Source organism: Desulfovectis peckii (assembly GCF_055391705.1).
Window position 1 is genome coordinate 115343 of sequence record NZ_AP042409.1, and the last position, 57671, is coordinate 173013.

General features: G+C 43.7%; 57 protein-coding genes, 2 tRNA genes and 1 pseudogene (2 of these 60 running past the window's edge). 51 read left to right on the forward strand and 9 right to left on the reverse strand.

The window, feature by feature from the left end; genetic code table 11:
- The 6 genes from ACZ5NG_RS00530 to ACZ5NG_RS00555 form a co-directional block, all read left to right on the forward strand.
- A protein-coding gene (locus ACZ5NG_RS00530) for a metallophosphoesterase (protein WP_464252090.1) crosses the window boundary here: on the forward strand, positions 1-100 show its 3' portion. The gene continues 530 nt to the left of window position 1, outside the view; the window shows 100 of its 630 coding nt (coding positions 531-630); the start codon falls outside the window, past its left edge; it ends in the stop codon at positions 98-100.
- Positions 101-118: 18 nt separating this feature from the next.
- A complete protein-coding gene (locus tag ACZ5NG_RS00535) occupies positions 119-1105 on the forward strand; it encodes a hypothetical protein (protein WP_464252091.1) in 987 nt (328 codons plus the stop codon).
- A 228-nt stretch (positions 1106-1333) separates the two neighbouring features.
- Complete coding sequence (locus ACZ5NG_RS00540) at positions 1334-1837, forward strand: NifB/NifX family molybdenum-iron cluster-binding protein (RefSeq protein WP_464253080.1); 504 nt, start codon at positions 1334-1336, stop codon at positions 1835-1837.
- A gap of 12 nt (positions 1838-1849) precedes the next feature.
- Positions 1850-2692 carry an ATP-binding protein gene (locus ACZ5NG_RS00545; RefSeq protein ID WP_464252092.1) on the forward strand — a complete coding sequence of 281 codons (843 nt, stop codon included), beginning with the start codon at positions 1850-1852 and terminating at the stop codon, positions 2690-2692.
- Entirely contained in the window at positions 2689-3546 is an 858-nt protein-coding gene (locus ACZ5NG_RS00550; protein ID WP_464252093.1) for an ATP-binding protein, read from the forward strand. Before ACZ5NG_RS00545 ends, ACZ5NG_RS00550 begins: the two co-directional genes overlap by 4 nt.
- A gap of 35 nt (positions 3547-3581) precedes the next feature.
- Positions 3582-3938, forward strand: coding sequence for a NifB/NifX family molybdenum-iron cluster-binding protein (locus ACZ5NG_RS00555; protein ID WP_464252094.1), 357 nt, complete (start codon positions 3582-3584; stop codon positions 3936-3938).
- Positions 3939-4065: 127 nt separating this feature from the next.
- Here the strand turns inward: ACZ5NG_RS00555 and ACZ5NG_RS00560 are convergent, their stop codons facing one another.
- Complete coding sequence (locus tag ACZ5NG_RS00560) at positions 4066-4575, reverse strand: glycoside hydrolase family 73 protein (RefSeq protein WP_464253081.1); 510 nt, start codon at positions 4573-4575, stop codon at positions 4066-4068.
- Between the two features lie 174 nt (positions 4576-4749).
- Here ACZ5NG_RS00560 and ACZ5NG_RS00565 point away from each other — a divergent pair, with 174 nt between their 5' ends.
- The 15 genes from ACZ5NG_RS00565 to thrC all read left to right on the forward strand — a co-directional run bounded on the left by ACZ5NG_RS00565 (position 4750) and on the right by thrC (position 20393).
- The gene (locus ACZ5NG_RS00565) at positions 4750-5829 is read left to right on the forward strand and encodes a branched-chain amino acid aminotransferase (RefSeq protein WP_464252095.1); all 1080 of its coding nucleotides are present in this window, start codon (positions 4750-4752) and stop codon (positions 5827-5829) included.
- 157 nt (positions 5830-5986) lie between these two features.
- The gene (locus ACZ5NG_RS00570) at positions 5987-6934 is read left to right on the forward strand and encodes an NAD(P)H-dependent flavin oxidoreductase (RefSeq protein ID WP_464252096.1); all 948 of its coding nucleotides are present in this window, start codon (positions 5987-5989) and stop codon (positions 6932-6934) included.
- 282 nt (positions 6935-7216) lie between these two features.
- Positions 7217-9166: an acetate--CoA ligase gene (gene acs / locus ACZ5NG_RS00575; protein ID WP_464252097.1), complete on the forward strand. Its 1950-nt coding sequence runs from the start codon at positions 7217-7219 to the stop codon at positions 9164-9166.
- 218 nt (positions 9167-9384) lie between these two features.
- Positions 9385-10719: a histidine kinase gene (locus tag ACZ5NG_RS00580; protein ID WP_464252098.1), complete on the forward strand. Its 1335-nt coding sequence runs from the start codon at positions 9385-9387 to the stop codon at positions 10717-10719.
- Positions 10694-11482: a LytR/AlgR family response regulator transcription factor gene (locus ACZ5NG_RS00585; protein ID WP_464252099.1), complete on the forward strand. Its 789-nt coding sequence runs from the start codon at positions 10694-10696 to the stop codon at positions 11480-11482. Before ACZ5NG_RS00580 ends, ACZ5NG_RS00585 begins: the two co-directional genes overlap by 26 nt.
- Positions 11483-11499: 17 nt before the next feature.
- Positions 11500-11883 carry a holo-ACP synthase gene (gene acpS / locus ACZ5NG_RS00590; protein ID WP_464252100.1) on the forward strand — a complete coding sequence of 128 codons (384 nt, stop codon included), beginning with the start codon at positions 11500-11502 and terminating at the stop codon, positions 11881-11883.
- 9 nt (positions 11884-11892) lie between these two features.
- The gene (locus ACZ5NG_RS00595; protein WP_464252101.1) at positions 11893-13443 is read left to right on the forward strand and encodes an NAD(P)H-hydrate dehydratase; all 1551 of its coding nucleotides are present in this window, start codon (positions 11893-11895) and stop codon (positions 13441-13443) included.
- Positions 13444-13565: 122 nt separating this feature from the next.
- Positions 13566-14687 carry an alanine dehydrogenase gene (gene ald, locus ACZ5NG_RS00600; RefSeq protein WP_464252102.1) on the forward strand — a complete coding sequence of 374 codons (1122 nt, stop codon included), beginning with the start codon at positions 13566-13568 and terminating at the stop codon, positions 14685-14687.
- Positions 14688-14886: 199 nt separating this feature from the next.
- The gene (alr, locus tag ACZ5NG_RS00605) at positions 14887-16020 is read left to right on the forward strand and encodes an alanine racemase (RefSeq protein WP_464252103.1); all 1134 of its coding nucleotides are present in this window, start codon (positions 14887-14889) and stop codon (positions 16018-16020) included.
- Positions 16021-16104: 84 nt separating this feature from the next.
- On the forward strand, positions 16105-16689 hold the full coding sequence (locus tag ACZ5NG_RS00610) for an ANTAR domain-containing response regulator (protein WP_464252104.1): 585 nt from the start codon (positions 16105-16107) through the stop codon (positions 16687-16689).
- Between the two features lie 31 nt (positions 16690-16720).
- Complete coding sequence (locus ACZ5NG_RS00615; RefSeq protein ID WP_464252105.1) at positions 16721-17170, forward strand: universal stress protein; 450 nt, start codon at positions 16721-16723, stop codon at positions 17168-17170.
- A gap of 72 nt (positions 17171-17242) precedes the next feature.
- Positions 17243-17986, forward strand: a complete 744-nt coding sequence (locus ACZ5NG_RS00620) for a metallophosphoesterase (protein ID WP_464252106.1) — start codon at positions 17243-17245, stop codon at positions 17984-17986.
- 188 nt (positions 17987-18174) lie between these two features.
- Entirely contained in the window at positions 18175-18606 is a 432-nt protein-coding gene (locus ACZ5NG_RS00625; protein ID WP_464252107.1) for an OsmC family protein, read from the forward strand.
- Positions 18575-18850, forward strand: a complete 276-nt coding sequence (locus tag ACZ5NG_RS00630; protein WP_464252108.1) for a GIY-YIG nuclease family protein — start codon at positions 18575-18577, stop codon at positions 18848-18850. The genes ACZ5NG_RS00625 and ACZ5NG_RS00630 overlap by 32 nt, the downstream gene beginning before the upstream one ends.
- Positions 18851-18893: 43 nt before the next feature.
- Positions 18894-20393 carry a threonine synthase gene (gene thrC, locus ACZ5NG_RS00635; protein WP_464252109.1) on the forward strand — a complete coding sequence of 500 codons (1500 nt, stop codon included), beginning with the start codon at positions 18894-18896 and terminating at the stop codon, positions 20391-20393.
- A gap of 88 nt (positions 20394-20481) precedes the next feature.
- Here the strand turns inward: thrC and ACZ5NG_RS00640 are convergent, their stop codons facing one another.
- Together ACZ5NG_RS00640 and ACZ5NG_RS00645 are read right to left on the reverse strand one after the other, a co-directional pair.
- Positions 20482-22920 carry a [Fe-Fe] hydrogenase large subunit C-terminal domain-containing protein gene (locus ACZ5NG_RS00640; RefSeq protein ID WP_464252110.1) on the reverse strand — a complete coding sequence of 813 codons (2439 nt, stop codon included), beginning with the start codon at positions 22918-22920 and terminating at the stop codon, positions 20482-20484.
- Between the two features lie 72 nt (positions 22921-22992).
- Positions 22993-25026, reverse strand: a complete 2034-nt coding sequence (locus ACZ5NG_RS00645) for a thioredoxin domain-containing protein (protein ID WP_464252111.1) — start codon at positions 25024-25026, stop codon at positions 22993-22995.
- Between the two features lie 214 nt (positions 25027-25240).
- On the opposite strand from ACZ5NG_RS00645, the gene ACZ5NG_RS00650 reads away from it, so the two are divergent.
- The 5 genes from ACZ5NG_RS00650 to deoC all read left to right on the forward strand — a co-directional run bounded on the left by ACZ5NG_RS00650 (position 25241) and on the right by deoC (position 31259).
- Positions 25241-27241 (forward strand): oxidoreductase, encoded by a 2001-nt coding sequence (locus ACZ5NG_RS00650; protein WP_464252112.1) that lies wholly within the window; start codon positions 25241-25243, stop codon positions 27239-27241.
- 612 nt (positions 27242-27853) lie between these two features.
- Positions 27854-28765 (forward strand): ABC transporter substrate-binding protein, encoded by a 912-nt coding sequence (locus ACZ5NG_RS00655; RefSeq protein ID WP_464252113.1) that lies wholly within the window; start codon positions 27854-27856, stop codon positions 28763-28765.
- Positions 28765-29757, forward strand: a complete 993-nt coding sequence (locus ACZ5NG_RS00660; RefSeq protein WP_464252114.1) for a FecCD family ABC transporter permease — start codon at positions 28765-28767, stop codon at positions 29755-29757. Before ACZ5NG_RS00655 ends, ACZ5NG_RS00660 begins: the two co-directional genes overlap by 1 nt.
- Positions 29758-29762: 5 nt before the next feature.
- Complete coding sequence (locus ACZ5NG_RS00665) at positions 29763-30551, forward strand: ABC transporter ATP-binding protein (protein WP_464252115.1); 789 nt, start codon at positions 29763-29765, stop codon at positions 30549-30551.
- A 36-nt stretch (positions 30552-30587) separates the two neighbouring features.
- On the forward strand, positions 30588-31259 hold the full coding sequence (gene deoC, locus ACZ5NG_RS00670; RefSeq protein ID WP_464253082.1) for a deoxyribose-phosphate aldolase: 672 nt from the start codon (positions 30588-30590) through the stop codon (positions 31257-31259).
- Between the two features lie 40 nt (positions 31260-31299).
- On the opposite strand, the gene ACZ5NG_RS00675 is transcribed toward deoC, so the two are convergent.
- The 5 genes from ACZ5NG_RS00675 to ACZ5NG_RS00695 all read right to left on the reverse strand — a co-directional run bounded on the left by ACZ5NG_RS00675 (position 31300) and on the right by ACZ5NG_RS00695 (position 34345).
- Entirely contained in the window at positions 31300-31737 is a 438-nt protein-coding gene (locus ACZ5NG_RS00675) for a CBS domain-containing protein (protein ID WP_464252116.1), read from the reverse strand.
- A gap of 89 nt (positions 31738-31826) precedes the next feature.
- The gene (locus tag ACZ5NG_RS00680; protein WP_464252117.1) at positions 31827-32657 is read right to left on the reverse strand and encodes a nitrilase family protein; all 831 of its coding nucleotides are present in this window, start codon (positions 32655-32657) and stop codon (positions 31827-31829) included.
- 2 nt (positions 32658-32659) lie between these two features.
- Positions 32660-33454, reverse strand: a complete 795-nt coding sequence (locus ACZ5NG_RS00685) for an amidohydrolase family protein (RefSeq protein ID WP_464252118.1) — start codon at positions 33452-33454, stop codon at positions 32660-32662.
- A 205-nt stretch (positions 33455-33659) separates the two neighbouring features.
- Positions 33660-34037, reverse strand: coding sequence for a hypothetical protein (locus ACZ5NG_RS00690; protein ID WP_464252119.1), 378 nt, complete (start codon positions 34035-34037; stop codon positions 33660-33662).
- Between the two features lie 119 nt (positions 34038-34156).
- Positions 34157-34345 carry an indolepyruvate ferredoxin oxidoreductase subunit alpha gene (locus ACZ5NG_RS00695; RefSeq protein WP_464252120.1) on the reverse strand — a complete coding sequence of 63 codons (189 nt, stop codon included), beginning with the start codon at positions 34343-34345 and terminating at the stop codon, positions 34157-34159.
- A 198-nt stretch (positions 34346-34543) separates the two neighbouring features.
- Here ACZ5NG_RS00695 and ACZ5NG_RS00700 point away from each other — a divergent pair, with 198 nt between their 5' ends.
- From ACZ5NG_RS00700 to ACZ5NG_RS00820, 25 genes and pseudogenes are all read left to right on the forward strand, one after another.
- A complete protein-coding gene (locus tag ACZ5NG_RS00700) occupies positions 34544-34891 on the forward strand; it encodes a hypothetical protein (protein WP_464252121.1) in 348 nt (115 codons plus the stop codon).
- 12 nt (positions 34892-34903) lie between these two features.
- Positions 34904-35140, forward strand: a complete 237-nt coding sequence (locus tag ACZ5NG_RS00705) for a hypothetical protein (RefSeq protein ID WP_464252122.1) — start codon at positions 34904-34906, stop codon at positions 35138-35140.
- 83 nt (positions 35141-35223) lie between these two features.
- Entirely contained in the window at positions 35224-35679 is a 456-nt protein-coding gene (locus ACZ5NG_RS00710; protein ID WP_464252123.1) for a hypothetical protein, read from the forward strand.
- A gap of 12 nt (positions 35680-35691) precedes the next feature.
- Positions 35692-36198, forward strand: a complete 507-nt coding sequence (locus ACZ5NG_RS00715; RefSeq protein ID WP_464252124.1) for a hypothetical protein — start codon at positions 35692-35694, stop codon at positions 36196-36198.
- Between the two features lie 19 nt (positions 36199-36217).
- Positions 36218-36397 (forward strand): cap-binding protein, encoded by a 180-nt coding sequence (locus ACZ5NG_RS00720; protein WP_464252125.1) that lies wholly within the window; start codon positions 36218-36220, stop codon positions 36395-36397.
- 1 nt (position 36398) lies between these two features.
- Positions 36399-36614: a hypothetical protein gene (locus tag ACZ5NG_RS00725; protein WP_464252126.1), complete on the forward strand. Its 216-nt coding sequence runs from the start codon at positions 36399-36401 to the stop codon at positions 36612-36614.
- 152 nt (positions 36615-36766) lie between these two features.
- On the forward strand, positions 36767-39313 hold the full coding sequence (gene adhE, locus ACZ5NG_RS00730) for a bifunctional acetaldehyde-CoA/alcohol dehydrogenase (RefSeq protein ID WP_464253083.1): 2547 nt from the start codon (positions 36767-36769) through the stop codon (positions 39311-39313).
- 328 nt (positions 39314-39641) lie between these two features.
- Positions 39642-39881: a hypothetical protein gene (locus ACZ5NG_RS00735; RefSeq protein WP_464252127.1), complete on the forward strand. Its 240-nt coding sequence runs from the start codon at positions 39642-39644 to the stop codon at positions 39879-39881.
- A 69-nt stretch (positions 39882-39950) separates the two neighbouring features.
- A complete protein-coding gene (locus ACZ5NG_RS00740) occupies positions 39951-40160 on the forward strand; it encodes a hypothetical protein (protein WP_464252128.1) in 210 nt (69 codons plus the stop codon).
- 114 nt (positions 40161-40274) lie between these two features.
- Complete coding sequence (locus ACZ5NG_RS00745) at positions 40275-40571, forward strand: hypothetical protein (RefSeq protein ID WP_464252129.1); 297 nt, start codon at positions 40275-40277, stop codon at positions 40569-40571.
- Positions 40572-40694: 123 nt separating this feature from the next.
- Complete coding sequence (locus ACZ5NG_RS00750) at positions 40695-41249, forward strand: rhomboid family intramembrane serine protease (RefSeq protein WP_464252130.1); 555 nt, start codon at positions 40695-40697, stop codon at positions 41247-41249.
- A gap of 14 nt (positions 41250-41263) precedes the next feature.
- Positions 41264-41566, forward strand: a complete 303-nt coding sequence (locus tag ACZ5NG_RS00755) for a hypothetical protein (RefSeq protein WP_464252131.1) — start codon at positions 41264-41266, stop codon at positions 41564-41566.
- Positions 41567-41749: 183 nt separating this feature from the next.
- Positions 41750-41926: pseudogene (locus ACZ5NG_RS00760) on the forward strand (methyl-accepting chemotaxis protein); the annotation flags it as partial.
- 24 nt (positions 41927-41950) lie between these two features.
- The gene (locus ACZ5NG_RS00765; RefSeq protein WP_464253084.1) at positions 41951-42559 is read left to right on the forward strand and encodes a methyl-accepting chemotaxis protein; all 609 of its coding nucleotides are present in this window, start codon (positions 41951-41953) and stop codon (positions 42557-42559) included.
- Between the two features lie 43 nt (positions 42560-42602).
- Positions 42603-42986: a zinc ribbon domain-containing protein gene (locus ACZ5NG_RS00770; RefSeq protein ID WP_464252132.1), complete on the forward strand. Its 384-nt coding sequence runs from the start codon at positions 42603-42605 to the stop codon at positions 42984-42986.
- Positions 42987-43002: 16 nt separating this feature from the next.
- Positions 43003-43761, forward strand: a complete 759-nt coding sequence (locus ACZ5NG_RS00775; protein WP_464252133.1) for an SIR2 family NAD-dependent protein deacylase — start codon at positions 43003-43005, stop codon at positions 43759-43761.
- A gap of 39 nt (positions 43762-43800) precedes the next feature.
- Positions 43801-44502: an endonuclease/exonuclease/phosphatase family protein gene (locus ACZ5NG_RS00780; protein ID WP_464252134.1), complete on the forward strand. Its 702-nt coding sequence runs from the start codon at positions 43801-43803 to the stop codon at positions 44500-44502.
- A gap of 114 nt (positions 44503-44616) precedes the next feature.
- Positions 44617-44691: transfer RNA gene (locus tag ACZ5NG_RS00785), tRNA-Arg, on the forward strand.
- Positions 44692-45002: 311 nt separating this feature from the next.
- The gene (locus ACZ5NG_RS00790) at positions 45003-45224 is read left to right on the forward strand and encodes a FeoA family protein (RefSeq protein ID WP_464252135.1); all 222 of its coding nucleotides are present in this window, start codon (positions 45003-45005) and stop codon (positions 45222-45224) included.
- Positions 45225-45238: 14 nt separating this feature from the next.
- Positions 45239-47221 carry a ferrous iron transport protein B gene (feoB, locus tag ACZ5NG_RS00795; RefSeq protein WP_464252136.1) on the forward strand — a complete coding sequence of 661 codons (1983 nt, stop codon included), beginning with the start codon at positions 45239-45241 and terminating at the stop codon, positions 47219-47221.
- Between the two features lie 28 nt (positions 47222-47249).
- Positions 47250-47408 (forward strand): hypothetical protein, encoded by a 159-nt coding sequence (locus tag ACZ5NG_RS00800; protein WP_464252137.1) that lies wholly within the window; start codon positions 47250-47252, stop codon positions 47406-47408.
- Positions 47409-47823: 415 nt separating this feature from the next.
- Positions 47824-52239, forward strand: a complete 4416-nt coding sequence (locus tag ACZ5NG_RS00805; RefSeq protein WP_464253085.1) for an FAD-dependent oxidoreductase — start codon at positions 47824-47826, stop codon at positions 52237-52239.
- Between the two features lie 184 nt (positions 52240-52423).
- Complete coding sequence (gene trkA / locus ACZ5NG_RS00810) at positions 52424-53773, forward strand: Trk system potassium transporter TrkA (protein WP_464252138.1); 1350 nt, start codon at positions 52424-52426, stop codon at positions 53771-53773.
- Positions 53770-55209 carry a TrkH family potassium uptake protein gene (locus ACZ5NG_RS00815; protein ID WP_464252139.1) on the forward strand — a complete coding sequence of 480 codons (1440 nt, stop codon included), beginning with the start codon at positions 53770-53772 and terminating at the stop codon, positions 55207-55209. Before trkA ends, ACZ5NG_RS00815 begins: the two co-directional genes overlap by 4 nt.
- 100 nt (positions 55210-55309) lie before the next feature.
- Positions 55310-55385, forward strand: a tRNA-Val gene (locus ACZ5NG_RS00820).
- An 88-nt stretch (positions 55386-55473) separates the two neighbouring features.
- Here ACZ5NG_RS00820 and ACZ5NG_RS00825 read toward each other — a convergent pair.
- Positions 55474-57671: the 3' portion of a homocysteine S-methyltransferase family protein gene (locus tag ACZ5NG_RS00825; RefSeq protein WP_464253086.1), read on the reverse strand. 142 nt of this gene lie beyond the right edge of the window; only the last 2198 of its 2340 coding nucleotides appear in the window; its start codon lies beyond the right edge, outside the window; it ends in the stop codon at positions 55474-55476.

Consider the following 57671-nt stretch of genomic DNA (forward strand, 5'->3'; position numbering starts at 1 on the left):
GATATTGCTACCTTCCGAGAGAGTTGTGAAGATAAACTATCCCTGGGGGGTCAACCAGGGGCGGGGTCTGAACGAATGCATACTGCCGAATTCAATTTAATTTGAGGGTGATGAGCCGATGATTTTTGTGCGAACGGGACCGCGATTTTTGTTTTTGCACACTGCAGATACCGTCGGCCTAAAAAATTTATTGTTGACCGAGCTTGCCGGCAGACCGGTTGATTTTAATCAAGCCATGGAAATTGCCAGCGAGGATAATACTATTATTATGGTTGTTCCTCATGCTGTGACCAAGGCCTGGGTTAATGATGCGGATTACATTGTGGTGGTACCGTTTGGCTCATCAGTGGTTTTGGCAAAATTAATTAACTTACAAGTTGCACATTTATTAAAACAGGCAGAATTAGGTGCCGGGTTGTTAATCCAGCGTCTACCGTTTAGAAGCAACAATGTTATTGAAATGATTAAAAAAGACTATCATGCTCATCCTTTAGGTTTAATTGAAGCAATCAACACCGGGCAGAGTAATGATACCATTGTGGTATTTACTGATGCACCGTTGCAAAAAAATGTGCAGTTAGATAAAGTGATTGAACCCTGCCTGCTCATTCATCAGCCGATTCCGCAAATGTATAAAGAATTGCGGCGGGAGGCAGTGCGCTATTTCACTCAGGGATTGGATAAAAGTGAATGGTATGAAGTGCGGATCAATATTTATGATGCAGCTGATAGATATGATATTCACGCCCGCAGAGTAGAGTTGGTTTTGGAAGATTTAGAAGCCGGATTGATTTTGGGCGAAACATGGACTAAGGATCACGCGTTGGCACTTTTTTCCGTTGTTGCTTATCAAATCAGGCTGTTTACCATGATTGACCCTTTAGAATTAAAAACTCTGCTTATTGGTTTGGAATATGATGAAAACGGTTCGCGCTTTGTTGACATTGATGTTTACTATCGCAGTAGTAAGATTGAATGGGCGACGATTGCTAAAAGGTTGCCCTTTGGGCGAAGGAAAACCGGCTCCCACTACCGGAGAGAACTTTATTCCTGCTTAAGTCCAAAAACCAAAGAAAAAATTTTAGCCTTGGAAAAATCACTGTAAAAAATAAGCTTTTTAAAAATACGCCGGCTAACAGCCGGCGTATTTTGTTTTTTATTATAAAAAATTAATTTTAATCTTTTTATTAAATTATTGACAATAGTTCATAATGGTTATAATATGGTTATGAACATAAGTCAATAAATTGGCAGTTTTACTGCCCTTCATACAGGTAGGAATTTATTCTTTCCTTTGGCAGCGGTGAAGGAGGCCGCCAAATCGTTGGTTGCAGTGTGGCGGTATAGTTTGCGGCCGGCAGGGCTTACAATTGCCGTGCTGGGGCAAGCCGGAGAAGAGGATTTGGTTGAGGCGGAGCAGGAAGGGTATGTGCCGACAACCTGCCCAAGCTATGAAAAGAAAAGGAGGAAGGGCATGAAAATAGCAGTATCAGCAACAGGAGATTCATTATCCAGTGCGTTAAACCCTAGATTTGGCAGATGCGAGTATTTTGTTTTATATGACTCTGAAAGGGAAAAGGTTAGCAGCGTGGAAAACGGCAGCAGATTATCTACAGGCGGCGCAGGAGTGGCTACTGCTAAAATGTTGATAGATTTGGGCGTGGATGCAGTTGTTACCGGCTTTGTCGGGCCGAAGGCCTATACCGCTCTTCAAGCGGCAAAAATAAAGGTTTATGTTGATGCTCAGGGTACTGTACAAGACGCATTGGAACAGTTTAAGCAAAATAAATTAACTGAAGCACAAAGGGCTAACGCCGGTGCCCACAGCCATGTTTAGGTGGTGGATATCATGCGCATATCTATTGCCAGCGGTAAAGGCGGGACCGGCAAAACCATGGTGGCCACTAACCTGGCTCTTTCAATTAAAAATGCCCCCGTGCAGCTGTTAGATTGTGATGTCGAAGAACCAAATGCCCACATTTTTTTTCAAGGCAAGCAATTAGATGAAAAGATGGTTTCTGTTTCGGTGCCCGAGGTAGACGAAAGTAAGTGTGATGGCTGTGGCAGATGTTATGAGGTTTGCGTTTTTAATGCAATAACTAACATTGGCAGCTCGGTACTTATTTTTGAAGATATGTGCCACAGCTGCGGAGCTTGTTGGACATTATGTCCGGCGAAAGCTATAAAGCCTAAAAGTAGGGATATTGGTTTGGTCACAAGACAGGAAGCAGAGGGGCTGAATTTAATTACCGGCAAACTAAAGGTGGGTTCTCACATCAGCCCGCCGGTAATTAAGGCAGTTAAACAGCAGTGCATAGAAGACGGGATAAACATTTTGGACGGCCCTCCGGGGAGTTCTTGCCCGGCAATGACCACGGTAGAGGAAACAGACTACTGTGTGTTGGTTACCGAACCCACACCCTTTGGGCTTAATGATTTAAAATTGGCGTACTCAATGGTTAAAGTTCTCGGTGTGCCCTGTGGCGTGGTTATTAACCGGGATGACACCGACAGCAGGATAATAGAAGATTTTTGCCGGGATAATGGCTTGGATATTTTAATGCGCATTCCCTTGGACGTCAGTATTGCCCGCAGTTATTCTAAAGGCGTTCCTTTAGTTAAAGACAACCCGGCTTGGCAGGAGAAATTTTATCAGCTCTATCAATCCGTGTTAAAGGGGGTGCAGGGATGAAAGAGCTGACAGTAATCAGCGGCAAAGGCGGCACCGGGAAAACCAGCATTGTGGCATCATTGGTTACCATGGCTTCCAATGCGGTAATTTCCGACTGTGACGTAGACGCTGCCAACCTGCACATGCTGTTAGACCCCACCATTATAGAAGAGACTCCCTTTTACGGCCTGCCCAAAGCCAAGATTGATTTAGATAAATGCAATCAATGTGGCATGTGTGCCGAGTTGTGCAGTTTTGAGGCAATTAAAAATTTTAAGGTTAATGAACTGGCCTGTGAAGGCTGCGAGCTTTGCTCCCGTGTCTGCCCCCAGGGTGCGGTGGAAATGCAAAAGCATCTTGCCGGCCATTGGTATATATCTAATACAGCTTATGGTCCTTTTGTGCATGCCAAATTGGGAATTGCGGAAGGAAACTCCGGCCTGCTGGTGGCTGAAGTGCGCAAGGCGGCAAAAAAAATAGCTGAGGAAAAAGGCATTCCGCTGATTATAACTGACGGGCCTCCGGGAATAGGCTGCCCGGTGATATCATCACTGGCCGGAACGGACATGGCTTTAATTGTTACCGAGCCAACGGCTTCGGCAATTCATGATTTAGAACGGGTAGCACAGGTAGCAAAAAATTTTGGCTGTAAGATCGCCATTTGCATCAATAAATACAATTTAAACGAAGAAAACTGCCGTGGCATTGAACTGTTAGCCGAAAAGTTGGATATTCCGGTTATCGGCAAAATTCCCTATGATAATGTCATGCATCAAGCGGTAGTTAATCAAATTCCGGCTTCATTGCTAGCGGAAGGAAGTATTAAGCAGGAAATTAGCAATTTATGGTATAATATAAATAAAATGATCTTTTAACCTTAGTTACAAAAAATTGCAGGGAGGAATTTAAAATGAAGATTGCTATGCCAGTTGCAAATGGAAAAGTGAACCCGCATTTTGGTACCAGTAGAGAGTTTGCCATATTGGAATTGGAAAATGGCAAAGTGGTAAATAAGAAAGTGATTTCTGCTGAAGGGCTGCAGCACAATCATGGAGGTTTAGCCGGATTAATTAAAAACGAAGGTGTTGACGTAGCTATTGTAGGCGGTATTGGCGGTCATATGTTAGAGGCGCTGCAGGCAATGGGCCTAAAAGTAGTAGCCGGGGCAAGCGGTGATATTACTGAGGTTGCTGAAGCTTATGCTGCCGGAACTTTAACTACCCGTCCTTCAATATGCGGTTGTGGCGGTCACGGACATCATCATTAAAATAAAGGGGCGTGTTTGTAGGGATTGGCAAGACCGTCTCTACATCACTTGTCCAGCTTTCCAACTAAAAGGGCTGTCGTACTACAAACCTTAAACTTGTTGTACGACAGCCCTTTTTACTTATTGATTAATCAATGTCGTAATCGTATAGCTTATATTTTTTCATAATAGAAATAAGTTTGTGCGCATATTTGGGGTCGGTGGCGTAGCCGCATTTATAAAGCTGATGAGCCGCTTCATCGGGTGTTGCCGCTTTTCTTACCGGTTTATAACGATCCAGCATTATTATTTTTTCATAATCGGCAAAACATTCTTCGTAACTGCGGTAACAGCGGAACTTTTGCATGCGACATACTTTTTTGCCTTTTTCATAATCCACGTGAGGAATTTCAACACAACCACAGGGCCCTTCTCCTGTAATGCCAAACAAGTTATAGCTGTAGCGCCCGGTTTTTTTATCTTTAGGTACGGTTTTTCCCCAACCGCTTTCTAAGGCCGCTTGGGCAATGATGCAGCTGGCAAAAACACCGGTTTTACGGCAGCATTGCTGAGCGTGGGGGGCAACTTTTTTTATAAACTCATAAGTATACAGTTGAATCCACTCCTTTGAGCTGATTAATGTACTGGTATAAATTATGTAAAAGTAATGTTATGTGTGCATAGGACGGTCAATGCCCAAGAACTAGACAGGCAGAAATTTTTAATTCTCAGATAATTTTTAATAAAAAAAGGAAGACAAAGATAAATGTAGAATAAAGAATTTTAAAAAAGCAGACTTGATAGAATTATACGTAAATTAGGAGATGAGTTTATGGAAATCTATTGTGAACCGATCGCTGATGAAGACTTAAAACCCTTGTTTGAGGATCCCGGCAAATTGGTGTTTGGCAAAGTGTTTACTGACCGCATGTTTACCATGAAATACAACAAAAACGAGGGTTGGCATGATGCCAAAATTGAGCGTTACAAGTCCTTTGAATTAGATCCTGCATGCTGCGTGCTTCATTATTCGCAAGAAATTTTTGAAGGTTTAAAGGCTTATGTCAGTGAAGACGGCAGAGTTTTGACCTTTCGGCCGGAAATGAACGCCCGGCGCATGAATCGGTCAGCTAGGCGCTTATGTATGCCGGAAATTCCCGAGGAAGATTTTATTCAAGCTTTAAAAGAATTGATTATGCTGGAAAAACGCTGGATACCGCGGGCGCCGGGCACCTCGCTGTATATCCGTCCCACGATGATTGCCACGGAAGCTTTTTTAGGGGTACATCCGGCAGCGGAATATCTCTTTTATATCATCCTTTCTCCGGTGGGCCCTTACTTTAAGGCCGGTTTTAATCCGGTAGGAATTTATGTGGAAGATAAATTGGTGCGAGCCGTTGTTGGCGGTGTGGGAGACATTAAAACCGGCGGGAACTACGCGGCAAGCTTATTGGGTGCTCAGATAGCAGAAGAGAAAGGCTTTTCTCAGGTATTGTGGCTGGATGCCAAAGAGCATAAGTATGTAGAAGAAGTTGGGGCCATGAATATGTTTTTTGTCTTTGGCAATAAGGTAGTTACCCCTAAACTGACCGGTTCTATCTTACCGGGAGTTACCCGCGACTCAGTGCTTAAGCTGGCCGCCGATATGGGTTATCAAGTGGAAGAGCGCCTGATATCGATTGATGAAGTTATTGAGGGAATTACCGACGGAAAACTTACCGAAGCTTTTGGTACCGGTACTGCTGCCGTTATATCCCCGGTGGGTTCTTTATACTATAAAGGGAAAAATTATATTATTAATAATAATGAAGTCGGTGCGGTTACCAGATCCCTGTACGAACGCTTAGTAAACATTCAACTCGGCAAAGCGGAAGACAAGTTTGGCTGGGTAATGGAATTAGGAAAATTATAGATGAAGGATAATTTTAGATGAGGTGCACAAACGCACCTCATTTTTTGTTTGGAGGAATTTTTTTAAAGATTTATTAAGTCGGTTATAATGATAGTTGAAAATTGTTGAGATGTGTGTTTAACTGTAATAGTTAAACATATTTTTGGAGGGAAAACAGTTGAAACTGCCTAAACTAAAAATTGGGAATTTGCTGCCAAAGTACCCCATTGTCCAAGGCGGTATGGCGGTACGCGTATCTACCTCCTCCCTGGCGGGGGCGGTAGCAAAGGCCGGCGGCATTGGACTGATTGCCGCTACCGGTATTACACCGGATGAGCTGAGGGATGAAATTCGCCAAGCGCGTAAACTGGCCGATGGGGGAATTATCGGAATAAATATAATGTACGCTGCTCGGCAATTTAAAGAACTTGCCACTACCGCAATTAAAGAAGGTATTGATGTTATTTTTACCGGCGCTGGCTTTTCCCGGGATATCTTTCGTTGGGGCCAGGAAGGTGGCGTTCCCATCGTTTCCATTGTTTCATCGGCTAAAGCAGCGCGGCTTGCCGAAAAATACGGTGCAGCCGCTGTGGTGGCTGAAGGTACTGAGGCCGGCGGACATTTAGGCACAGATAGATCGGTCAGGGAAATTTTACCGGAAATTAAAGAGGCGGTTGATCTGCCGGTAATTGCCGCCGGTGGAATAGTCAGCGGCAAGGATATGGCTGACATGGTAAAATTGGGGGCCAGTGGCGTACAAATGGCGACAAGATTTGTCTTGAGTGAGGAATGTACGGTATCAGACGAGTTTAAGCAAATGTATTTGCAGGCCAAGGCAGATGATATAGTAACAATTAAAAGCCCTGTGGGTTTGCCGGGAAGAGCTATCCGCAATAAATTTGTAAACTTGCTGCAGAAAAATGAATTGCCGCCAATAAAAGAATGTGAAGGCTGTTTGAAAAATTGTTCCCGGGATTACTGCATCATGAAAGCACTGGTAAATTCCTGTAACGGGAAGGTCAGTGAAGGGGTTGTATTTGCCGGTCAAAATGTACATAAAATTAAGGATATACTTCCGGTATCGGTTATTTTTAAAAGACTGCTAACGGAATATGCGGCACAATAAAATGCTTCGGCTTTGCCGGAGCATTTTTTTTGCCCATTTAGATGGCTGTATAGGGCAAAAATTTTTGGATCATGCTCACTTGAAACGGTGACAGGGAACATCCAAATGTCGCATTTACAAGCTGAACGGTCGATTTAAGGGCTAAATGGTTGTATACAAGGTTTTTTTGAACGGAGTGTCGTTCGGGGGGCAAATTAGTTATTTCAGCGATAAAATATTACGCATATTTAGCGGCATGTATATACTTAAGTATAGCACATTTGATTTCGAGGAGGCGTTAAGATGTCCGGTCAGAAAGCAAGCAGCGAAGTGTTGAATAACTTTATGCTGGAAGAAGAAAGGGTATTTGCCCCCAGTATAGATTTTGTAAAGCAAGCTAACTTTAAAGACGCGCGTATATATCAAGATGCTAATGAGAATTGGCTGGATTATTGGGTTAAAGAAGCGGAAAAAGTGGATTGGTTTAAAAAGTGGGATCAGCCGCTGATTTGGGAACAACCTTTTGCTAAATGGTATGTCGGTGGAAAATTAAATGTTTCATACAATTGTATTGACAGACATTTAAAAACATTTAGAAAAAATAAAGCTGCCATTATTTTTGAAGGCGAACCCGGAGACTCCCGGGTACTGACTTACCAGGATTTATACCGTGAAGTTACTAAGTTTGCAAATGTTTTAAAAGGGCTTGGCGTAAAAAAAGGTGACCGGGTAAGTTTATATATGCCGATGATCCCCGAGCTACCTATTGCCATGCTGGCTTGTGCGCGGATCGGTGCCGTTCATAGCGTTGTGTTCAGCGGTTTTGCTCCCGAAGCTTTGCGGGACAGGATTAACGATGCCGGCTCAAAACTGGTGGTTACCGTTGACGGCAGTTATCGGCGTGGCAAACTGCTTACATTGAAAAATAATGTTGATGTTGCTTTAGAAGGCTGTGACAGCGTAGAAAAAGTTGTAGTGGTCCGGCGCACCGGTTGTGAAGTGAATATGGTTGAAAAGCGCGACCTTTGGTATCATGAATTGATGGAGCAAGCTCCCATTGGCTGTCCGGCAGAGGCAATGGATGCAGAAGACATGCTGTTTATACTTTATACCAGTGGTACTACCGGTAAACCCAAGGGAGTAGTGCATACTACCGGCGGATATTTGGTGGGGGTTACCTCTACTTATCAGATGGTGTTTGATATCAAAGAAGATGATATCTACTGGTGCACTGCAGATATCGGCTGGATTACCGGGCACAGCTATATAGTTTACGGTCCGCTGTCCAGCGGGGCAACAACCGTTATGTATGAAGGCGCACCCGATTACCCGGCTAAAGATCGCTTTTGGGCAATAATTGAGAAATATGCAGTATCTATCTTTTATACGGCACCCACCGCCCTGCGGATGTTTATGAAATGGGGTGAACACTGGCCTGCCGGCCGTGATTTGTCAAGCTTGCGTTTGCTTGGTTCGGTAGGAGAGCCAATTAATCCGGAATGCTGGCTGTGGTATCACAAAAATATCGGCGGAGGCCGTTGCCCGATTGTGGATACTTGGTGGCAAACTGAAACCGGTCAGCTTATGATTAGCCCCATACCCGGCATTACTTATGTGAAACCCGGTTCGGCCACTTACCCGTTGCCGGGCATTGAGGTGGATGTTGTAGATGCGGCAGGTCAGCCGGCTGCAGTCGGAGAGAAGGGCTTTCTGGTCATTAAGCATCCTTGGCCGGCAATGATCCGCACCGTTTATAAGGATCCTCAGCGCTATGTAGACCAGTATTGGGGGCGTTTTGAGGGCGTGTACTTTACCGGTGACGGTGCCATCAAGGATAAAGACGGCTATATCTGGGTTCAGGGCCGCGTAGATGACGTAATTAACGTTTCCGGACACCGGTTGAGCACTGTGGAAGTTGAAAGTGTGCTGACAGAACATCCGGCGGTTGCTGAAGCTGCGGTTATCGGTAAAAGTGACGAAGTTAAGGGTCAAGTAGTTGCCGCTTTTGTTACCCTAAAAGAAGGTTTCGAAGCCAGTGACGAACTGCACAATGAGTTAAAGATATTTGTCGGTAAAAAGATCGGTGGTTTGGCCCGTCCGGATAAGATTTACTTTGTTGCCGAGCTGCCGAAAACACGCAGTGGTAAAATCATGAGAAGGCTGTTGAGAGACATTGCCGAAGGCAGGACGATGGGCGATACTACGACATTAGAAAATCCTGATGCCTTAGCAGAATTACAAAGCAATGTATAATCCGGATGACAAATTGGGTTGAAGCGTTTGTATCGCTTCAGCCCTTTTTTTTTCTGCCATCTTTATTGTTTCAAATATAATCTAATATTATGTATTATTATGTATACATACCCAATGTTTTGCGTAGCTAAAGGAATCAACAATTGATTTGTAGAATAATAATGACATAATATTAATTATTTTTTTTATTAATTGATTATGAGGGGTTTAAATTGTACTTGAAAAGCAAACTAAAGAACGCTATCACCATACAGTTTTTAATCGTACAGATTGTTGCTTTGATCGGGATATATCTATGTACCAAAGACTGGCGAGTTTCGCTGATTATACTGCTGACTAATTTTATAATAATCTATATCGTAACAGTGTATCCTCGCTTGCATAGGGTTGTTACCGTAAAGGTTGATCCTAAGTCCTTTGACAGCAGTTTGCAAATTGCCAACGAAACGCTGCCCTTTATGCGTCAGGGGTTGAACCGTGAAACCGCCCAACAAGCAGCAGAGATTATTCAAAAGATTAGTGATGTTCCGGCAGTGGCTATTACCGATCGACAGCATGTTTTGGCTTATTTGGGCGCGGGATGTGAAATGCACCCAGTCGGGGGCTCAATTATCACCAATGCCACAAAAGAGGTAATAGCAACCGGGCAGTTAAAAATTGTAGAAAAAAAGGAGGATTTTAACTGCCCCCGTCATAATAGCTGTGATTGCCCTCTGGAAGCTGCGGTTATTGCTCCGCTGAAATGCAAAAACGAAGTGGTTGGCACGGTGAAGCTTTATCAGACTATAGCCGGTGAAATGCCTTCCAATCTTGTGAAGTTGGCAGTGGGAATTGCTCAGCTTCTTGGTGTGCAAATGGAGCTTGCCGAATTGGACCGCCAGACGCAACTGGTAACCAAGGCAGAGCTTAATGCCCTGCAGGCGCAGATAAATCCCCACTTTTTGTTCAACACCCTGAACACTATCAGCATGTTTATTCGTACTAATCCGGAAACTGCCAGGAGATTGTTAAAAAGATTGGCTGCCTTTTTCCGTCATTCTTTAAAGCGGCGGGGGTATTTGGTAACTTTTGAAGAGGAACTGGAATTTCTCAATAATTATTTAGTATTGGAAAAAGCCCGCTTTCGGGATAAATTGCGCGTAAAAAGAAATATAGACAAAAGGCTGCTTAAATTTAAAGTGCCTGTATTAACTTTGCAGCCTTTAGTTGAAAACTCGATACGTCATGGTATTACCCCGAAGGTAGGTTCAGGTACGGTAATAATCACCGCAAAATTGACAGACAGGGAAATTCACATTACTGTTCGTGACGACGGTGTTGGTATTAAACCGGAATTGATGTCTGAAATATTTAAACCGGGTTTTGGTTCAGGTAGCGGGGTCGGTTTAAGTAACGTAAACGAAAGGTTAAAGCTTTTATTTGGTGAGGATTATGCTTTGACCATTAACAGTGTACCCGGAAAAGGGACCACGGTTTTTGTAAGAATTCCGCTAATATTAGACAGCGGTGAGGGGGTGGAGAAAGGAGATGAAGCTGCGCGCGTTGATAGTTGATGATGAGTATCCTGCCAGGCAGGAGCTTCGCTATATATTGAGTAACTTTGACGATGTGGAGATTGTTGGTGAGGCTACCAGTGCTCAAGAGGCGTTGGCCTTAATTAAAGCCTTGGATTACCATGTGATATTTTTAGATATTGCCATGCCGGGTATGAGCGGTTTGGAATTAAGCGCAGCTATCCAAGACTTACCTCGCAAGCCACATATCGTTTTTATTACTGCTTACGATGAGCATGCCTTAAAAGCTTTTGAAGTAAATGCCGTTGATTACATTTTAAAACCGGTAGAGGAGCAGCGTTTGCGAAAAACGCTGGATAAGATATTAAAATCATATCAAAATTATGCCCAAAATGCTACTAACGCGCAAGATATGGAAGCGGAAAACATTAGGCAGGACAATCAAAACCGGCAGGTTAAAGATATTAAAATGGAGCGTATACCTGCAGAGAGGTTTGGAAAAACAATTTTGGTAGATACATCCGAAATTTTTTATGCTTTTACGGAAAGTGATTATGTGCATATCAAAACGTACGATGATACAATGATTACCAGGTTTACTTTAAAAGAGCTGGAGGCCAGGCTTAACCCAGCAGTATTTTTTAGGACACACCGCTGTTATATCGCAAATCTGCATAAGGTTAAGGAAATTATTCCTTTCTTTAACGGCACTTATAATTTAGTGATGGAAGATAAAGAAAAGAGTGAAGTACCCGTTTCCCGGGCGCAAGCTAAAAAACTGCGTAAATTATTAGGCTTTTAAAGGAGCGAATTGAATTATTGTTGTTAATCGGTGTTGGCACTGATACAATAGAAATTGCCAGAATAAACAAAGCTTGTAAAAACGCTCGCTTTTTAGAGCGGGTATTTACGCCAAAGGAGCAAGAATATTGCCTATCGCGCAATAATCCTTATCCCTGTTTGGCTGCTCGCTTCGCCGGGAAAGAGGCGGTGTTAAAGGCAATGGGTACAGGGCTTAGGGGCTGTCGGTTTAATGAAATTGAAATATTGCCGGAACATCCGGACGGTCCGCCTAAGGTGAAGCTCTATGGCGGTACCGAAGAAATTTGCCGACAGAGAAACATTAGCAGCTTTTTAGTTAGCTTGTCTCATGACCGGACCAGGGCGGTGGCTTTTGCGGTAGCAGTGAGTGATAGAGGGTGATGGTTTTTCATGCGGGTAGCAACGGCAAAAGAAATGAAAGAGATAGATCGGCGGGCAATGGATGAATACGGTATTCCCGGCATAGTTTTAATGGAGAATGCCGGTATAAAAGTAGTTGAAGCCATAAAGCAGCATTTTGGCGGCAGGGTGCAAGGCAAAACAGTAACTGTTTTTGTCGGCAAGGGCAACAATGGAGGAGACGGTTTGGTGATTGCCCGTCATCTTTATAATAACGGTGCAGATGTCAGATTAATGATTATTGATGAGCCTGAAAAATTAACCGGAGATGCCGCTGTTAATTTAACAATCTGGCAAAATTTAAAACAAAAAGTGTATCGGGTGGATCAACCCAACGGCATTAACTTAGTTAAAGTTTCGCTGATGACTACTGACTTAATTATTGATGCCATGTATGGCACCGGCTTTCGGGGGCAGGTCAGCGAAAGAGTGGGCCGTATTATTGAACTGATTAACTCCAGCAATCTGCCGGTGATTTCGGTAGACATTCCTTCCGGCTTAGAGGCAGATACCGGCAAAATTGGCGGAATTTGCGTGAAGGCCACATTAACGGTGACCTTTGGCTTACCGAAGATTGGCATGCTGCTGGAGCAGGGGGCAGAAGTATGTGGCGAATTAGTGGTTGCCGACATTTCCTTGCCGAACGCTCTATTGCAGAGTAGCAGTAACAAGAAAATGCTGTTGGATACCGAGGTTGTTAGACCATGGCTGCCTCGGCGTGGTGCTGCCACCCATAAAGGGGATTGTGGGCGGGTATTGATAGTAGCAGGTTCAAGGGGGATGAGCGGTGCAGGTATATTAGCGGCAACAGCATGTTTAAGAAGCGGTGCGGGTTTAGTTACGTTGGCTGTTCCTGAAGACGTCCACAGCACTGTTTCCGGCAGGGTGCCTGAGATGATGACCTTACCGTTGCCGGCTAATGACGGAACATTGTCGGTAGATGCACTGCCGTTGATTTTGGAAAAACTGCGGAAGGTTGATGTTTTGGCTATTGGTCCCGGATTGTCGCAACAGGCTAATGTCCAAGAAATGCTGCGGCGTTTGCTACCTAAAGTGAATAAACCGATGGTGATTGATGCCGATGCCCTCAATGCTTTAGCCGGCAGTACCGAGATACTGCGGCAATTAACCGCTCCGGCCGTACTTACCCCGCACCCGGGGGAAATGTCACGTTTATTGGGGATTTCCCTTGCCGAAGTTCAGGAACAAAGGCTGCCTTTGACTGTTAATTCTGCCGATGAATGGGGATGCACGGTATTATTGAAGGGTGCGCGCACTTTAATTGCTGCTCCCGGCGGCGTTTTATATATTAATCCCACCGGGAACCCCGGGATGGCCACTGCGGGAAGCGGTGATGTACTTACCGGTATTATTGCCGGATTTATCGCCCAAGGTATGCAGGCAGATCAGGCGGCAGCTGCCGGAGCTTATATACACGGCTTGGCAGGTGATTATGCCGGTAAACACTTAGGTTATTGCGGTTTAACGGCCGGCGATATCATAAATTATCTGCCCCAAAGCATTATGCGGGTGGAAAAATAAGGAATCGCGGCTGTTACTTTTTCATTTTAATTCAATTCGCTCAAAACATTTTGGGCGAGCAATAAAATTTCCAATTCCATACACACACAAATTAAATTACAGTATGAGGAGGACTTAAGGACATGAAAATTGGTGTACCTAAGGAGATCAAAAACAACGAAAACCGTGTAGGAATGACACCCGCCGGTGTTCACGCTATGGTTAACCATGGCCACGAAGTATTTGTCGAAAAAGGCGCCGGATTGGGCAGCGGTATTACTGACGAAGAGTATATTGCTGTTGGTGCCAAAATTTTAGATACTCCCAAAGAGGTTTACGATATTGCAGACATGATCGTTAAAGTTAAGGAGCCGCTAGCGGAAGAATACGACTATTTTAAAGAAGGTCAAATTATTTTTACCTATTTACACCTTGCTGCGGAACCGGAGCTAACTAAGGCTATGCTGGAAAAGAAAGTTGTGGGTATTGCTTATGAAACAGTGCAATTAAGTGACAGATCCCTTCCGCTGTTAACACCGATGAGTGAAGTTGCCGGACGGATGTCAATCCAAGTAGGTGCTCAATTCTTAGAAAAGCCGAAAGGCGGTGCCGGCATTCTCTTAGGCGGTGTTCCGGGAGTTACGCCGGCAAAAGTGGTGATTCTCGGCGGCGGTGTAGTAGGAACTAACGCGGCCAAAATTGCCGTCGGTTTTGGTGCGGATGTAACGATTATTGATTTGAATGCTGCCCGTTTGCGTTACCTTGATGATATTTTTGGCGGACGGGTTAAAACACTGATGTCTAATTCTTATAACATTGCTGAATCGGTGAAGGAGGCCGATTTACTGGTAGGTTGTGTGCTGATTCCCGGAGCTAAAGCACCGCGCCTGGTAACTGAAGAAATGGTTAAAACCATGAAGCCCGGTTCTGTAATTGTAGACGTTGCCATTGACCAGGGCGGTAGCGTTGAGACAATGGATCGCATTACCAGCCATGATAATCCCACATTTGAGAAATTCGGTGTCATTCACTATTCCGTACCTAACATTCCGGGTGCTGTAGCTCGTACTTCAACCTTTGCCTTAACTAACGTTACTTTACCCTATGCATTAAAAATTGCCGACAAAGGTTATGTGCAGGCAGTTAAAGAAGATCCCGCCTTGGCTAAAGGAGTTAACATAGTTGACGGTCGTTGCACCTATAAAGCCGTAGCCGAAGCTCTTAATCTCGATTATACTCCGCTGGAAGAAGTACTGGTTGATTAAATAGTAAATAACCATTTCATTATCGGCGTGTCGAAAAAGGATTTTTTAGTAGTTAGCGACACGCCGATAAATTTTATATTACACCTGCCATAAGTAATGTTCCTGTAGCACACAAGTTTTCCTTTAATGCTGAAGGATTAATATACTTGTAATGAGAAATATTTATATAAGATCAATTAAAACGGAGCAGGTGATTTCAATGGTCGTTGATCCAATTTGGGCAGAAGTAGATCTTTCAGCTATTGCCCACAATGTAAGAGAAATCCGTAAAATAACAAATCCCAAAGCAAAGTTAATGGCGGTTGTCAAGGCTAACGCTTATGGACACGGTGCGGTATCTGTTGCTAAAGTGGCTTTGGCTAATGGGGCTGAACGCTTGGCTGTTGCCCGCTTAGGAGAGGCACTGGACTTGCGCAAACAAGGGATTGACTGCCCGATTTTGATTTTAGGCTATACACCGCCGGAACAGCTTGAAGAAGTGGTGGAAAATGACATTACCCAAACGGTTTTCAGTTTAGAGTTAGCCCAAGGGTTGAATGAAGCGGCTAAAAAAGTCGGTCGCAAGGCAAAAGTGCATATTAAAATTGACACCGGGATGGGCAGAATCGGCTTTGTTCCCGGCAGTGAGGCGCTGAAAGAAATTAAGGAAGTTGTCGCCTTGCCGTATTTGGAATGTGAAGGTATTTACACTCATTTTGCTAATGCGGACCGGAAAGATAAAAGCTATACGAAAATGCAGTTTTCCCGCTTTACTGATTTTATCAGCCAACTAAGCTCTGCCGGCATAAATTTTGCGATCCGGCATGCGGCAAACAGCGCGGCAATTATTGATCTTCCCGATAGCCATCTCGACATGGTGCGGGCCGGCATTATCATTTATGGCTTATATCCTTCTAATGAAGTAAATAAAGATAAAATAAAACTGAAGCCGGCGATGTCATTAAAAGCGCGGGTTGCTTATGTAAAAAAAGTGCCGCCGGGGACCTGTATCAGTTACGGCAGTATTTACCGTGCTGAAAAAGAAACGGTAATTGCCTCACTTCCTGTGGGATATGCCGACGGTTACACTCGTATGCTAACCGGTAGTGAGGTTTTAATTCACGGTCAGCGGGCACCGGTAGTAGGGCGGATATGTATGGATCAATGCATGATTAATGTTGAACATGTGGATAATGTTAAGCCCGGGGACGAAGTAGTTCTTTTTGGCAAACAACAGGGCAATGAAATACCGATCGAAGAAATAGCCGAAAAACTGGGGACTATTAATTACGAAATACCGTGCATGATAGCGGCAAGGGTTCCGCGGATATATACCAATACTTCAGAAACATAATCATCTATTTCAGTATGCTCATGCAACAAAGTTCTGCGGATATATACCCACACTTCAGAAATAAAATAGTACAGGGGTTTTAATATGGAGCGTAGGCGGATTGTTGCTGCAGAGAGCAGTGAGCAAGCACTGAAAAGATTAAAAGAAATGTTGCTTAGATTGGGTTATATTGTGGTAGGCGAAGCAACAGACGGAATGACGGTGTTAAAGCTGGCGCGAAGCATTCAACCGGATCTGGTAGTGCTTTATGCTCAATTGGCCGGCTTGGATGGCTTCAAGGTAGCCAAAATACTGGAAGAAGAAAAAGTTGCACCTTCCTTGGTCATCACCGCTCACGCAGACACTGATTTGTTGAATCAAGGGCTGGATTCGTTTTTCATATCTTTTATTGTCAAGCCAATCCGTGCTCAGCAATTGTTTACTGCGGTAGAGCAAACCTTGGCTAACTTTGAGCGCTTTAAAAGACTGGAAAGGCAGCTAAAAGACCTGGAAAAAACTTTAGCCGAAAGAAAAGCAATTGAACGGGCCAAGGCCATTTTAATGAATACACAAAACCTGTCTGAAAATGAAGCACACAGGGAACTGCAGCAGCTAAGCATGAAAAAGAGAAAAAACATGTTTGAAATTGCTACCGCGATCATTGCCGCTCATGAGTTAAACCGACATTAATACTTTTCTAGTTTTCGGAGAGGTAGAATCAGTGCAGCCGATTATTTTAATTACTGACGGTTCTAAAGCCGCCGTTAAAGCAGAACAAATTGCTTTTGACCTTGCCAAACAATATAATGTCAGTTTGAAGGCCGTCTATGTCATCAGTGCAGGTTGGGAAAGTCTAATTGGAGATGAATGGATCAATACTGAAAAAAACCGATTGCGTTTTTTTCAATGGCTGATTGATGGGCTAAACAAGCGGGCAAATGAAGTGTTGGAAGCGTTTAGCATGCGCGCCCAAAAAGCTGGCGTTAATTATGAAACGGAAATTGCCGGCGGCCAGGTGGAGAAGGTAATTATTGATTTATCCCGTCACTGCAAAGTATTAGTGCTGCCTCATCTAAAAGAAACTTTGCCTCGGGCTGAGGGAGGATTGAAATACTCCCTTAACCGGTTGATAAAAAACGTCAAATGTCCGATAGTAATCGGGGGCAGATAGTAATTTGGAATAAGTTGACAGCAAATGTACTTTGAGTTTATCATTAATAAAAATCCGGTTGGGGGGGTATTTATGAAATTATTTGCCATTAGCGATATTCATTTATCATTTAAGGAGCCGGTAGACCCCAACAACTGGGACGCTGTAGTTGACTATAAACCTATGGACAAGTGCAGCGAAGAATGGAAACAGCACTATAAAAGAATTTATTATAATTGGCATGACATAGTCGGTGAAGATGATGTAGTGCTTCTTCCCGGTGACATATCTTGGGCTACTAAGCTTCATGAAACCGTTCATGACCTGAATTTTTTAGGAATGCTTCCCGGTCAAATTATCGCCATCCAAGGGAATCATGATTACTGGTGGCAGGGTATATCCAAGGTAAGGAAAGCACTGCCGCCAAATATGCAGGCGGTGCAAAACGATCATGTTTTAGTAGATAATATTGCAATCTGTGGGACCAGGGGATGGGTGTGTCCCAATAACGGTATCGGCTTTACTGAACATGATGAAAAAATATATAAAAGAGAAATTATTAGACTGGAAAATTCTTTAAAGAGTGTCCGACAAGATGTGGACGAGATTATTGTGATGATGCATTATATGCCGACAAATGAAAAGCATGAACGCTCCGGCTTTATAGATGTATTAATAAAATACAATGTAAGTACCGTTGTATACGGACATTTACATTCCCGTGCCCAGCGCTTCAGATTGCCGGACACCGCATGGGGAATTAACTTTCATTTAGTTAGTGCAGATTATGTAAACTTTACACCGGTTTTAATAAGAGATACCAAATTAAAAAAGTAACTGCAGGCTGCAGCAGCAATGCTGCAGTTTTTATTGCCTTATCTTCAAGCCGGCAAGACTAAGCTTTAGGTGACATAGGGTTTGTAACCCGCCCTTTTTACCGGGTGCCCTTGTTGGATATTTGTCTGCATTGTATAATAATTAGATAAATCTTAATTATCGCAATTCAGAGAGGAAGGTGGATGAGGATGCCGAAAGTAAATGTCGAATGGGAAGGGAAATTGAAATTTTCAGCTACAGACGAATCAGGACATACCATTACAATGGATGCGCCGATTGGGGCCGGCGGTGACAATACCGCTCCGACACCGATGGCTTTAATTTTAATGTCAGTAGCAGGCTGTACCGGAATTGATATTGTTTCTATTCTCAATAAGATGAAAGTTGAGGTTGACAAGTTTGACATTACGGTAGAAGGGGAACGGGCCAGTGAACACCCCAAAGTATATACCGATGTTTGCTTGGTCTATCGGTTTAAAGGAAATAATATTCCGGCTGAAAAGGTAGAGCGGGCAATTAAACTTTCAGTAGACAAGTATTGTTCCGCACTGCATATGGTCAATAAAACGGCAAAGATAAACGTTTCATATGAAATCAACGGGCAAAAATACAACCTTTAAACCTTATTTTATTTATATGTTAAAATGCGCTGACGGATCCCTGTATACCGGTTATACCACCGACATATCACACCGGCTGCACGAGCACCAAAAGGGCAGAGGCAGTAAGTATGTACGTTCCCGCTTGCCGGTGAAGCTGGTGTATTATGAAGCATACAGCAGCAAAGAAGCAGCCATGAAAAGGGAGGCTGAGATAAAAAAACTGTCCCGACAGCAAAAACTAAAGCTGATTAACAATGATTAATATTGGGTTTTATATACGATATGAAAACATGGAGGATGAATAAATGCAGTACATAAGCACCCGAGGGCAGGCGGTGCCGGTTAGTGCGGCTGAAGCCATTAAGCAGGGCATTGCTTCAGACGGAGGATTGTTCGTACCCGAAAAATTTAGCGCCGTTTCTTTAGAACAGCTGCATCAATTTGTTAATTTAAGTTATCCGCAGTTAGCCAAGGAGATATTGGGCTGTTATCTTACCGATTTTACTGCAGACGAATTAATGCAGTGCATAACCGGAGCCTATGGCGGTAATAAGTTTGCACATCACGAAATAGCACCGACCTACTCGATAAATCAAGATTTGCATGTGTTGGAATTGTGGCACGGGCCAACCTGTGCTTTTAAAGATATGGCTTTGCAGATGTTACCTCATCTGCTGGTAAAAGCGGCGAAAAAAACCGGAGAAGATAAAGAAATAGTAATCTTGGTAGCTACATCCGGTGATACCGGAAAGGCGGCCCTGGAAGGCTTTAAAAATGTAGACGGTACGCAAGTGATTGTGTTTTTTCCCGCTCATGGCGTGAGTGAAGTGCAGCGGTTGCAGATGGTCACTCAAGAGGGCAATAACCTTCATGTGGTTGCGGTGGAGGGCAACTTTGACGACTGTCAAACAGGCGTAAAGCAGGTTTTTGGTGACCGGGATTTCAATCACAGGGTTAACGCCGCCGGCTATTGTTTATCCTCGGCAAATTCTATTAACTGGGGCCGACTGGTGCCGCAAATAGTTTATTATTTTTATTCCTATCTGGCACTGTTAAGAACCGGGCAAATTGCATTAGGGGAACAAATAAATTTTGTTGTACCTACCGGAAACTTTGGCAACATTTTGGCCGGTTATTATGCCAAATTAATGGGTTTGCCCGTTAACCGCCTGATATGTGCCTCTAACGCCAACAATGTGTTAACAGAATTTATTAATACCGGCAGATATGACGCACAGCGTGATTTCTTAAAGACCCTGTCGCCTTCGATGGACATTTTGATCTCCAGCAATTTAGAACGGCTGTTGTTTGAACTTACCGGACGTAAGCCGGCGAAAGTAAACGATTGGATGACTCAATTGAAACAGGCCGGCAGCTATCAAGTGGATGAAAATGTGAAAGAGCAGGTGCAGCAGTTATTTTGGTCGGATTATGCTTCTGATCAAGAGACCTTGGAAACCATCAGCAAGGTGTGGCAACAGTATCGTTACTTAGTTGATCCTCATACGGCGGTAGCATTTAAAGTTTATCAAAAATACCGAGAACTTACTGCCGATAGCACCAAAACGGTAATTTTGTCTACAGCCAGCCCGTTTAAATTTAATGCCAGTGTGGCTCAGGCCGTTTTGAAGGCCGAAGCGGTGAGCGGCAAGAGTGAGTTTCAATTGTTGGATATTTTAGCCCAACAAACCGGCTGGTCGGTGCCGGCGCCTTTAAAAGGATTAAATGCCAAGCCTGTTCTTCATCATCGTATTACTCCGACCTCAAAAATTCGTACCGCCGTTGCGGAAATATTAAAGCTTTAGGTAAATAAAAGGAGGCATCCTTTACTACCGTCAACCGCCTTAGGTAGTGAGCGATGCCCCTTTCTTTTTTAGCAAATGAAAACCGCCGTTATGTATGCAGTTCTTTAACACATTTAATAAATTCTTCAACTAATAAAGGGTCAAATTGTGTGCCTGCGTTTCTTTTTAACTCTAAAACCGCTTCTTCATAGGTTAATGCTTCCTTGTAAGGACGTTCAGTGGTCATGGCATCGAAACTGTCAGCAATTGCTGCTATCCGCCCTAATAGGGGTATGTCCTCTCCCTTCAGTCCCCGGGGGTAGCCTTTACCGTCATAGCGTTCATGGTGATAAAGAATCACCGGAATGGCTTTTTCTAAAGAAGGTATATTGCGAACAATATCGGCGCCGGTTAACGGGTGCTGCTTGATAAGTTCATATTCTTTTTCGGTTAACTTACCCGGCTTAAGTAAAATTGACATGTCAATTTTAATTTTGCCGATATCATGTAAAAAGGCACCGTATCTTAAAAATTTAATATCTTCTTCCGGCATACCTAAATGTTTGGCCAATGTCTCTGAATAATAGACAACCCTTTCAGAATGCTTGAAAGTGTAATGATCCTTGGCATTGATCACAATATTTAATGTTTTGATGGTGCTAATGGCGCTGTTATCTTCATCCGGGAAGATTTCATCGAGAACACTGGAATAAAGCACTGCATTGTTCTTAGTTCTTTTAGCGCTGTATAAAGCGTAATCCGCTTGACGCAACAGGTCATCCCGGTTAACGGCATTGGTTGGAAAACAGGAAATGCCGACTGAAACCGTTAATTGAATGCTTGCATTCGAATTACTTAACAAGGAAAAAGCGTGGTTTTGTATTTGGTTAACAAACCCTTTAGCTATTTCATAAGCTTTTTGGGGGGCGGTTTGCGGCAAAATAATGGCGAACTCTTCCCCGCCGTAGCGGGAAACAAAACCGTCTTTAAAGTAATTGCGCATTAGTACGGCAATATCGTAGAGAACTTTATCGCCGTTTTGATGCCCGTGTAAATCATTTACCAGTTTAAAATTATCTATATCAACGATTAATAAAGCAAAATTTTGGTTATTTAACTTGCCGGTTTCAATTTGCTTATTGAGTTCTTCCTGAAACCTTCGGTGATTATATAAGCCTGTTAAACTGTCGGTAGCCGCTTTGTGTTCTAAAGTTCTGCTGAACATCATTAATGTGGCAATGCTGGTATAAGAATCCTTATACTGCTTTAATAAGAAGGGCAGACACATTTGAATTTCCGCTTTGCCGTTTAAGACGGCAATTGCTTTATCCCAGCAGGAATTGTAACCGCAGGCGCCGCAGTTTAATAAGTCCTTTTTAGTGTACTTGCCGGTTTGATTTAGCACTTCCCAAATTTGCTCCTGCCTATAAATTTTTTTAGTGCGCTGTTTGCTGACAAATGTGCGGCGGGTATCTAAATCGGGATACAAAGCGGCAAAGTATTGCGGCTTAACCTTGACTTCTTCTTTTATATAGTTAACTACTTTTTTTGTTTTGTTAAAACAAAGCTCATTATTGGCTATTTTTGGGCCGTTGATACAACCGTCACAGCATAACAAATCCAATATTACCGGAGATAAGGAACCGCAGGAGACCGAACGCAGAATGCTTTTGCATTTTGCCGGGCCGTTGGCTTCGATTACTTTAAGAGAAGCAACATCTTGGCGCAGGCCCATGGTTTTTAGCAGTCCTCCGGCTAACGGAAACAGTCTGGCCAGGTATGCTCCGGGAGAATCCCATTTGTCCTCAGGTAATTTTGCGGGGATTATTTTTTTATAATTAAGCCACTGTTTAAGCTGTTCAAAAGTGATTACCGCATCAATATAGTTTCCGGCATTCCCTGCGATTGCTTCTGCCTTTTTAGAAATACAGGGGCCGATAAACACAGTTTTACAGTTGGGATGTTCTTTTTTCGCCACCTGCCCGGTGATCATCATCGGGGATTGGATTGGAGCCAGACAGTTAGTTAAATTGGGAAAATGCTTTTCTACCAGTAACACCACTGATGGGCAGGGAGTGGATATTATTGTCCTTTTCTGCCGATGTTTAAGTAATTTTAAATACTCATTTGCACATATTTCCGCCCCAAAGGCGGCTTCATAAACGTACGCAAAGCCCAACTTTTTTAATGCGCTGATGAGCTGATGGGGCCGGCAATTGAAAGAGGCAACAAAGGAGGGTGCGACAATGGCTGTTAATTCTTCACCCTTTGCTAACCAATCCATTATTTTCGGAGTGTCATTATGCAGTATTTTAGCGCCTTGTGAGCACACCTTAACACAATTGCCGCATAAAATGCAGTCTTGTTTGCTGATAGTCACTTTGCCGTTTTGAAATGAAACTGCATTTACCGGGCATGCGCGCACACAGGCATAACAATTTCGACATAAGCTGCTGTCTGTAAAAAGTATTTCCATAATCGGATCCGCCACCATTGGAATAAAATTTAAAGCTTCTAAATATTTGATTATTCTATATTTTTTTAACAATCCCTTTGTGAAAACTTTACTTTTCGTCTATTATAATTGAAAAAATATACCCCGGAAAAAGGGGTATGAGATTTAAGTTAATGCCGCTTCAAATTTATGGACATCGATAATTGGCTCTTGGCAGGCAAAGTTCTTGCAGATATATGCTGTAGATTTGCCCTTTACCGCATTGCGGCCTTTTAAGAGGGGCAAATCAGGGTAATTACCGCTATTGGGCCGGTATAGCAGCGTTGCTTCCGGTAAAAACTTGGTTTGTGCAGCTTTTATCATTTGTTTGGTTTCCGGGTTTTTCTCATCGCCGACAATGACTATTTCTAAAGGTGATTGCAGGAAAAGCAGTCCGGCCGTGATAAAGAAAGTATATCCCCGGGGATGCAGGCGGATATCTCCGGAAAAAGCGTTGAGTTGCTTTTCGCTGTATTCTTCCAGCATTTTATCACCCGTTAAGCGCGCGAGGCGGATTAGGTTATAAGCCGCTACTGAATTACCGGATGGGATGGCTCCGTCATACACCTCTTTGGGGCGGGCAATTAATTGTTCTTGGTCACGACCGTAAAAGAAAAATCCGCTTTGTTTTTGATCCCAAAACAGGTCGATCATATCGGCATTTAAACTCAGGGCCCTTTCCAGGTATTGATAATCAAAGGTGGCGTTGTACAACTCCAAAAGACCCCAAATGATAAAAGCGTAATCATCAAGGTAAGCGAGATAGGCGGCTTCACCATCCCGGTAGCGGGCTAAGAGCCGGCCTGTTTTAGTGCGCAGATTGTTGTTAATAAAAGCAGCCCCTTTAACCGCTGCATTTAAGTAGCGGGGTTCCTGCAGTACTTGCGCACCTTTGGCGAAGGCGGCAATCATTAAGCCGTTCCAAGCAGTAAGTATTTTATCGTCTTTGCCCGGGTGAATGCGCTTTTGGCGGTATTCAAATAATTTCGGCCGGCATTTTTGCTTTAATATTTCTAATTCATCGGCTACGAGATCTGTTTTAATCAAATTGGGGATACTTTTGCCGGCAAAGTTTCCCTGGCTGGTGATATTGTACAACCGGCAGTATTCATTGCCCTCTTTTTCACCCAGTACTTTAATGACCTCCTCCGGTGTCCAAAGATAAAATTTACCTTCCTCACCTTCCGAGTCCGCATCTTCCGCGGAATAAAAGCCGCCTTCCGGGGCGGTCATATCCCGCAACACATAGTCAAAAATACCTTCCGCCACTTCTCTGTAAAGTTTTGTTTTGGTGATTTGATAGGCTTCTAAGTAGGTCATCGCCAGCATGGCGTTATCATACAGCATTTTTTCAAAATGAGGAACCAGCCATTGATGATCGACTGAGTAGCGGGAAAAGCCAAACCCGATGTGATCGTAAATGCCGCCGCGGTACATCCCTTCTAAAGTTTTCTCCACCATGTCAAGAGCGGTTTTTTCTTGGTGTAATTTGTAATAGCGCATTAAAAACAGCAGGTTATGGGCGGAAGGAAATTTGGGCGCATGGCCAAAGCCGCCATAAGCGGCATCAAAACTGTTTTTTAATTGCCGGTAGGCAGTGTGAACAATATCGGCATTAAACTTATCAGGTTGGGGTTGTTCCAGCTCTTGTAATGCTTGTTTAATTTGTTGGGCGATAGCGGTAAGGGATCTTTTGTCCTTGTGCCATTTTTGTTGCACAGCCTGTAAGATATCCATTAAGCCGGGCATTCCGCCTTGGGCGTACTTGGGAAAATAGGTGCCGGCAAAAAACGGCACCTTGTCCGGTGTCATGATCAGGGTTAAGGGCCAGCCGCCATGACCGGTGATAGATTGGCATACCGACATGTAAATATGATCCACATCAGGGCGCTCTTCCCGGTCAACTTTAACGGATACATAGTGCTTATTTAAAATCTCCGCAATCTCTTCATCCTCAAAACACTCATGAGCCATCACGTGACACCAATGACAGGTAGAATAGCCGATGGAGAGAAATACCGGCTTGTCTTCCGCGGCGGCTTTGGCAAAGGCCTCGTCACCCCAGGGGTACCAATCTACCGGGTTATAGGCGTGCTGTAATAAATAAGGTGATTTTTCATATATCAGGCGATTAGGTGCTCTATTGCCGGTGCCGGTCATGCTATCACTCTCCTTTGTAAATATAATGGATTAGTATTCCCCTAAAAATAAGCGGATACTACGGTGAGAGGAGAATATAGTGTCTTTTTACGGGCAGTGAAAACAAAACCGGTAAGGCCTTGGGTTTGCCGTTGGCGTATAAGATCTCACCTTCTGAATAACAATAATCACTATAAAAATCACAATTAACGCAGCCGCAGAAGGGAGATTTGTAATGGCAAGAGATATTCTGTTTGAACCCTTTAAAATTGGCCAACTGGAAATTAAGAACAGAATTGCTATGGCGCCGATGGGGGCCTTTAGGCTGGTGGACAACGAATGCTGCTTTAACCAGCGGGCCATTGACTACTACGTGGAACGGGCAAAGGGAGGCGTTGGTCTCATAATCACCAGTGTAACTAAGGTTGAAAACGAGCTGGATAAAATTAAAACAGGCATAATTCCGATAGTGTCGATAAATCCGGAAAGATTTGCATTAACTGCTGCCGAAATGACAGAGCGCTGTCATGCCTACGGTGCGAAAATATTTCTGCAGTTATCCTTGGGATTTGGCAGAAGCGGAGCACCGGCATTGCTGGATGCGCCGCCGGTATCGGCTTCAGCTATTCCGAATTATTGGGATCCGACAATTTCATGCCGGGAGCTGACCACAAAAGAGGTTGAGTGGTTGGTGAAAAAAACCGCAGAAGCGGCAGCCCTGGCAAAACATGCAGGGTTTGACGGTGTGGAAATACATGCCGTTCACGAAGGCTATTTGCTGGATCAGTTTACATTGTCCATATTTAACAGGCGAACCGATAAATATGGCGGTGACTTAAGGGGAAGGCTGACGCTGCCGTGCGAAATAGTAAAAGAAATTAAAAAGGTTGCCGGGCAGGATTATCCGGTAATTTTAAGATACAGTGTAAAGAGCTGCATTAAAGACTGGCGGGAAGGCGGGCTTCCCGGGGAAGAATATGAAGAAAAAGGACGGGACATAGCAGAGGGCTTAGAGGCGGCCAAAATACTGCAGGAAGCCGGATACGACGCCTTTGATGCAGATGCCGGCTCATATGACGCCTGGTATTGGGCACATCCTCCGGTATATCTTGAACACGGCTGTTATCTGGAGCTGGCCGAAGAGTTGAAAAAGGTAGTGACTGTACCGGTGATCGTTGCCGGAAAGATGGACATACCGGAGTTGGCGGAAAAAGCCCTGCAAAATAAGCAGGCTGACATGATTTCTCTGGGAAGAGGACTGCTTACTGATCCCTACTGGCCGAAAAAGGTAATGGCCGGCAAAGAAGAGAGTATCCGCCCGTGTATCGGATGTCATTTGGGCTGCTTGGGCAGAGGCTTTGAAGGCAGGCCTTTATCCTGTGCGGTTAACCCGGAGGCAGGCAGAGAAAGTTTTTATAAGATAAGGCCCGCCGCTGTTTCCAAGAATGTGCTGATTGTCGGTGGCGGCCCGGGCGGAATGGAGGCGGCAAGAGTAGCCGCTTTGAGAGGTCATAATGTAACCCTTTATGAAAGCAGAGATCAACTTGGGGGTAACTTTATAGCGGCGGCAGTGCCGGATTTCAAGTATGATGATAAAAGGCTGATCGAGTGGTACAAGAATGAAATGAAAGAGTTAAAAATCGATGTTCATTTAAATACCACCGTTGATGAGTGGCTGATCGCAGAAAAGAATCCGGATGTTGTGATTATTGCAACGGGCTCAAAAGAAAAGAAATTAGATGTACCCGGTATTGATCATCCTAAGGTAGCCACCGCCGTTGAGTTGCTGTACGGCTTAAAGAGTGCCGGGCAAAAGGTGCTTATGATCGGTGGCGGGCTGGTAGGCTGTGAAACCGCTCTGTATCTTGCCAAGCAGGGTAAAAGCGTGACTATTGTGGAAACAATGAATGAATTAATGAGCACGGGCCATCCGGTTCCACATATGAACAGGGCGATGCTGATTGATCTGTTAAAGTATCATAAGGTCAAGGTTATTACCAACCATGCCCTGCTGGAAGTAACAGATGATGGGGCGGTAATTATTGATAAAAATTTCCAGAGACAATCGGTGCCTGCAGATACCGTTGCCATTGCGGTGGGCTTTGAATCTAACAGAGAGTTATACGACAAACTGCGCGGCAAGATAGTTGACTTATATGTAATCGGTGATGCGCTACAAGCTTCTAATGTAATGCATGCAATTTGGAGTGCCTATGAAGTGGCGTTGAATATTTAAAAGGGAGAAAATGGGAAAAGCAAGAGAGGCGCTAACTGCTATATGGAAGGTTAGCGTCTTTGTTTTGTTCCATATTGTTTTTCAGCCGGCTGGACTAAACCCGTTTTCGTAAAAGTAATGTTGTTTACAGCCGCCAAGGCATTTACCTACGTAAAGAAAACTTATCTTCCGGCAAGCCCAAAGGGCGCAGGCGGAAGATATAGTTTTCTTATACTATCTTCATTAAATTATGATAGTTAAGATGGTACAAACACGCCGGCCCATATAAATGGACGAGCTCCGCCGCCTCCGGGCGCCTGGCGGCCGTGTACTTTCATCCTAAATTTTTAATCAGATGAAAGTGAACTCGCTTGCGCTCAAACAGTCCTCGGCGCTAATCCTCCGTTAGCAATGCCCTTTGAATTGCCGGCTATCGTTTGCCAAGGTCAAATAACCTTGGCGCCACAAGTAACGTTTGCATTTATGGAAACGGCGGCATGCTTTCTGGCATTGCTTGGCTTATCAGCTTGCCCTTACTCATTGCCGCCGGCAGCAGGAAAAGGGATTGCACGGCTAAAATTAATAGACTATATTTAAGAAGAGAATACCTAAACAAGGAGATGTTTAAAAGAGATGCTTAAACTGAAAAGGGGTCTTGGGGTTATTTTTTTTCTGTTACTGGTGTCTTTTTCTTTAATGGCATGTACTCACTCTGAAGAACAAGTTAACGAGTCTAATTATCAAATAAAAGATTTTTTAGGACGGGAAGTAACAATTGCCAATGAACCCCAAAGAATTGTTTCTTTATCTCCCAGCACAACGGAATTAATTTATGCCTTAGGAGTCGGTGACAGAGTTGTTGGGGTAACGGATTACGATGATTACCCCCCGGAGGTAAAGGAACTAGCCAAGGTAGGGGATTTTTCCGGTCCCAATGTTGAAGCGATAGTGGCGCAAAAACCGGATTTAATTCTTGCTTCTAGCGTATCCGGTACTGAAGAAATGGAGGCTTTACAAAAGCAGGGCATACCGGTTTTGATGCTGGAAGCGAAAAATATTAACCAGATTTATCAGTCGTTAGAAATACTGGGCGAATTAACCGGTACGGAGCAAAAAGCGGCGGAAATTATCGCGGAAATGAAAAACAAAATAAATGAGATACATAATAAAGTAAAGGATTTGCCCAAAGTAGATGTTTTTTATTTGGTAGATGTTAACGGCAACTGGACGGCAGGCAAGGGTACTTTTATAGATGAGCTGCTAAAGCTGGCTCAAGGAAATAACTTGGCCGGTGATGTGGACGGTTGGGTACAGTACAGCATAGAAAGGTTAGTAGAGCAAAATCCGGAGGTAATAATTGCTCCTCCTCATGCCGGTGATCTACACAACTTAAAAAACATGCCCGGTTATAAGGAAACCAAGGCTGTAAAAAATGATCGGGTATTCATTATTAGCGATGATAATATTATCAGCAGGGGTTCAAACCGCATAGTTATCGGCTTGGAGGAAATTGCCAAGTTTTTACACCCGGAGGCCTTTAAATAGTGAGCTTTAAATACAGTGCCTGTTTTCTTTCCGTTGCCGTCTTGTTAATAATTGCCATGCTCTCTGTATCGCTGGGTGCGGTGCAAATTCCCTTAAAAGATATTGTCAATATTTTGCTTGGCGGGGAAAGTGATCCCGAGAAAGAGGCAATCATTTTGACTTTGAGGCTGCCCAGGGTAGTAGAGGCGGCATTGGTGGGCATGGGCTTATCAGTGGTCGGAGCCTTTTACCAAGGGCTGTTCAGAAACCCAATGGCCGATCCTTATGTTTTAGGGGTGTCCTCAGGAGCGGCATTGGGAGCGACAATTGCCATTATTTTAGGGTTGGGAATTTTTGGCTTAGGAGTATTGTCTTTTATCTCCGCCCTGCTTACCATTTGGGTGGTTTATACCATTTCCGGAACCGGTCATAAAGTTTCCATTACTACCATGCTGCTGGCCGGCATAGCCATTAGCGCTTTTATTTCCGCATTTATATCTTTATTAATGCTGTTAAATCATCAGGAACTGGCCAACATAGTCTTTTGGACGATGGGGGGATTCGGGCTTGCTACTTGGCAAGAAATAAAAATTTCCGCGCCGGTGATAATTTTCGGCTCGCTGCTGCTATATACTTATTCTCGGGATCTTAATGTAATTATGACCGGCGAGGAAGCGGCGGAGCATTTGGGCGTAAACACTGAAAAAGCAAAGAAAGTCATTTTGGCGGCCGGCGCGCTTGTTACCGCTGCCGCAGTTTCGGTGGGCGGAATTATCGGCTTTGTGGGCTTGATTATTCCGCATATCTGCAGATTGATTGTCGGCCCGGATAACCGCGTTTTGGTTCCCTTCAGTGCCGCCTTCGGTGCCGCCTTTTTAATCATTGCCGATACTTTGGCCAGAATAGCGTTAAAGCCAATAGAAATACCGGTGGGGATCATCACCGCCGTTTTTGGCGGACCCTTTTTCATTTATCTGTTAATCAAAAATAAAAAGAAGAGTGAAAGCATGTGATCTAGATGACACTTTTAAAAATAAATCAGCTTTATGCAGGTTACGGAAGCAGAGAGGTGCTAAAAGGAATTAATTTAGAACTGCCGGCCGGTAAGTTTGTCGGTATTATCGGTGCTAACGGCAGCGGCAAAACCACTTTACTAAAAAGTATTTCCGGCTACTTAAAGCCGTTTAAAGGCGAGGTTTTGATTAACGGTGAAGATGTCCATAAGCTGAGCAATGGGCAAAGGGCACGACTTATCGGCTACTTGCCCCAAATAAACAGCAACGGATTTGCTTTTAAATGCTATGATATTGTAATGATGGGCCGCTTTCCTTACTTAAAAAGGTTTCAAAGAGAGGGAAAGCAAGATCGGGAAATTGTCAAAGAGACAATGATTACTACTGGCACTTGGTGCTTTAGGGACAGAACGATAACTGAACTTAGCGGCGGAGAAAGGCAAAGAGTTTACATTGCCCGCTTACTGGCACAAAAGCCGAAAATTATACTGATGGACGAGCCGATAACTTATTTGGATATCAAGTACCAAATTGAAATTTTAGAGTTGTTAAGGGGTTTAAGTAAAAAAGGCATTTTAGTGATTGTTGTACTGCACGACATCAATTTGGCCTCTCAATTTTGTGAAGAAATAATAATGTTGCGCAACGGCCGGCTTGTGTGCCGGGGCAAACCGGAAAATGTATTGACCGCGGAAAATACTAAAAAAGTGTTTTCCGTTGATGTGCATGTAGTCGATAACCCGTTTACGGCAAAACCATATATTGTGGCTAAAACTAAGAATGATTACGGGTAGAAATGTTATACCTTTAGGAAGGGTTGAATGATGAAGATAAACAAATCAATGCTGGCCAAAATGATTGACCATACCTTGTTAAAGGCTACGGCTACCGAAGGGGAAATTGTTAAGCTTTGTGCTGAAGCTGATAAATACGGCTTTGCTTCCGTTTGCGTAAATCCTTGGTTTGTGCCTTTGGCTTACCGACATTTAAAGCAAACGGAAGTAAAAGTATGTACCGTGGTTGGTTTTCCGCTAGGGGCTACCACTACCGCCACCAAAGTTCATGAAGCGGTAGAGGCAGTAAAAAACGGTGCCCACGAAATTGATATGGTAATTAATTTGGGCATGCTTAAAAGCGGGTGCCGGGAGCAAGTGCTGGATGATATTAAAGCGGTGGTAGACGCCACATCACAACAAAATCCGGCGGTCATTGTCAAAGTAATTATTGAAACCTGTTATCTCAATCGGGAAGAAAAGATACTGGCCTGTCAATTAGCGCTTAAAGCGGGAGCCCACTTTGTAAAAACCAGTACCGGTTTTGGCACCGCTGGGGCGGTGGTAGAAGACGTTAAATTAATGCGGGAAACAGTCGGAACACAGATGGGGGTTAAAGCTGCCGGGGGGATTAAAACGGCTGAAGATGCGCTTAAGTTAATTAATGCCGGTGCCAACCGACTGGGAGCCAGTGCCGGAGTAAAAATTATAAACGGCTTTCAAGAGTAAAGCCATCAATGCCTGAAGCATCGATGGCTTTGTGTTTAACTTACATTTGCGGGCTGGCCGGCTGCGAAATACTTGACAGGGCTTCACCGGCTTCGTTTTGGTAAATGCTTTCTACCGCAAGATCTCCTAAAGAGACAATACCGGCTAAACTGTTATTATGATCAACTACCGGCAGACGCCGGACTTGGTTTTGGGCCATTAAATTAGCCGCTTCATGTACGTCCATATCCGGGGTGCCGGTTACCAAACCGGTAGACATGGCGGATTCAACCTTTGTTGCGGAAGGATTTTGCCCTTTAGCGGTAACCCTGAGGGCAATATCACGGTCGGTAATTATTCCTACGGCTTTTCCGTTTTCAACAACAGGCACAGCACCTACATTGTACTGACTCATAATTTGAGCAGCCTCGGCCACTGTTTGCTGCGGAGTAACGGTAGCTACGTTTTGAGTCATTATTTCTCGCAGTGTTTGTGACAATAATATCCCCCCTGTTTTTAAATGGTTCAAGATATATTATCACTAAAATTAATTATTTTATTCTCCGTGCAAAACAGGGTTTTTAATACTTATTTGAGCAAATCTTGGTAAAGTTCCGGCCTGCGAGAGCGCAAATAAAATATATGCTTCATGCCGGTTCTTTTTTGATAACGAATTTCATTAACTAATTGCGCATCTAAATCGGCAATTAACAACCCTTCTTGATCATTAAAATCTTCCGCAATGACATTGCCTTTGGGATCAATAACCAGTGTGCCCCCGGAAAAATCAGTGCTATCACCGTTAAAACCAATTAAGTTACAGGCAGCAACATAAACGGTATTGTCGTATGCTCTGGCGGTAAGGTACTTTAACCACATTTCTCTTCTGTTGCCGGCAATGCGCGGTGAAGCATGGGGGGCAAAAATTATTTCCGCACCGTTTAAAGACATGATGGTGGTAATTTCCGGGAAATGCAAATCCCAACAAATTTGCACCCCAAACGTCGCTTTGTCCGTCTTGAACACCGGGAGCTGATCTCCGGCAGAAAAATATGCTTGTTCACTCTTACCTAAATGTGTTTTACGGTATTTATCAACAGTCCCGTCCGGCATGGCGACCAGTTGGGAGATAAAGGGTTTATTGCCAGCGGCTGATTTTTCGGCAATGCCGGCCAGTATGGTAATATTATGCTGTTGAGCCAACTGGGCCAACCGATGACCGGTGGGACCGGGAATTTCTTCGGCATAAGAGCCAGAGCCGGCGCGGGCATATCCGGGAACAGACAGTTCAGGAAAACAAATTATATCTGCCTGTTGAGCAGCCGCCTGTTTAACAAAAAATTCCGTTTTCTTTAAATTTTCGCTGATTTTTCCCAACTGGGCATTCATCTGCACTAAAGCAATCCGTGTATTTTTCATAATTATAACCCTAATCCTGCTAATAATTTTTTGGCGTTATCCCTAATAATAGCTTGATATTCGTAATCTTTAAGGTTGAGGTTTTTCAGAAGGTTTGCTTCCCTTCCCGGAGAACTGTAAGGATAGTCACTGCCTAAAAGTATTTTTTGATAACCGTGTTCCTTAATAATATTGCGAAACTGATCGGCAGGCAAAAAGTCATAAGTGCTGGCAGTGTCTAAGTAAATATTTCTGCCGACCAGACAGTCTAAGGCCTGATCCCACATTTTGTAGCCCCCCATGTGAGCGACAATAACCCTCATATTGGGAATTAAATCTAATGCCCGGGCCATTCTGTGCGGGGAAGTATAGTTTATTTTATCTTGATCTTGATCATCTCCAATATGAAAGATGAATATAAAATCTTTTGCTAATTTTTCATACATAGATAATGCTTTTTCGTCATCTAAGTAAAACTGCTGGAAATCAGGGTGCAATTTTATGCCTTTAATACCCGCTGCTTTTAATTTTTTAATTTCCTCATCTATCCGGTCATAGTCCGGGTGCATGGTGCCAAAGCCGATTAAATTGCCTTTATTGTTTGCCACCGCCCAGTCGTTTGCCGGCGCTACCTGAGCCGGTACAGTGGCAGCGGTACAGAAGACAGCGGCTTCTACTTTTTCGTTTTTCATAATAGCTTGGTATTCTTGTTTTGTACCTTGATAAATTACCGGAATACCGTAATGTTCGCTGAGATGTTTCCTTACTTTTTCAGCCAAGCTGTCAGTATAAAGATGTACGTGTATGTCAATTAACAATTTTGATTCCCTCCAAAACCATATACTGCTGTAACATTATTTCGGTCGGAAAAAGTGTTATCCTTCTATAAAATATTATCATCTTCAGTAGACAGTTGGTCAGTTAAACAGGTAGCAAAAATGATGGTGTCCACATCCTTCGCCGGTGCAACCGGCAGGTAAAACTTAGCATTAAATATTAGAGGCGTGCTTGTCGACACGCCCTTTAATTTCCGTTTGTTTCCACTTTGCCGAAAATTTCGCCGCAGTAACATCCGTAAGTTACAATATCTGAAGATTTACCTTCACAGATGCTGAGTATTCTTACTTTGGAATTAATTGCGTACAAGTTTTCCCCGCATCCGGGACAGGAAGGAGAGGCAATAAACTTTTTGGGCTTAATAACCACTTCGTCCTCTGAGTTGATTTCAATAACGCAACGGCGTAAATTTAATCTAGACAAATGATATCTTTGGAGAATTTTTTTCAGTGCTAAATACATCATGTTTCTTGCTTTGCCGCTTTGTACCGCTAAAAAGGTTGACAGTGCAGTTTCCGCACTGCGGCGATCTTCAATTGTCGGGAAAGGATAAATATGTGCCATATTGGTATTATTTCATTATTTGGCCGGTTTAATTCATTTACTGCTCAATTAAATTGTAAGGGCGTGTCGCTAACTACTAAAGGCAGTTTTGCGACACGCCCTCTTGAAAATATAAAAAATTAAAGTTCTTGTACGCTTGCAGCGCCGCTTGGGCAAATTTCTACACAGGAGAAGCAGCCCATGCATTCAGCCGGATCGCCGGTAACATCTGCTTTACCATCTACCATTTCCAGAAGACGAGCGGGGCAGGGATCGACGCATGCGCCACAACCTTCACATTTCTCACGATCAATAGATACCATGAACATGATACTAACCTCCTTAATTAACTGATTAACTTAACATACACTCAAGATTATGCAACATAAATCTAAAAAAAGCAAGGAATTTTTGGTTGTAATTGCTGCCAACGAAATACTGAGGATTATTAAAAACATAATATAAAAGGATATTTAGCCCCTATGTCTAAATAAATATTTGGATATAATGAAAGGCAGGGGTGTTTAATGAGCAAGGATTATTCCCAATTGCTGATTGACAAAAGTGATCAAGAAGGTGCTTTAGAGTTTACAGTTGATGATGCGGCTTTTTTTGATCCGGATGTCAAGGAAGTAACACTCTTTTATAACGTTGTTGGGCAAGCGCGATTTAAGTTGTTTCGCAATAATAAGATGGAATTGGTTTTAGTACATGTTACTGATGATTGGATGAGACAGGCAAAAATTGATATCAGCAAATATCAAAAGGAGATTAGGATAGCAATCACTTGGGATAAAAATGAAGACAAATTGGCTGTTAAAGGTTCAGGAGAAAGCGAATACTATACAGTCAAGGCAATGCAAATAGATAATTAGGAGATAAGAGTTATGTCCGAGCTAAAACAGCGGTTATATGAACAATTGTGGCAGCATCCGGAGATATACGGGTATCGGATTATGTTTGATTTGGGCCCGCCCTGGAAAGATATTGCTCAGAGTATTTTTAATTCTACTAAACGAATGAGGGCAGAAAAAAAGCAACGTTTTTGGTTAGAACATAAGAATGAAGTTGATGCTGCTTTTGAGATTTGGTATGCTACAGGTAAAAAGTCTTTTGAAGATTAGAAATATGTAGCGGAAATGGCAACAGTCTAAACAATCGGTTATAATTGTAAAGAGGTAAAAAATAGACAAGGTTGGTGAATTAGATGTCAAAAGACTTCTTAAGGGAAAAAACAATTGAAGAAATAATTGAAGAATATGGTGGGGCAGCATACAGCCCCGATTTTGGTGCTTGGGCTGAGTTGACATATGAGGAAAACGGGCAAGAATATAAGCGCACTACTATGGTGATTGGTAACCCGCAGTGGGCCGGCGCGTTGGACCTTACTCAAGGGGATTATTTATGGAAATGGGCTTATGATAGGGAAAATGAACTTTACTATTTATTGCTCACTTGGCACAGCGGCCTGCGTCTGCCAATTGCTTTTGATCGGGAAGGAGCAGGAAAAATGCTTTCTGACCCGCAAGCCAAAGAACCCTTTGATATTATGATTACGGACCAACCGGTGATGCCGAAAAGTTGGGAAGAAGGAAAGCTTAAGTTTGTTGTGCTGTGGGATATAAAATTTAAAAAAGACAAAGAGGCAACTTGGCCGGAATAATGCTTTGAGAAGGTGATTGACATTAGTGCCGCAAGAAGAAACAGGCCGATCAGTAAGGGTTTGCAAAACAGAGTGGCCTTATATATAAGGGATAATTCAATAAAAGGGGTATGCACCCAAGAGAAGGAAACAATGGCCTACCATCTGGGATTAACGGTAGAAACAGTCCATAAGGTTATTGAAAAGTTAAAGGCCGATCAAGTGATTATTGAAAAGGAAAATAAAAATCCGCTGCTGCCGTCCAGCTATATATATATCGGTGAAGGAACGGTAGCTAAAAAAGCTTTAACCTTAAGCGAATTAAGCGATCAACTGCATCAAATGCTGGATGACGATTCAATTGATGAAAACCTGAAAGAAACATTTTTGGAGTACGACGGAGAAGTAAGAGAAGTGCTGCATGAACTACAAAAACAAACCCAGGATTTAAACAATTACAATAGTTTTAAAGACAGCATTATAAAAGTTATAGATACCGAGGATGGCTTGGTGCACATATTAGCCAGAAGAAGACCTTGATTTGGGGGTTTCGCGGGGCATGGATATTCTTGAGGCAGTGAAGCAGTGGGAAAAGGCCACCACTATTTATCTTGATTATGCCCGAGAAATGAAAAACAGCGAGTATAACCAGGGTTTTGCAGATGGGTTGGAAGCAGCCTTAGAATCATTTAAGTCATACTTAAAAGAATGTCCGGAATATAATGCTAGGAGGGAATAGAGTGAGCCAATCGGTTTATACGGTAGTGAAAATAGAAAATAATGAAGTGGATGATGTCACTGTGTTCGATACGGAAGAAGCGGCTGTTGCTTATGCAGAGGAAATTGCATCCCGGGAAAGCTATCAGCAGATTATTGTCATGTGGACTAAATTAAATAATAAAAACATGCAGGTGACATTAAAAGAAATGAGAAGTACCTGTAGCTCATGCAACTAGGGCAATGCCCAGGCAGTCGGCAAAAGACCGACTGCTTTATTATTTTATTTAAATATACATACGGCCAATCTTTTAAGCAAAAAATAAGTAAAAGTTGTTTTTATACGGAGGTGCCTTGGGTGGTTGAACATGAAACTAAGTCTTCTGCGGACATGATAGACAATTTAGTACAAAAAGCAATTGCCGCCGGAGAAAAATTTTTGGCCTTAAATCAGGAGCAGGTGGACAAAATTGTAAAAGCGATGGCGTTAGCCGGCCTAGAAAAGCATATGTATTTAGCCAAATTAGCTGTTGAAGAAACCAAAAAAGGAGTATTTGAAGATAAGGTAACAAAAAATATATTTGCTACTGAGTATATCTACCACAGTATTAAATATAAAAAAACAGTGGGTATTATTAGTGAAAATCACGAAGAAAACTTTTATGAAGTGGCCGAACCTTTAGGGCCGATAGCGGCCATTATCCCGGTTACTAACCCTACTTCCACCACAATGTTTAAAGCACTGATTTGCGCAAAAACCAGAAACCCGATTATTTTCAGTTTTCATCCTCATGCGCAAAAATGCAGCGTGGAAGCCGCCCGAATTCTTTATGAGGCCGGTTTGGAAGCAGGGGCGCCGGAAGACTTTATTACCTGGATAGAAAAGCCTTCAATTGAAGCTACCCAAGCCCTGATGCATCATCCGGGGGTGGCTTTAATTTTAGCGACCGGTGGAGCTAAGTTGGTTTGTGCCGCTTATAGTGCCGGCAAACCGGCATTGGGAGTGGGGCCCGGCAATGTGCCCTGTTATATAGAAAAAACGGCAAATTTGCCAAGAGCGATCAATGATTTAATTTTAAGCAAAACCTTTGATAACGGTTTAATATGTGCATCTGAACAAGCGCTGATTGTGGACCGGGAAATCGAAAATCAGGTGGTGGCTTTACTAAAAGCCAACGGCTGCTACTTTTTAAATGAATCAGAAGTAGAACAGTTAACCAAAATCGCAATCTCGAAAGATAATACTCATATCAATCCGGAAATTGTCGGGCAGCCTGCCCCCGTAATTGCCCAAATGGCCGGGCTGAACGTGCCAAGTAGTACTAAAATTTTAATTGCTCCGCTGGCGGGCGTGGGGCCGGACTATCCCTTGTCACAAGAGAAGCTTTCGCCGATTTTAGCTTTTTATGTGGTTGACAATTATCAACAAGGAATTGAACGCTGCGTAGAAACGGTGGAGTTTGGAGGATTGGGTCATTCAGCGGTAATACATTCCGAAAACAAAGATATTATCAAAGAGTTTTCCAACCGTGTCCGCGTTGGTCGGGTTATTGTTAATTCACCCTGTACCCACGGTGCCATCGGGGACATTTACAACACCAATGTACCGTCGTTAACCCTGGGCTGCGGCTCCTACGGCCGTAATTCAACTACATCTAATGTCAGTGTGGATAATTTAATTAACATAAAAAGAGTGGCTAAGCGGAAAGAAAAAATGCAGTGGTTTAGGGTGCCGGAAAGAATTTATTTTATGCCGGGATCGGTGCAATACCTGACAAAAATGCCGGGTATTGAACGGGCTTTGATAGTAACCGATAAAGCAATGGTTGATTTAGGATTTGTCGATAAAGTGATTTATCACCTTTCCAAACGGCAAAATAATGTGGCAATAGAAGTGTTTGATCAGGTGGAGCCCGATCCGCCGCTGGAGATGGTTGTTAAGGGCGTAGAAGTAATGCAGCGCTTTAAGCCGGATACTTTAATTGCCTTGGGCGGCGGCTCGGCAATTGATGCGGCTAAAGGCATGTGGCTGTTTTATGAATATCCGGAGGTTAAGTTTGAATTTTTACGTTTAAAATTTATTGATATTCGCAAACGTACTTATAAATATCCTAAACTGGGCCGCAAAGTTAAGTTGGTGGCAATTCCTACCACCAGCGGCACCGGTTCGGAAGTTACCGCTTTTACTGTAATCAGTGATCAGGGACGGCAAATCAAATATCCATTGGCCGATTATGAATTGACGCCGGATGTGGCGATTATTGACGCTGATTTTGTCATGTCCGTTCCGCCGACAATTACCGCCGATACCGGGATGGATGTGCTTACCCATGCTATAGAAGCGTATGTTTCGGTAATGGCCTCCGACTATACCGATGCCTTAGCCATGAAGGCAATTCAGTTGGTTTTTGAATACTTACCCCGAGCTTATAAAAACGGAAACGACCTTGAAGCGAGAAAACGTATGCACAATGCGTCAACTATTGCCGGAATGGCTTTTACAAATGCGTTTTTAGGGATTAACCATAGTTTGGCTCATAAGTTAGGCGGACAGTTTCATATTTCACACGGCCGGGCAAATGCAATTATGCTGCCACATGTGATTGCCTACAATGCCGCTTTACCGACAAAATTTCAGTCCTTTCCCAACTATGAACATTATGTGGCCCATTTGAAGTATCAGGAAATTGCTCAAAACCTGGGCCTGCCGGCAAGTAACCCCATGGAAGGGGTGCAGAGTTTAATTAACGCAGTGAGAAACTTAATGCATGAATTGGATATGCCAATGAGGATTAGAGATTGTGGTGTTAAGCCGGAAGAATTTGAGGCGGTAGTAGACGAACTGGCGGAAAAAGCTTTTGAAGATCAGTGTACAACCAGCAATCCGCGGCTGCCCCTGGTCAGTGAGTTGGCCCAGTTATACCGAATGGCATTTTAGCGGTATTAAGAGCAAGAAGAAACCCCGTTATTTTCAGAGTGACGGGGTTTCTTCCGTTGTGGTCAGCTGTTCTAAACCGATAGAAGTGAGAATTTCATCTAACAGCTCGCTATTTGATTCAAATATATCGATCACAGATATATCTTTCATTGAATACCCCCCTTAATTGCGTGGATTTTATCATTATATGCACCGGTTTTTAAAAAAATAACAAAAAAATAACAACATTTTCTGGGAATAAATATAACTTGCCATTAGGCCGCTGGCAGGAAACGACAAAACTTTCGTGGAAACTATGTAAGCAATATATGTAGAAAGGCGGATTTTAATGACATTAAAAGTTGATGTGGATCAATTTGTGCAAGAACACCAAGAGGAAATTTCCCGCTTGGTGAATATTTCGCTAAACCGGGCGGGTGATGTGGTTAATGCCAAGGTTAAAAAGGGGGAGGTTAATCCAACACTGCAAGATGTTCTTCCCTTAATGCTTTATGAAATATTGGTTGCCAATACCGTTGCCACTATAAGACTGGTAGCCGACATGATTAATGAAGCAGACAACAAATAATTAAAAGCCTCTGGACAAGAACAAGTGTTTGGTGTATGATAAACCAAACACTTGTTTGGAGGTGGCCTGATGATTCAATCTGCATCCCGCGGCAAACAGTTTGACTTTGTATTTTCTAAAAAAACCGTCAAGGTTCGCCGGGTAAGACTAGACTTGATATCCCAAATAACTAATTGGTTGGAAACCGAAGACAGCGAACTTGCCAAGTTGTTTTCCGCCGTTATTTTGGCCGGAACAGGCATGTTTATTATATTCAGTGTTTTGAATACAATTTTCTAACTAACCTGATATGATTAAATCCGGCGGGCAGGTCGGGTTTTTATGTCAATGCTGGTATTTTTCAATAAGTATATAAATGATGAAATCTCGATATTTTATTCACAGGAGGTAACTATGAGCCAAAAAGAAAATGATTTAGATGAGATGGATACACTGTTGGCCAAGCTGTACGATGCCCAACGAAGAATATTGTTTCAAGAAATGATGATGCAAATATTTATGGAGCAAACAAAATTAAGTGAGCAGCAAGCGATTGGCGTGCTGAAAGAAATGATTAAACGAGGCTGGTTAGTCTGTGACGCCGTAAAAGAGAAGTTTTTCTTGCGGCCTAAATATGTATATAGTTTTCCGGTTGTGATAAGCAGAAAAGGTATAAAACATTTAAAAGAAAAAGGACTAATAAAAGAATAGGGGGAGATACTGACGATCCCGCTTAGAGATGATATTCCCTCTTATAAACGGCCGATCGTTAATTACCTGCTGATAGCGGCTAACATTGCCGTTTTTATGTATCAAGTTTCCCTGGGTCCGTACATGGATGAAATGATCCATAATTATGCCGTTGTTCCCTATTACCTGGTAAACTTTTACGGACCGATTGAAGCGGTCAGCAGACTTACCGCTACTATGTTTATGCATGGCGGTTGGTTGCATTTATTGGGCAATATGCTCTATTTATGGATTTTTGGAGACAATGTAGAAAATTCGATGGGTCGGGGAAGATATTTGTTGTTTTACTTAATTACCGGATATGCCGCTACTTTAACTCATGTGTACTTTATGCCCGAATCTGTTGTGCCGATGGTTGGGGCCAGCGGTGCCATTGCCGGTGTGCTGGGTGCCTATTTTCTGCTTTTTCCTAAGGCAAGGGTTTTAACCTTACTGCCTATCGGTTTTTTAATTACCGTTGTCCGGATACCGGCAGTGTTTTTCTTAGGATTTTGGTTTTTGCTGCAAGTGTTTAACCAAACGATGGTTTCATCTCCGGACACGCAAAGTGTTGCCTGGTGGGCACACATTGGCGGATTTATCGCCGGGGTGATTTTGGTCCGGTTTTTTCGGCAAAAAAACAGGCCTTATTATTTTTGAAAGGAAGTAGAAAAATGACACCGGAAAAGGATAAATACTACATTGTTAAAGAACCCGATGAAGAACTGCATCAAGTACTGGTTGGCCACTCCCGGCAGGGGAAAATAACGGCCCTTAGCAAAGTGCTGCCAAACCGCTTAATAGCTTATAAGATATTTATCAATAAAAACAATCAATCTCAGGTGCTGCGTGAAGGTGTAGGCGAAAGTAAGCAATACGAAGAGGTAATCCAAAGGTTTGCAGAAGAGTTTTTGATACCTTTTGGAAGTAACTGGAACAAGGTAGAACCGGTGATCATTGAAAGAGAAAATGGTTAATTTTGCGGATGCTTACGGCATCTTTTTTATTTGAAAATTAGCAATATTCTTATCAATATTCAATACTAAATAGCAGGATATGGATGTTTAAATATGGAATTTTATAAAATAGTCATAATATTTTATGGGGGTGTTTGTTTGTACAACATCGCTATTGTCGGTGGCGGCAGGGGTGGCTATGCCATGCTGCGGGTTTTTCAAGGGGTATCGGACGTGCAGATTGTCGGAATAAGTGATATAAACCCGGAAGCGATAGGCATTAAGCTTGCCCGGGAGTTGGAAATACCAATCTACACTGATTTTGTAGAAATGCTTAATAACAGCCAGAGCGATATTGTTATTGACGTAACCGGTAACGAAGCAGTTCATGAAAAAGTAAAAGAGATGCTGCCGGAAGGAAGCATATTGCTTCATGGGACAGTGGCTCGCTTGATTTCACTGATCGGTATTAAAAGAAGTGAGATGTTCCATGAACTAAATGAACAAGCCCAGCATTTAGCCGGTATGAGTGAAGAATTAAATGCAACAGTTGAGCAGGTTCCGGAAATAATTAAAGAAGTTTCCAAGTTTATTCAAAGTTACGGGGAAACGCTGGGCAGTTCGGTTAATGAAGCCAAAAAACACTTAAATGACACCGAGGAAGTGCTGCAATTTATTCGTAAAGTAGCCGAGCAAACTAAACTGTTAGGGCTTAATGCCGCCATTGAGGCAGCCCGGGCGGGTGAACACGGCCGGGGTTTTGCGGTAGTGGCTGAGGAAGTGAGAAAATTAGCCGAACATAGTGCCGCTTCAGTAAAGAAAATTTCTGTCATTATGGAAAACTTGGAGCAATCTATGGGCAACATTATCAAGAGTGTAGAGGATAATCAGGAACTGATTGAAAGGCAGATAAATGCTGCGGAACAAGTTGCTTATGCAGTAGGTCAATTAGGCCAGCTGGCTGATGATATGAATAAATTTTCGCTAAAATTATCGGAAATAGATCAGAAATAGCCCAATATATATTTATTAATCAATGTTTAACAGGAGGGCTGGGATGGATTTTATAAATATCATCGGGGAAAAGGCCAAAGAAATTGGCGGCAAAGCTAAAGAGGCAACGCGCAGGCCTGCCGAGTTTGTAGAGTTGACCAAATTAAAATATGAATTAGCTAAGTTGCAAAAAGTTGTTACTAATAATAAAGAAGCAATTGGCGAATTGGTTTACCGCCAATTTAAGGGGGATGTGGGTTTAGAAAGCGAAATAGAAAGGCTGCTGGAATCTACCCAAAAACTGGAGGCAGAGATTAGGCAGTTGGAAGAAAAAATTGAAAAAATGCAGCCCAAACCGGTGTTTTGTCCCGGTTGTGATATTGAATTGCCTTTTGATGCGGTGTATTGTTATAAATGCGGCCGGAAAGTGACCGAAGAAAATAAATAACTAACCGTAAAAGAGGATGATTTATTTGGCTTGCTCGGAGGATATTAAAGGTTTAGCGGCGTTAGTTAAAAAATCCAAAAAAACCATTGCTCTTACCGGGGCCGGGGCCAGTACCGAAAGCGGTATTCCTGACTTTCGCAGCAGGAATAGCGGCTTGTGGAATAAATACAATCCTGAAGAAGTTGCGGGGATTCGTGCCTTGCTAAACAATCCGCAAGAATTTTATCGGCTTAACATGCAGTGGTGGGAGGTTATTTTGCAAGCAAAACCTAACTCTGTACATTTAGCATTGGCAGAATTAGAACAGATGGGATGGCTGTTGGGCGTAATTACCCAGAATATTGATGGGCTGCATCAAGCGGCAGGCTCGACAAGAGTGTGGGAGGTGCATGGGCACCTAAGAACTTGTCATTGTATGGAATGTAAAAATTCCTATGACATAAAACAACTTATCGAGGATTATCACTGTCCCGCCTGCGCCGGAGTGCTGCGCCCGGATGTGGTTCTCTTCGGAGATCCCATGCCCGATGATTACTTTTTAGCAGAAAAAAACATGTCCGGCTGTGATTTGCTGCTGGTTGTCGGCAGCAGCCTGCAGGTTTATCCGGTGGCGGGGTTGCCTTATTTGGCTAATAAGGTAGTGATCATCAATAAAGAGGCTACACCGTGGGATGATAAAGCTGAATTGGTTTTTCGCCGGCCGGCCGGTGAGATTCTGACCGCCCTTGTCGAACAACTGCAGGGTACATACGGCCCATATAAAATATCAGACTAAAACAGTTTATTCTGACATAGCATGTTACGGGGGGATGTTATGTCAGATATTATAAAAGTACTAACTTATAACATTAGGCACGGCTTGGGTATGGATAATAAAATAAATTTGCAGCGTATTGCCGGGATAATACTGGCCAGCGGAGCTGATATTTGCGCCTTGCAAGAAGTTGATCGATGTAACCCCCGCAGCAAAATGCTTCACCAAGCGAAAAAGCTGGCGCAATTAACTAACATGTATTATGTTTTTAAAGCAAATATGCACTTTGGCTTGCTGCAATACGGCAATGCCATACTCAGCCGGTTGCCCCTTATTGCTCAATGCAATTACCGCTTGCCCGGTGGCAGAGAAAAAAGGGGTTTGTTAAAAACGGTGATTGCACTAGGCGGTAAAAAACTAAACATTTTTAACACCCACCTGGGACTGAATCAGGAAGAAAGATTAGAGCAAGTACAGACCATTAAAGATATTATTGCCCAAACAAATGGGGTGGTTATTTTAACGGGAGACTTTAATGAAGAATCTCATCAGCCGGCGGTAAAAATGCTGCTGGCTGACGGTAGGCTGGCGGATTGTTTACCTATGCCAAATGAACCCGGGCTGACATACCCGGCTGATAAGCCGCAAAAAAAGATTGATTATATTATTGCCGATAAAAATTGTACTGTTATCAGTGCCAAGGCTATTCCCAGTTTGGCTTCGGATCATTTGCCTTACTTTTGTGAATTAAAAATCCCATAACTTATTCAGCGGGATTGATATTGACTAGTTTTATAATTGTGTTATAATCAAATTCCGGGTCATGATTACTTGCAATTTTAAAGCCGGTTAGATATAATTATCTAGTAATTTATTGCGCCTGTAGCTCAGTGGATAGAGCGCCGGCCTCCGGAGCCGGGTGCGCAGGTTCGATTCCTGCCAGGCGCACCATATTACATAATCTCAGTTGGACAGCTGACATTGTGCTTTTGCGGGAACGGCCTTGGCTGCTCTGCTTTTTTTAAAAGCGGAGGGGCCAAGATCGTTCCTGTTATTTTTTCCGGACAATGTGTGGGCTTCTCTTTGGCTGTTTTCCCTTTTAGCAAAAAAGATAATTTTTTTAAACAGAGATTGACAGGGTGAAATTACAATTGTATAATTTAACTAGCTAATTGATAATGATTATCGTTACCGCAATGATAAGCGGGTTTTATTTTACCGATGTACTGATAATGATTATCACAATCAATAGGAGGTTCACTATGACACTGGATAAGGTGAAAAAAGGGCAAAAAGTACGCATAATATCGATTCCTGACCCGAATATCAGGGCACAGGCCATTCGCTTTGGCATTGCCGAAGGGGAAACGGTTATTTGTGATGAGGTAGTGCCGGCGGGGCCGGTGGTACTGCGTAAAAACCGCCAGCAAATTGCCATGGGCCGCAGATTGGCCGGTACTATTGTTGTGGAAAGTAATGATTAAGAGAGGTGAAAAAATTGGGACATTGCCACCAAAAGACAATAGACATTGAAGTTACCGAAGGGGCTAAAAAAATAGTCTTGGCCGGTAACCCTAATGCCGGAAAATCAGTTTTTTTCAACTATTTAACCGGCATGTATGTAGATGTCTCCAACTACCCCGGAACAACTTTAGAAATTTCACACGGAAAACTGGGCGATGATGTAATTATTGATACACCCGGCGTTTATGGCATATCTTCCTTTAATGATGAAGAAAGAGTGGCCCGGGATGTAATTTTAGATGCCGATATAGTACTAAATGTGGTAAATGCGGTGCATTTGGAACGGGATTTGTTTTTAACCCAGCAAATTATTGATACCGGTGTGCCGGTAATTGTGGCTTTAAACATGATCGACGAAGCGGAAAAACAAGGCATTAAAATAGATCTTCAACGCCTATCTGATCTCCTTGGCGTTCCGGTTATTCCTACCGTAGCGGTGAAAAAAGTGGGATTGGCCGAAGTTAAAGGGCGGTTGTATGAAGCTCAAAGGGGGGTAATTGATCCTAAATTACAAAGCCGGTTAAACGAACTGGCGGGTAAAGTTGACAGTCAGGCGGAGGCGCTGCTGGTACTGGAAGGGGACCCGGTGGTATCAGAGCGTCACGGTATTGAACCGGCTGACTTAAGAGAGGAAATTTATGCCGCTCGACGCAAGCGGGTTAATGAAGTGGTGAGCCAGGTAATCAGTGACGATTTCCGGGAGAACTCATTTAGCTCAAAGCTAAGCCAAATGATGATTAAACCTGTAACCGGGATACCGATACTGCTTTTAATGCTGTATGCGATGTATAAGGTAATCGGTGTATTCGTTGCGGGAACAATTGTCGGCATTACTGAAGAATCAATCATGCAGGGAATTTACGAGCCGGCGATAACCGGTATTGTCAGCCAAGTTATTAATCCTGATTCAGCATTAGGCTATGTGTTAATTGGTGAATTTGGCCTGTTAACCATGACTTTTACTTATACATTAGGTTTACTGTTGCCGCTGGTAGCCGGATTTTACTTCTTTTTATCCTTGTTTGAAGATTCCGGATATTTGCCGCGGATTGCAACTTTGGTAGACCGGGTATTAAATTCAATTGGCTTGAACGGAAGAGGTATAATCCCACTGATTTTAGGTTTGGGCTGTGTTACTATGGCCACTATTACTACCAGGTTATTAGGATCTGAACGGGAGCGCCGAATTGCCATATTTTTGCTGGCTTTAACAATTCCTTGTTCCGCCCAACTGGGTGTAATTGCCGGAATGCTGGCACCCCTTGGTTTTGAGTATGTGTTGCTGTATCTCGTTACCATTGTTTGTGTTTTGGTGTTAGCAGGTACAATGCTGCACAGGTTGCTGTCCGGACAATCGACGGATCTGTTAATTGACTTACCGCCCCTTAGAGTGCCGCGGATTGACAATGTGGTTAAAAAGACGGTGATTAAGTCATTTCAGTTTTTAAAAGAAGCATTTCCTTTGTTTGCCCTGGGTTCAATAATTATCAGTACTTTGCAAATTACCGGATTACTGCAAACCCTGCATAAGCTGTTAACACCGCTGACCGTAGGCTGGTTGGGACTGCCGGCTGAAGCATCCACTGCTTTTATTATGGGTATCATTCGACGGGACTTCGGTGCTGCCGGTTTAAGCGGTATGTCGCTAGGAGCAATGGAAACAATAGTCGCACTAATTACCATTACTTTGTTTGTACCTTGTATTGCTTCTATCTTGATTATTTTCAAAGAACGCAGCAAACCGGAGGCCCTTTTGATGTGGATGGGGTCAATGGCCATTGCCTTTATGATGGGAGGTATTGTAAACAAACTGTCAAATGCTTTTGGGCACGGTGCTAACGTAATGCCGGTTGTTACTACAATTATTGTTGCCACTTTGGTAATTACCGTTGGCTGCCGTGTGACCCAAAGAAGCAAGACAGCAGCTACTTTAGAGGGAAAAGTAACCTTGAAATAAAAAATCAATAAGGGATAGGGTGACGATTATGAGTAATAAAGAAAAATGTACAATTACCTGTCCGACATGCGGTTATGTAATTAAAGAAACCACTGATTTCCGCTGTCCGCGCTGCTATGCTTCACTGCTGCCGAAAATGACATGCACCGGCACTTGCGGAGCCTGCGCTTCAAAAAACAATAAATAATCATGCCAAAAACAAAAACCCAGAATATAAACTCTGGGTTTTTGTTTTTCATCATTTTTAAACTAAACTATCATATAAATACATTAAAAACATAGCCCGGAGCATAATTACGGGTTTTGTTTTATATAAGTTAAGCTATTAATTAAAAATAAATCGGTATTTTATTCGACAAAAATCTACAATAATCGTTTTTGATTTTCGCTAATACATATGGTAAACTAAATTTAATTATAAAATATCTGTAATTTGCAACTGTTTGGAAAGCTGGTGATATTGCCTTTGCGGAGTTTGAACACGGCAGCAACATTGTGGTTAACATTGTGCTTTTGGTAACAAACTAACTAATTGTTTAGATTACTCTATACAAAGAGGGGGTCGGCCACTGGTGAGTGAACAAAAAACTGCCAATGAACAAATGGTAGGTGCAGTGATGGTTGTTGGTGGCGGTATATCCGGCATGCAGTCTTCGCTGGATTTAGCAGAATCAGGGTATCGAGTCTACCTGGTTGAGAAAAAGCCGGCTATTGGGGGAACAATGGCTCAGTTAGATAAAACTTTCCCCACAAATGACTGCTCCATGTGTATTGTGTCGCCTAAATTGGTAGATACCGGCAGACATAAAGATATAGACATTATTGCCGGTGCTGAGGTAGTAGATGTAACCGGTGAACCGGGTAATTTTAAAGTCAAACTACATAAAAAGGCTCGTTATGTAGATTTAGCGAAATGTACCGGTTGCGGTGAGTGTGCGAACGTATGTCCGGTAGAATTAAAAGACTTGTTTAACGGTAAATTAGCTAACCGCAAAGCCACTTATAAATTGTATGCCCAAGCTACACCAAACGCTTTTGCCATAGATAAAAGAGGTGTAGCTCCTTGTCGTGCCGCTTGCCCGGCCGGAATTAATGTTCAGGGATATGTGCAGTTAATTAAATCCGGCAAATTTATTGAAGCTTGGAAAATGATTTACCAAGACAATCCGCTGCCGGCAATTTGCGGGCGGGTCTGTGCCCATCCTTGTGAGGCGGCCTGTAACCGTAAAGAAATCGATGATCCGGTACAAATTCAAAAATTAAAGCGTTTTGCTGCAGATGTTGCTTACAGTAATATAGAGTCACTGCCCCTTCCGGAAGTTGAGGCAGAGCGGGAAGAAAAAGTTGCCGTTGTCGGTTCCGGCCCGGCCGGCTTGTCCTGTGCCTACTTCTTGGCCAAGCGGGGATATAAAGTGACAATCTTTGAAGCCCTGCCGGTTGCCGGGGGTATGATGCGTGTTGGTATTCCCGAGTACCGCCTGCCTAAAAAGTGGGTGGATTTAGAGATAGAGCTAATTAAAAAATTAGGCGTGGAAATAAAAGTAAACACTGCCTTGGGTAAAGACTTTACCATTAAAGATCTGTTTGACCAAGGTTATAAAGCTGTTTTCTTGGGTGTCGGCGCTCAAAAGGGCTTGACTTTAAAAGTGCCGGGAGCGGATTTGCAAGGCGTTATTACCGCAGTAGATATGTTGCGCAAAACTGCATTAGGTGAAAAAGTTGAACTGGGCAAAAAGACACTGGTTATCGGTGGCGGTAACGTGGCTATGGATGCCGCCAGAGTGTCCCGTCGCCTTGGTTCGGAAGTACATGTTCTTTGCTTGGAATCCGAAGGTGAACTGCCTGCCTCCAAAGAAGAAATTGAAGAGGCCATTGAGGAAGGAATTGTTTTCCACTATGCAACCGGAACAAAAGAAATCAAGGGTTCAGGCGGAAAAGTAACCGGCCTTACTGCTGTCAATGTAGTGTCATTATTTGATGACGAGGGGCGTTTTGCACCCACCTACGGCGATCAAATCACTGAATACACCGATGTAGATTCAGTAATTGTTGCTATCGGTCAAACACCTGACTTATCTTTTGTCGGGGATATGCCTTTAACTAACGAGAGAGGCAATCGCCTGAAGGCAGACAGTGATACATTGGCTACTGAAGTTCCCGGTGTTTTTGCCGGCGGTGATGCTCAACACGGTCCGCGGCTGTTAATAGATGCTGTCGGTGCAGGTAAACGTGCCGCTGAAAGCATCCATCGTTACATCCAGGGTGAGGATTTGCGAGCCAATCGCGAATTTAAAGTTCCGGAAGAAAAAATAGCGCCTTTGCGTCAAGAACCGTCAGAGGTAGAGAAAGTTGCACCGGTAGCTATGCGCTATGCAGATGCCGATACGCGCATTACCAATTTTGAAGAGGTTGCTTTGGGTTATACCGCCGAAGAAGCGCAAAAAGAAGCAGAGCGCTGCTTGAACTGTGCGGTATGTTCGGAATGCTTACAGTGTGTGGATGCCTGTGTGGCTAAAGCCATTGATCATACTATGAAAGATGAGGAAATTGAACTTAATGTTGGGGCAATTATATTAAACCCCGGTTTTGAAACTTTTGATGCCGAGAAACTGGATTATTACGGTTACAACCGTTATCCCAATGTGGTAACCAGTTTGCAGTTTGAACGCATATTGTCGGCTTCCGGTCCTTATGCCGGCCACATGGTACGTCCTTCAGACGGAAAAGAACCAAAGAGAATTGCTTGGATTCAATGTGTCGGTTCCCGGAATGAAAAAGAATGTAACGGATATTGTTCTTCCGTCTGCTGTATGTATGCCATTAAAGAAGCGGTTATTGCTAAGGAGCACAGTCATGATCCGCTGGAGACTACTATTTTCTTCATGGATATGCGTACCCACGGCAAGGATTTTGAACGCTACTACGATCGGGCGCGCAATGAACAAGGTGTTAGGTTTGTGCGCTCGCGGATTTACGAAGTTACCGAGGCAGATGACGGCAGCCATGATTTAATTATTCGCTATGCCCATGAGGACGGTTCAATTAGCACGGAAAGATTTGATATGGTAGTATTATCCGTGGGATTAACTCCGAATAAAGATACTGAAAAGCTGGCTAAAGCGGTGGGCATCGAACTGAATGAATTTGGTTTTTGCAAAACTCAAGAGTTTGAACCGGTTTGCACATCACGTCCCGGCGTATTTGTCAGCGGTGCCTTTTGCGAACCTAAAGACATTCCCGATACGGTTGTGGATGCCAGTGCGGCTGCGGCAAATGCTTCCAGACTGTTGGCTCCTGTCCGGGGAACAATGATCCGCAAACAGGAATTTCCTCCGGAGAGGGATATCAGCGATGAAGAACTGCGTATAGGCGTATTCGTTTGCAACTGCGGTATAAATATTGGCGGCGTGATTAAGGTTCCGGAAGTAGTTGAATATGCCCGCACTTTACCTGATGTATACTATGCTCAGGAATTCCTGTTTACCTGTTCGCAGGATAATGTGGATAAGATTAAAGAAGCAATTATTGAACATAAACTAAACCGGGTGGTTGTAGCATCATGTACACCGCGAACTCACGCTCCGCTGTTCCAATCCTGTTTGCGTGAGGCCGGACTAAACCCCTACTTATACGAACATGCCAATATCAGGGAGCAGGCTTCTTGGGTACACCGCAACATACCGGAAAAAGCCACTGAAAAAGCCAAAGATGTGGTGGCAATGACGGTAGCTAAAGTGCGGTTGTTGAAACCGGTGCAAACTTCGACCATTGAAATTAACCACAGTGCATTGGTTATCGGTGGCGGTGTTGCCGGGATGACTAATGCCTTGGCTCTCGGTGAGCAAGGTTTTGACGTTGTTTTAGTTGAAAAAACCGGCCAGTTGGGCGGTCATGCCCGCCACATTAAATATACAATTAACGGCGCTGACCCAATGGCATTAGTTGAAGACTTAATTGCTAAAATTAATAATCACCCCAGAATTAAAGTGATATTAAATGCCCAGATTGAAAAGGTCAGCGGCTACCTTGGCAACTATCAGACACTGCTGAAGTGTGATGACGGCAGTACGATAGAAGTGGAACATGGTGCGGTAGTAGTTGCTAACGGTGCTGACGCTGTGAAACCTACAGAATACTTATACGGCGAACATCCGGCAGTACTTACTCAGCAGGAACTGGAAGAGCGGATAGCCGGCTCCGGAATCGGCGATGTCAAGACGGTAGTAATGATTCAATGTGTTGGCTCAAGACAGCCGGACAGACCGTACTGCAGTAAAATTTGCTGCACGCAAGCGATTAAGAATGCTTTGAAAGTTAAAGAACAAAATCCGGATGCCCGCGTATTTGTACTGTATCGCGATATTAGAACTTATGGCTTTAAAGAAAAATATTATACTAAAGCGCGGCAAAAAGGTGTCATTTTTATCCGCTACAACCTTGATAACAAGCCACAGGTATCTGCTAACGGGGATCGGGTATCGGTACAGGTTGACGACCATGTTTTGGGTGAGCCGATTGTCATAGATGCAGATTTGTTGGTACTTTCTTCCGGTATTCAACCCAGTAAAGATAACGAAGTATTAAGCCGTCACTTTAAGTTGCCGTTAAATGCGGATGGGTTCTTCTCTGAGGCTCATATGAAACTGCGTCCTGTAGATTTTCCTGCTGACGGACTGTATCTTTGTGGCTTGACCCATGGACCGAAAACAATTCCCGAAAGCATTGCCCAAGCCAACGCAGCTGCCATCCGGGCGGTAACCCTGTTATCCAAGGAAGGTTTGGAATCTTTGGGTATTACCGCTTCCGTTGATGAGGAACTGTGCAAAGGTTGTGGATTGTGTGTTGCTGCTTGTCCATATGACGCCAGGGTACTGGATGAACGCAAAAAGGTTGCCTTAGTACGGGAAGTGCTATGTCAAGGTTGCGGCGCCTGTGCAGCGGTTTGTCCAAGTGGTGCCAGTCAGCAAAACGGATATGAAAAAGGTCAACTTTTGACCATGATGGACGCACTGCTTTAATCGTGATTTTTAAAAAAAAGGGCGTTTTGCTTGCTGCTGAAAAGTAGTATTGCAAAACGCCTTTTTTGCGTTATTTAAATATATTCGGGGCAGTTTTAATATTAAAAAAACTACTTGATTATTATTCTTTAAGGGTGTAAGAATTATAGAGGATCCATTATGATAAACGTCAGGAGGTTCCGCAGTGAAAATTTGTATCATTGGAGCGGGAAAAGTTGGCACGGAAATAGCCAAAAGGGTAAGTGAAGATGACCATGATGTAGTTATTGTCGATCGCGACGGAGCCAAACTGGAAGCCGTGCAGGAAAGGTTGGATGTACTGACAATCAAAGGAAACGGCGGCACATCGCAAGTTTTAAATAATCCGGATGTTGCTCACAGTGATCTTTTGATTGCAGTTACCAACAGTGATGAAATAAATATTATTGCTTGCTCCAGAGCAAAAAAAATGCACGGGGTGAAAAAGACAATTGCCCGTGTCCGCGACCCGGACTATGCCTATGATCTGCTGCCTACGAAAGAAGAATGGGGCATAGATCTGCTGATCAATCCGGAATTCGCTGCGGCTACCGAAATAGCCAGACAGTTAACCCTGAACTTGCCCATTCATACCGAACCTTTTGGTGACGGTAAAATATTAATGGCCGAAATACCGGTTGATCAGGCCGGTACATTGTTAGCCAATAAGAAGTTGTATGAATTGGACTTTCCCAAAGGCACCAGAGTGGTAGCGGTCTCCCGGGACGGGGATATACTGATCCCCGGTGGCAGTGATACCTTGCTGCCCGGTGACATTATTTATGTTTTAGGAAAATTACAGAGCATCAGTCAGCTTTCCTACCGAATTAAGGGTAAAAAACGCAGAATAAAAAAAGTAATGATACTTGGCGGGGGACGCATCGGTTACTATCTGGCCGCCAAATTAAGCGGTATCGGAATTGATGTGAAGGTAATTGAAAAAAATAAAGAAAGGTGCGTGGATTTAGCGGAGCGCCTGCCAAATGTTTTGGTTTTGCAGGCCGATGGCACTGATTTTGAGTTTTTACAGCGGGAAGGCGTCAAAGATGTAGACGGCTTTGTAGCGGTTACCGGCTATGATGAAGAAAACCTGTTGATTTCACTGCTGGCAAAACAGGCGGGAGCAAAACAGGTAATTGCCAAAGTCAGCCGACCGGCCTACACTTCTTTGGTCGAGCGTTTGGGGGTAGATAGCGCGGTCAGCCCCCGCCTAATTACCTTTAGTGAGATTTTGCGCTTTATCAGCGGTGGAAAATTATTATCTGTGTTTGTTTTGCTGAACGGCAAAGCGGAAATTGTGGAACTTGTGGCGCAAGAAAACAGTAAAATAGTCAACAAACCCCTTAAAAAAGCCGGCCTGCCTAAAGGCGTGATCATCGGTGCCATTTTAAGGAAGGGTCAGTCAATTATTCCTGAAGGTGACGCAGTAGTGTTGCCGGGGGATCGGTTGATCATATTTTTGCCCGGTAACTATTTACATATTGTAGAAGAAATGACCGGAGGTTCCAAATCTTGAATTTTAGGTTAGTTTTACGCTTGCTGGGTTTACTGCTTTGTTGTGAGGCAGCGGCTATGCTATTGCCTTTGAGTATAGCCGCTGTTGATCAAAGCAGTGACCTGCCTGCTTTTATAATCAGTATAGCTGTTATTGGCACTATTGGTACCGCTATTTCCCTAATTAAACCCCGAACTACGCAGGTCGGTTACAAAGAAGGTTTTTTAATCGCCACAATGGGCTGGGCGCTGTTAGCGTTTTTTGGGGCGGTTCCCTTTGTTTTAAGCGGTGTTGCCCCTAACCCGGCGGATGCCCTTTTTGAAAGTATGTCCGGTTTTACCACTACCGGGGCTTCGGTGATTACTGACGTAGAAGCACTGCCCAGAGGTATTTTGCTTTGGCGCAGTTTAACCCACTGGTTGGGCGGGATGGGAATTATTGTGCTCACTCTGGCTTTGCTTCCCTCACTAAATGTCACCGGTGTTCAACTGTTTAGGGCTGAAGTTTCCGGACCGATTAAAAGCAAAGTACTTCCCAGGGTGGCGGAAGCATCCCGCCAACTTTATAAAGTATATTTAGCTTTTACCGTTGCGGAACTGCTGCTGCTGAAACTTTGCGGCCTTACTTGGTTTGATTCTTTAATTCACACCTTTAGTACGGTTGCTACCGGTGGATTCTCTTCGCAAAATCTCAGTGTGGGCGCTTACCAAAGCCTGCCGGTAGAATTGATTATTGTTTTTTTTATGCTTCTGGGCGGGATAAATTTCAATCTGCATTACCATGTAATTAAAGGTGAACCCTTAGCCTATTTTAAAGATGCCGAAACCAGAGTGTATCTTGGCATTGTGCTTGTAGCTTCGCTGGTGATCATCAACAATTTAGTGACCTTTACCGGCTGCAGTATTCTAGAGGCCGCTCGCCAGTCCTTGTTTCAAGTGGTCTCTCTTATTACCGGCACCGGTTTTGCTACCGTTGATTTTGACAAGTGGCCGGACTTCAGCAGGTATGTACTCATTGCACTGATGTTTATCGGCGGCTGTGCCGGCTCTACCAGTGGCGGAATAAAGGTAATTCGCTTTATTGTTTTATTTAAGGCTATGGCCAATCAATTACTTAAATTGATCCACCCCCAGGCAGTGCTTCCGCTTCGGGTAGGTAACCGCGTGCTGCAGCCGGAAGTGGTGCAGATGGTGCAAAATTTCTTTGTGTTGTTTTTGGCCATTTTTGCTGCCGTAACCGGTTACTTGACATTTTTAGGTTTAGATTTAATCAGTGCCGCTACCGCAACGGTTGCAGCAATGAGCAACGTCGGGCCGGGTTTGGGATTGGTAGGTCCGACAAGTACTTTTGCCGCTTTACCGGATGCGGGTAAGCTGGTTTTAACTTTTTGTATGCTCATAGGCAGATTGGAATTATTTACGGTATTGGTGTTATTAAGCGTAAGGTTTTGGAAATAATAGATAAAAATAATGATTGATTAAAATTTTTCTTTACGGTGGCGTGTTGACGAGCTGCTCGTTTTATGGTATATTACCTTACATAGTAAGAGATGAGCTTGGGCGATTAGCTCAGCTGGGAGAGCGCCTGCCTTACAAGCAGGAAGTCGGCAGTTCGAGCCTGTCATCGCCCACCAAAAAACCCTACAGTTTTAACTGTAGGGTTTTCTTTTTGGGTAGAAAAGCCCGCCGGTGCAAACCGGCGGGCTTTATCTGTCTATTTACTTATTTCCGCTCAAATACCTGTTGGGCGATTTTAACGCCTTCACGTGCGTCCTTGGCGTAATAATCCGCACCAATCATCTCGGCATAACGTTCGTTTAAAACTGCACCGCCTACAACTATCCGGCAGTTGGTTTTGCTGGCCTTAAGCAGTTCTATTGTTTCTTTCATACTGGCAATGGTTGTGGTCATTAAGGCACTCAGTCCCACCAGTCCTGCCTGATGTTTTTGGGCAGCCGCTACCACTTTTTCCGGCGCTACGTCTTTACCCAAATCTATTACGTTAAATCCGTAGTTTTCCATTAGCACTTTAACGATATTTTTACCGATATCGTGCACATCTCCTTTTACCGTGGCTAATACAACTGTTCCCTTATTGACATTGCTTTTAGCCAGTTCCTGCCGCAAGCGGTTAAAAGCAATTTGTACTACTTCCGCTGACTGCATTAACTGGGGTAAAAAGAACTCACCTTTTTCATATTTGTTGCCTACCTCATCCAGTGCGGGTACCAGTATGTTGTCCACTATGTCCATGAGCTGTTTGCCCTCGGCCAGCACTTTTTCCACCAGATCGGTAATCCCGTCTTTGATACCGTTAACTACTGCCCGATAGAGAGCGTCGGTGTTATTTAGGGTTTTTTCCGGCTTTTCAGCAATTGGCTGTTGATTGGCAAAGGCCGCCAGATAACGCTTGGAATCCCGATCCCGGCCGGTTAATACCTCTGCCGCTTTAATGGTGTCAATCATTTCCCGATCGTGAGGGTTGATAATCGGCGCATCTAAGCCGGCAGCAATGCCCATGGCTAAAAAGGTGCGGTTTAACAATTTGCGATTGGGCAGGCCAAAGGAGACATTGCTGACACCTAATACAACCGGAACGTTTAAGTGTTCTTTAATCAGTTTGACGGCTTTAATTGTTTCATAAACTTCATCCTGTTGGGCACTGGCGGTTAACACCAAGCAATCGATTAATATGTCTTCTTTGGGAATGCCGTATGCTAAAGCCCGCTCTACAATCTTTTGGGCGACTTTTAATCTGTCTTCGGCTTTCGGCGGGATGCCGGATTCGTCCAGGCACAGGCCCAATACACAGGCACCGTATCTTTTTACCAAGGGTAGGATGGCAGTTAAGCTCTCTTCTTTACCGTTGACGGAATTAAGCAGCGCTTTGCCGTGATAGGCCTTAAGTGCGGCTTCCAGTGCCGCCGGATCGCTGCTGTCGATTTGCAACGGTAAACTTACCACTTTTTGTATAGAGTTGATTGCTTTCACTAACATGGCTGCTTCGTCAATGTCCGGCAGGCCGACGTTAACGTCTAAAATATCTGCACCCTTTTCTGCTTGCGCAATTGCTTCCTGAACCACCTTAGCAAGTGAACCTTGACGCAGTTCGTTAGACAATGTCTTTTTGCCGGTGGGATTAATGCGCTCGCCAATGATGCGCACCGGATATCCGCTGCCAATGGCTATTGTGCGCGTGCTGGAAGTGACGTAAGTTTGCGGCCGGTATTGCGGCTTGGGCGGTGTTAAATTTTTTACCGCATTTTTTATGGCGGTAGTGAATTCCGGCGTGGAACCACAGCAGCTGCCGACAAGGGCTGCCCCGGCGGCAACCAGCTTAGGTGCATAGGCACCCATTTCTTCTGCCGTTAACGGAAAGATTGTTTTGTCCCCCTGTAGCGTCGGTAGACCGGCATTAGGCTGAACTAACAAAGGAACTTTGCTTATCGGTGCCATTTGGGCGATAACCCGGGCCAATTCTTCCGGGCCGCCGGAGCAGTTGGCACCTAAAATATCCGCTCCTAATGACTGCAGAGTTATTACCGCCGTCATCGGGTCGGTGCCCATTAATGTCCGGCCGTCCGGCTGAAAGGTCATCGTGCAGATTACCGGTAGATGGGGGGCCACATCTTTAGCCGCTAAAACGGCCGCCCTGGCCTCACCTAAGTCAGACATGGTTTCAATACAAATTATATCTGCACCGGATTTAACACCGGCCTCCATTTGTTCTTTAAAGGTTTCATATGCTTCCGCAAATGTCAAGGGGCCGCTGGGCTGCATCATCTTCCCGGTAGGGCCTACTGACAGTGCTACCAATGTATCAGGGGCACAGGCTTTTTTAGCGGCTTTTACCCCGGCGGCGTTTAATTCCGCCGTTCTTTCCGCCAAGCCAAACTCAGCCAGCTTGATGCGGTTGCAGC

Bases quoted from the DNA above. Each gene is read 5' to 3' on its own strand.
- ACZ5NG_RS00535 (WP_464252091.1), top strand. From the start codon at position 119: ATGATTTTTGTGCGAACGGGACCGCGATTTTTGTTTTTGCACACTGCA.
- ACZ5NG_RS00545 (WP_464252092.1), top strand. From the start codon at position 1,850: ATGCGCATATCTATTGCCAGCGGTAAAGGCGGGACCGGCAAAACCATG.
- ACZ5NG_RS00745 (WP_464252129.1), top strand. From the start codon at position 40,275: ATGAGCCAAAAAGAAAATGATTTAGATGAGATGGATACACTGTTGGCC.
- ACZ5NG_RS00595 (WP_464252101.1), top strand. From the start codon at position 11,893: ATGCGGGTAGCAACGGCAAAAGAAATGAAAGAGATAGATCGGCGGGCA.
- ACZ5NG_RS00775 (WP_464252133.1), top strand. From the start codon at position 43,003: ATGATTTATTTGGCTTGCTCGGAGGATATTAAAGGTTTAGCGGCGTTA.
- ACZ5NG_RS00765 (WP_464253084.1), top strand. From the start codon at position 41,951: ATGCTGCCGGAAGGAAGCATATTGCTTCATGGGACAGTGGCTCGCTTG.
- ACZ5NG_RS00610 (WP_464252104.1), top strand. From the start codon at position 16,105: ATGGAGCGTAGGCGGATTGTTGCTGCAGAGAGCAGTGAGCAAGCACTG.
- ACZ5NG_RS00550 (WP_464252093.1), top strand. From the start codon at position 2,689: ATGAAAGAGCTGACAGTAATCAGCGGCAAAGGCGGCACCGGGAAAACC.
- ACZ5NG_RS00665 (WP_464252115.1), top strand. From the start codon at position 29,763: ATGACACTTTTAAAAATAAATCAGCTTTATGCAGGTTACGGAAGCAGA.
- ACZ5NG_RS00800 (WP_464252137.1), top strand. From the start codon at position 47,250: ATGAGTAATAAAGAAAAATGTACAATTACCTGTCCGACATGCGGTTAT.
- ACZ5NG_RS00740 (WP_464252128.1), top strand. From the start codon at position 39,951: ATGATTCAATCTGCATCCCGCGGCAAACAGTTTGACTTTGTATTTTCT.
- ACZ5NG_RS00620 (WP_464252106.1), top strand. From the start codon at position 17,243: ATGAAATTATTTGCCATTAGCGATATTCATTTATCATTTAAGGAGCCG.
- ACZ5NG_RS00710 (WP_464252123.1), top strand. From the start codon at position 35,224: ATGTCAAAAGACTTCTTAAGGGAAAAAACAATTGAAGAAATAATTGAA.
- ACZ5NG_RS00700 (WP_464252121.1), top strand. From the start codon at position 34,544: ATGAGCAAGGATTATTCCCAATTGCTGATTGACAAAAGTGATCAAGAA.
- thrC (WP_464252109.1), top strand. From the start codon at position 18,894: ATGCAGTACATAAGCACCCGAGGGCAGGCGGTGCCGGTTAGTGCGGCT.
- ACZ5NG_RS00650 (WP_464252112.1), top strand. From the start codon at position 25,241: ATGGCAAGAGATATTCTGTTTGAACCCTTTAAAATTGGCCAACTGGAA.
- alr (WP_464252103.1), top strand. From the start codon at position 14,887: ATGGTCGTTGATCCAATTTGGGCAGAAGTAGATCTTTCAGCTATTGCC.
- ACZ5NG_RS00630 (WP_464252108.1), top strand. From the start codon at position 18,575: ATGAAATCAACGGGCAAAAATACAACCTTTAAACCTTATTTTATTTAT.
- ACZ5NG_RS00790 (WP_464252135.1), top strand. From the start codon at position 45,003: ATGACACTGGATAAGGTGAAAAAAGGGCAAAAAGTACGCATAATATCG.
- ACZ5NG_RS00655 (WP_464252113.1), top strand. From the start codon at position 27,854: ATGCTTAAACTGAAAAGGGGTCTTGGGGTTATTTTTTTTCTGTTACTG.
- ACZ5NG_RS00555 (WP_464252094.1), top strand. From the start codon at position 3,582: ATGAAGATTGCTATGCCAGTTGCAAATGGAAAAGTGAACCCGCATTTT.
- ACZ5NG_RS00585 (WP_464252099.1), top strand. From the start codon at position 10,694: ATGAAGCTGCGCGCGTTGATAGTTGATGATGAGTATCCTGCCAGGCAG.
- ACZ5NG_RS00755 (WP_464252131.1), top strand. From the start codon at position 41,264: ATGACACCGGAAAAGGATAAATACTACATTGTTAAAGAACCCGATGAA.
- ACZ5NG_RS00770 (WP_464252132.1), top strand. From the start codon at position 42,603: ATGGATTTTATAAATATCATCGGGGAAAAGGCCAAAGAAATTGGCGGC.
- ACZ5NG_RS00805 (WP_464253085.1), top strand. From the start codon at position 47,824: ATGGTAGGTGCAGTGATGGTTGTTGGTGGCGGTATATCCGGCATGCAG.
- ald (WP_464252102.1), top strand. From the start codon at position 13,566: ATGAAAATTGGTGTACCTAAGGAGATCAAAAACAACGAAAACCGTGTA.
- ACZ5NG_RS00780 (WP_464252134.1), top strand. From the start codon at position 43,801: ATGTCAGATATTATAAAAGTACTAACTTATAACATTAGGCACGGCTTG.
- ACZ5NG_RS00705 (WP_464252122.1), top strand. From the start codon at position 34,904: ATGTCCGAGCTAAAACAGCGGTTATATGAACAATTGTGGCAGCATCCG.
- ACZ5NG_RS00645 (WP_464252111.1), bottom strand. From the start codon at position 25,026: ATGACCGGCACCGGCAATAGAGCACCTAATCGCCTGATATATGAAAAA.
- acs (WP_464252097.1), top strand. From the start codon at position 7,217: ATGTCCGGTCAGAAAGCAAGCAGCGAAGTGTTGAATAACTTTATGCTG.
- ACZ5NG_RS00750 (WP_464252130.1), top strand. From the start codon at position 40,695: ATGGATGAAATGATCCATAATTATGCCGTTGTTCCCTATTACCTGGTA.
- ACZ5NG_RS00720 (WP_464252125.1), top strand. From the start codon at position 36,218: ATGGATATTCTTGAGGCAGTGAAGCAGTGGGAAAAGGCCACCACTATT.
- ACZ5NG_RS00735 (WP_464252127.1), top strand. From the start codon at position 39,642: ATGACATTAAAAGTTGATGTGGATCAATTTGTGCAAGAACACCAAGAG.
- adhE (WP_464253083.1), top strand. From the start codon at position 36,767: ATGATAGACAATTTAGTACAAAAAGCAATTGCCGCCGGAGAAAAATTT.
- ACZ5NG_RS00680 (WP_464252117.1), bottom strand. From the start codon at position 32,657: ATGAAAAATACACGGATTGCTTTAGTGCAGATGAATGCCCAGTTGGGA.
- ACZ5NG_RS00565 (WP_464252095.1), top strand. From the start codon at position 4,750: ATGGAAATCTATTGTGAACCGATCGCTGATGAAGACTTAAAACCCTTG.
- ACZ5NG_RS00690 (WP_464252119.1), bottom strand. From the start codon at position 34,037: ATGGCACATATTTATCCTTTCCCGACAATTGAAGATCGCCGCAGTGCG.
- ACZ5NG_RS00625 (WP_464252107.1), top strand. From the start codon at position 18,175: ATGCCGAAAGTAAATGTCGAATGGGAAGGGAAATTGAAATTTTCAGCT.
- ACZ5NG_RS00695 (WP_464252120.1), bottom strand. From the start codon at position 34,345: ATGTTCATGGTATCTATTGATCGTGAGAAATGTGAAGGTTGTGGCGCA.